Source organism: Pseudovibrio sp. Ad46 (assembly GCF_001623065.1).
Lineage (GTDB): Bacteria > Pseudomonadota > Alphaproteobacteria > Rhizobiales > Stappiaceae > Pseudovibrio.
The window spans coordinates 112,722-164,583 of the sequence record NZ_LMCG01000001.1 but is presented as its reverse complement, the minus strand read 5'-3'; the positions used below and the strand labels follow the sequence as shown (position 1 = coordinate 164,583).

Annotated in this window: 51 protein-coding genes and 1 riboswitch (1 of these 52 running past the window's edge); of the genes, 25 read left to right on the top strand and 26 right to left on the bottom strand. The window is 51.2% G+C overall.

The window, feature by feature from the left end; translation table 11 throughout:
• Positions 1 to 798: 798 nt before the first annotated feature.
• The 4 genes from PsAD46_RS00800 to PsAD46_RS00780 form a co-directional block, all read right to left on the bottom strand.
• Positions 799 to 1,332 (bottom strand): hypothetical protein, encoded by a 534-nt coding sequence (locus PsAD46_RS00800; RefSeq protein ID WP_153040661.1) that lies wholly within the window; start codon positions 1,330 to 1,332, stop codon positions 799 to 801.
• A gap of 222 nt (positions 1,333 to 1,554) precedes the next feature.
• Complete coding sequence (locus tag PsAD46_RS00790) at positions 1,555 to 1,965, bottom strand: hypothetical protein (protein WP_063303566.1); 411 nt, start codon at positions 1,963 to 1,965, stop codon at positions 1,555 to 1,557.
• A 158-nt stretch (positions 1,966 to 2,123) separates the two neighbouring features.
• Positions 2,124 to 2,672, bottom strand: a complete 549-nt coding sequence (locus PsAD46_RS00785) for a YigZ family protein (protein ID WP_063291114.1) — start codon at positions 2,670 to 2,672, stop codon at positions 2,124 to 2,126.
• A gap of 4 nt (positions 2,673 to 2,676) precedes the next feature.
• Entirely contained in the window at positions 2,677 to 3,783 is a 1,107-nt protein-coding gene (locus PsAD46_RS00780) for a 2'-deoxycytidine 5'-triphosphate deaminase (RefSeq protein WP_057460767.1), read from the bottom strand.
• 123 nt (positions 3,784 to 3,906) lie between these two features.
• A riboswitch (SAM riboswitch) is annotated at positions 3,907 to 3,984 on the top strand.
• Positions 3,985 to 4,051: 67 nt separating this feature from the next.
• Here PsAD46_RS00780 and PsAD46_RS00775 point away from each other — a divergent pair.
• Positions 4,052 to 5,236, top strand: coding sequence for an O-succinylhomoserine sulfhydrylase (locus PsAD46_RS00775; RefSeq protein ID WP_057460766.1), 1,185 nt, complete (start codon positions 4,052 to 4,054; stop codon positions 5,234 to 5,236).
• An 82-nt stretch (positions 5,237 to 5,318) separates the two neighbouring features.
• On the opposite strand, the gene PsAD46_RS00770 is transcribed toward PsAD46_RS00775, so the two are convergent.
• The 3 genes from PsAD46_RS00770 to PsAD46_RS00760 form a co-directional block, all read right to left on the bottom strand.
• Positions 5,319 to 5,756, bottom strand: coding sequence for a hypothetical protein (locus tag PsAD46_RS00770; RefSeq protein WP_057460765.1), 438 nt, complete (start codon positions 5,754 to 5,756; stop codon positions 5,319 to 5,321).
• 141 nt (positions 5,757 to 5,897) lie between these two features.
• On the bottom strand, positions 5,898 to 6,791 hold the full coding sequence (locus PsAD46_RS00765) for a hypothetical protein (RefSeq protein WP_208981596.1): 894 nt from the start codon (positions 6,789 to 6,791) through the stop codon (positions 5,898 to 5,900).
• Between the two features lie 87 nt (positions 6,792 to 6,878).
• Positions 6,879 to 8,090: a crosslink repair DNA glycosylase YcaQ family protein gene (locus PsAD46_RS00760; protein WP_063291196.1), complete on the bottom strand. Its 1,212-nt coding sequence runs from the start codon at positions 8,088 to 8,090 to the stop codon at positions 6,879 to 6,881.
• Between the two features lie 124 nt (positions 8,091 to 8,214).
• Here PsAD46_RS00760 and PsAD46_RS00755 point away from each other — a divergent pair, with 124 nt between their 5' ends.
• Positions 8,215 to 8,748 (top strand): MAPEG family protein, encoded by a 534-nt coding sequence (locus PsAD46_RS00755; RefSeq protein WP_063291115.1) that lies wholly within the window; start codon positions 8,215 to 8,217, stop codon positions 8,746 to 8,748.
• A 3-nt stretch (positions 8,749 to 8,751) separates the two neighbouring features.
• Here PsAD46_RS00755 and PsAD46_RS00750 read toward each other — a convergent pair whose 3' ends face one another.
• The 4 genes from PsAD46_RS00750 to gloB form a co-directional block, all read right to left on the bottom strand.
• Entirely contained in the window at positions 8,752 to 9,603 is an 852-nt protein-coding gene (locus PsAD46_RS00750; RefSeq protein ID WP_063291116.1) for a methyltransferase domain-containing protein, read from the bottom strand.
• Positions 9,604 to 9,809: 206 nt separating this feature from the next.
• Positions 9,810 to 11,054, bottom strand: a complete 1,245-nt coding sequence (locus PsAD46_RS00745; protein WP_057460762.1) for an argininosuccinate synthase — start codon at positions 11,052 to 11,054, stop codon at positions 9,810 to 9,812.
• Positions 11,055 to 11,549: 495 nt separating this feature from the next.
• Entirely contained in the window at positions 11,550 to 11,993 is a 444-nt protein-coding gene (locus PsAD46_RS00740) for a cupin domain-containing protein (RefSeq protein ID WP_063305940.1), read from the bottom strand.
• The gene (gene gloB / locus PsAD46_RS00735; protein WP_208981599.1) at positions 11,993 to 12,763 is read right to left on the bottom strand and encodes a hydroxyacylglutathione hydrolase; all 771 of its coding nucleotides are present in this window, start codon (positions 12,761 to 12,763) and stop codon (positions 11,993 to 11,995) included. Before gloB ends, PsAD46_RS00740 begins: the two co-directional genes overlap by 1 nt.
• Before the next feature lie 138 nt (positions 12,764 to 12,901).
• On the opposite strand from gloB, the gene PsAD46_RS00730 reads away from it, so the two are divergent.
• Positions 12,902 to 13,750, top strand: coding sequence for a class I SAM-dependent methyltransferase (locus PsAD46_RS00730; protein ID WP_208981595.1), 849 nt, complete (start codon positions 12,902 to 12,904; stop codon positions 13,748 to 13,750).
• A gap of 7 nt (positions 13,751 to 13,757) precedes the next feature.
• Here the strand turns inward: PsAD46_RS00730 and metW are convergent, their stop codons facing one another.
• Both metW and PsAD46_RS00720 read right to left on the bottom strand, forming a co-directional pair.
• Entirely contained in the window at positions 13,758 to 14,381 is a 624-nt protein-coding gene (gene metW / locus PsAD46_RS00725; RefSeq protein WP_063286126.1) for a methionine biosynthesis protein MetW, read from the bottom strand.
• A 43-nt stretch (positions 14,382 to 14,424) separates the two neighbouring features.
• Positions 14,425 to 15,573: a homoserine O-acetyltransferase gene (locus PsAD46_RS00720; protein ID WP_057460774.1), complete on the bottom strand. Its 1,149-nt coding sequence runs from the start codon at positions 15,571 to 15,573 to the stop codon at positions 14,425 to 14,427.
• Positions 15,574 to 15,858: 285 nt separating this feature from the next.
• On the opposite strand from PsAD46_RS00720, the gene PsAD46_RS00715 reads away from it, so the two are divergent.
• The 7 genes from PsAD46_RS00715 (at position 15,859) to PsAD46_RS00685 (ending at position 22,347) form a co-directional block, all read left to right on the top strand.
• Positions 15,859 to 16,707: a chorismate mutase gene (locus PsAD46_RS00715; protein ID WP_063305938.1), complete on the top strand. Its 849-nt coding sequence runs from the start codon at positions 15,859 to 15,861 to the stop codon at positions 16,705 to 16,707.
• Between the two features lie 32 nt (positions 16,708 to 16,739).
• The gene (gene hisC / locus PsAD46_RS00710; protein ID WP_063286124.1) at positions 16,740 to 17,837 is read left to right on the top strand and encodes a histidinol-phosphate transaminase; all 1,098 of its coding nucleotides are present in this window, start codon (positions 16,740 to 16,742) and stop codon (positions 17,835 to 17,837) included.
• A gap of 18 nt (positions 17,838 to 17,855) precedes the next feature.
• Positions 17,856 to 18,791 carry a prephenate/arogenate dehydrogenase family protein gene (locus PsAD46_RS00705; RefSeq protein WP_063305937.1) on the top strand — a complete coding sequence of 312 codons (936 nt, stop codon included), beginning with the start codon at positions 17,856 to 17,858 and terminating at the stop codon, positions 18,789 to 18,791.
• A gap of 198 nt (positions 18,792 to 18,989) precedes the next feature.
• Positions 18,990 to 19,598, top strand: a complete 609-nt coding sequence (locus PsAD46_RS00700; RefSeq protein WP_208980712.1) for a superoxide dismutase family protein — start codon at positions 18,990 to 18,992, stop codon at positions 19,596 to 19,598.
• 608 nt (positions 19,599 to 20,206) lie between these two features.
• A complete protein-coding gene (locus PsAD46_RS00695; RefSeq protein WP_063286122.1) occupies positions 20,207 to 21,151 on the top strand; it encodes a sterol desaturase family protein in 945 nt (314 codons plus the stop codon).
• Positions 21,152 to 21,298: 147 nt separating this feature from the next.
• Positions 21,299 to 21,739, top strand: a complete 441-nt coding sequence (locus PsAD46_RS00690; RefSeq protein WP_063305103.1) for a hypothetical protein — start codon at positions 21,299 to 21,301, stop codon at positions 21,737 to 21,739.
• Positions 21,740 to 21,741: 2 nt separating this feature from the next.
• Positions 21,742 to 22,347 (top strand): TetR/AcrR family transcriptional regulator, encoded by a 606-nt coding sequence (locus PsAD46_RS00685; protein WP_063305102.1) that lies wholly within the window; start codon positions 21,742 to 21,744, stop codon positions 22,345 to 22,347.
• Positions 22,348 to 22,396: 49 nt separating this feature from the next.
• On the opposite strand, the gene typA is transcribed toward PsAD46_RS00685, so the two are convergent.
• A complete protein-coding gene (gene typA / locus PsAD46_RS00680) occupies positions 22,397 to 24,217 on the bottom strand; it encodes a translational GTPase TypA (RefSeq protein WP_063291199.1) in 1,821 nt (606 codons plus the stop codon).
• 309 nt (positions 24,218 to 24,526) lie between these two features.
• Positions 24,527 to 24,907 carry a hypothetical protein gene (locus PsAD46_RS00675; RefSeq protein WP_152986549.1) on the bottom strand — a complete coding sequence of 127 codons (381 nt, stop codon included), beginning with the start codon at positions 24,905 to 24,907 and terminating at the stop codon, positions 24,527 to 24,529.
• Between the two features lie 291 nt (positions 24,908 to 25,198).
• On the opposite strand from PsAD46_RS00675, the gene PsAD46_RS00670 reads away from it, so the two are divergent.
• From PsAD46_RS00670 to folK, 4 genes are all read left to right on the top strand, one after another.
• Positions 25,199 to 26,026: an AraC family transcriptional regulator gene (locus PsAD46_RS00670; RefSeq protein WP_275078110.1), complete on the top strand. Its 828-nt coding sequence runs from the start codon at positions 25,199 to 25,201 to the stop codon at positions 26,024 to 26,026.
• A gap of 173 nt (positions 26,027 to 26,199) precedes the next feature.
• On the top strand, positions 26,200 to 27,435 hold the full coding sequence (locus tag PsAD46_RS00665) for a multidrug effflux MFS transporter (protein ID WP_063291124.1): 1,236 nt from the start codon (positions 26,200 to 26,202) through the stop codon (positions 27,433 to 27,435).
• Between the two features lie 133 nt (positions 27,436 to 27,568).
• Complete coding sequence (gene folP, locus PsAD46_RS00660; protein WP_063291125.1) at positions 27,569 to 28,390, top strand: dihydropteroate synthase; 822 nt, start codon at positions 27,569 to 27,571, stop codon at positions 28,388 to 28,390.
• Positions 28,390 to 28,881 carry a 2-amino-4-hydroxy-6-hydroxymethyldihydropteridine diphosphokinase gene (gene folK / locus PsAD46_RS00655; protein WP_057460749.1) on the top strand — a complete coding sequence of 164 codons (492 nt, stop codon included), beginning with the start codon at positions 28,390 to 28,392 and terminating at the stop codon, positions 28,879 to 28,881. Before folP ends, folK begins: the two co-directional genes overlap by 1 nt.
• A gap of 15 nt (positions 28,882 to 28,896) precedes the next feature.
• Here folK and PsAD46_RS00650 read toward each other — a convergent pair whose 3' ends face one another.
• Positions 28,897 to 29,418 (bottom strand): cytochrome b/b6 domain-containing protein, encoded by a 522-nt coding sequence (locus PsAD46_RS00650; RefSeq protein ID WP_063286115.1) that lies wholly within the window; start codon positions 29,416 to 29,418, stop codon positions 28,897 to 28,899.
• 94 nt (positions 29,419 to 29,512) lie between these two features.
• Between PsAD46_RS00650 and PsAD46_RS00645 the strand changes: the two genes are divergently transcribed.
• Positions 29,513 to 29,959, top strand: a complete 447-nt coding sequence (locus PsAD46_RS00645; RefSeq protein WP_063291126.1) for a MarR family transcriptional regulator — start codon at positions 29,513 to 29,515, stop codon at positions 29,957 to 29,959.
• A gap of 145 nt (positions 29,960 to 30,104) precedes the next feature.
• The gene (locus tag PsAD46_RS00640; RefSeq protein ID WP_208981594.1) at positions 30,105 to 32,564 is read left to right on the top strand and encodes a cation-translocating P-type ATPase; all 2,460 of its coding nucleotides are present in this window, start codon (positions 30,105 to 30,107) and stop codon (positions 32,562 to 32,564) included.
• 146 nt (positions 32,565 to 32,710) lie between these two features.
• Here PsAD46_RS00640 and PsAD46_RS00635 read toward each other — a convergent pair whose 3' ends face one another.
• The 7 genes from PsAD46_RS00635 to PsAD46_RS00605 all read right to left on the bottom strand — a co-directional run bounded on the left by PsAD46_RS00635 (position 32,711) and on the right by PsAD46_RS00605 (position 38,836).
• Positions 32,711 to 33,022, bottom strand: coding sequence for a TM2 domain-containing protein (locus PsAD46_RS00635; RefSeq protein ID WP_057460745.1), 312 nt, complete (start codon positions 33,020 to 33,022; stop codon positions 32,711 to 32,713).
• Positions 33,023 to 33,204: 182 nt separating this feature from the next.
• Positions 33,205 to 33,750: a hypothetical protein gene (locus PsAD46_RS00630; protein WP_063305936.1), complete on the bottom strand. Its 546-nt coding sequence runs from the start codon at positions 33,748 to 33,750 to the stop codon at positions 33,205 to 33,207.
• Complete coding sequence (locus PsAD46_RS00625) at positions 33,747 to 34,262, bottom strand: metal-dependent hydrolase (RefSeq protein WP_063305935.1); 516 nt, start codon at positions 34,260 to 34,262, stop codon at positions 33,747 to 33,749. Before PsAD46_RS00625 ends, PsAD46_RS00630 begins: the two co-directional genes overlap by 4 nt.
• A gap of 106 nt (positions 34,263 to 34,368) precedes the next feature.
• Positions 34,369 to 35,487: a hypothetical protein gene (locus PsAD46_RS00620; RefSeq protein WP_063305934.1), complete on the bottom strand. Its 1,119-nt coding sequence runs from the start codon at positions 35,485 to 35,487 to the stop codon at positions 34,369 to 34,371.
• Positions 35,488 to 35,624: 137 nt separating this feature from the next.
• Entirely contained in the window at positions 35,625 to 36,887 is a 1,263-nt protein-coding gene (gene rlmN / locus PsAD46_RS00615; protein ID WP_153040660.1) for a 23S rRNA (adenine(2503)-C(2))-methyltransferase RlmN, read from the bottom strand.
• A 296-nt stretch (positions 36,888 to 37,183) separates the two neighbouring features.
• Positions 37,184 to 37,663, bottom strand: a complete 480-nt coding sequence (locus PsAD46_RS00610) for an invasion associated locus B family protein (RefSeq protein WP_063286442.1) — start codon at positions 37,661 to 37,663, stop codon at positions 37,184 to 37,186.
• Positions 37,664 to 38,275: 612 nt separating this feature from the next.
• Positions 38,276 to 38,836: an RNA methyltransferase gene (locus PsAD46_RS00605; protein WP_057463558.1), complete on the bottom strand. Its 561-nt coding sequence runs from the start codon at positions 38,834 to 38,836 to the stop codon at positions 38,276 to 38,278.
• Positions 38,837 to 39,006: 170 nt separating this feature from the next.
• On the opposite strand from PsAD46_RS00605, the gene PsAD46_RS00600 reads away from it, so the two are divergent.
• Positions 39,007 to 39,981 carry an NADPH:quinone oxidoreductase family protein gene (locus PsAD46_RS00600; RefSeq protein ID WP_063305933.1) on the top strand — a complete coding sequence of 325 codons (975 nt, stop codon included), beginning with the start codon at positions 39,007 to 39,009 and terminating at the stop codon, positions 39,979 to 39,981.
• A gap of 71 nt (positions 39,982 to 40,052) precedes the next feature.
• Here PsAD46_RS00600 and xth read toward each other — a convergent pair whose 3' ends face one another.
• The gene (gene xth, locus PsAD46_RS00595; protein WP_193776892.1) at positions 40,053 to 40,856 is read right to left on the bottom strand and encodes an exodeoxyribonuclease III; all 804 of its coding nucleotides are present in this window, start codon (positions 40,854 to 40,856) and stop codon (positions 40,053 to 40,055) included.
• Positions 40,857 to 41,096: 240 nt separating this feature from the next.
• Here xth and PsAD46_RS27820 point away from each other — a divergent pair, with 240 nt between their 5' ends.
• Both PsAD46_RS27820 and PsAD46_RS00590 read left to right on the top strand, forming a co-directional pair.
• Entirely contained in the window at positions 41,097 to 41,537 is a 441-nt protein-coding gene (locus PsAD46_RS27820) for a hypothetical protein (protein WP_153040659.1), read from the top strand.
• 28 nt (positions 41,538 to 41,565) lie between these two features.
• A complete protein-coding gene (locus PsAD46_RS00590; protein WP_208980972.1) occupies positions 41,566 to 42,135 on the top strand; it encodes an SH3 domain-containing protein in 570 nt (189 codons plus the stop codon).
• Between the two features lie 38 nt (positions 42,136 to 42,173).
• Here PsAD46_RS00590 and PsAD46_RS00585 read toward each other — a convergent pair whose 3' ends face one another.
• Entirely contained in the window at positions 42,174 to 43,154 is a 981-nt protein-coding gene (locus tag PsAD46_RS00585) for an MBL fold metallo-hydrolase (protein ID WP_063305092.1), read from the bottom strand.
• 106 nt (positions 43,155 to 43,260) lie between these two features.
• Between PsAD46_RS00585 and PsAD46_RS00580 the strand changes: the two genes are divergently transcribed.
• Entirely contained in the window at positions 43,261 to 44,199 is a 939-nt protein-coding gene (locus PsAD46_RS00580; protein WP_063286106.1) for a LysR family transcriptional regulator, read from the top strand.
• A 10-nt stretch (positions 44,200 to 44,209) separates the two neighbouring features.
• On the opposite strand, the gene PsAD46_RS00575 is transcribed toward PsAD46_RS00580, so the two are convergent.
• Positions 44,210 to 46,207 carry a protein meaA gene (locus PsAD46_RS00575; RefSeq protein ID WP_063305932.1) on the bottom strand — a complete coding sequence of 666 codons (1,998 nt, stop codon included), beginning with the start codon at positions 46,205 to 46,207 and terminating at the stop codon, positions 44,210 to 44,212.
• 299 nt (positions 46,208 to 46,506) lie between these two features.
• Between PsAD46_RS00575 and ccrA the strand changes: the two genes are divergently transcribed.
• The 5 genes from ccrA to PsAD46_RS00550 all read left to right on the top strand — a co-directional run.
• On the top strand, positions 46,507 to 47,802 hold the full coding sequence (ccrA, locus tag PsAD46_RS00570) for a crotonyl-CoA carboxylase/reductase (RefSeq protein ID WP_063305945.1): 1,296 nt from the start codon (positions 46,507 to 46,509) through the stop codon (positions 47,800 to 47,802).
• A 576-nt stretch (positions 47,803 to 48,378) separates the two neighbouring features.
• On the top strand, positions 48,379 to 49,404 hold the full coding sequence (locus PsAD46_RS00565; RefSeq protein WP_063305931.1) for an ABC transporter substrate-binding protein: 1,026 nt from the start codon (positions 48,379 to 48,381) through the stop codon (positions 49,402 to 49,404).
• 96 nt (positions 49,405 to 49,500) lie between these two features.
• Positions 49,501 to 50,370: a proline/glycine betaine ABC transporter permease gene (locus PsAD46_RS00560; RefSeq protein WP_093515971.1), complete on the top strand. Its 870-nt coding sequence runs from the start codon at positions 49,501 to 49,503 to the stop codon at positions 50,368 to 50,370.
• Positions 50,371 to 50,381: 11 nt separating this feature from the next.
• On the top strand, positions 50,382 to 51,647 hold the full coding sequence (locus PsAD46_RS00555) for a glycine betaine/L-proline ABC transporter ATP-binding protein (protein WP_063305930.1): 1,266 nt from the start codon (positions 50,382 to 50,384) through the stop codon (positions 51,645 to 51,647).
• 145 nt (positions 51,648 to 51,792) lie between these two features.
• Positions 51,793 to 51,862: the beginning of a CAP domain-containing protein gene (locus PsAD46_RS00550; RefSeq protein WP_063305929.1), read on the top strand. 443 nt of this gene lie beyond the right edge of the window; the window shows 70 of its 513 coding nt (coding positions 1–70); the start codon lies at positions 51,793 to 51,795; the stop codon falls past the right edge of the window.

Here is a 51,862-nt window from a genome sequence, read left to right as displayed (position 1 = left end):
ACAAACTCTTCTCGAAGTTTCATTGTTGAACACTCTTTCCAAGGCATCCCGGTCCCTCCCTGAATGCCATGTTAATGTGTCAACCATCTCTCCGAACACCTGTCACCTATGTCTCCGGTATGTACACGTAGACCCGGGATCCATAACCTCTTGCTTTACTATTTTGCTGAGGCATTCGACCAATCTTTGACACTGGGGGTATGGGTCCCGGGTCTTCGCCCGGGATGACACCGGTGGGTGGGCAAAGACTGTCTCAAAAAACTTATTCCCCTTCTGAAATCCTCCCATATTCTGAACCTATGCCTACGTAACGGGCTGCTGGCGGAGCGACCGTCAGTGTGTCGTAGGCTGGGTTGGGCTGTTGGGAGACGTAACGCACCTTTCAGTGGTCCGGTGAACCGAACTTCAAACGTGACCGCATGGTTTGAGGGGAAGGGCCCAGGACTATAGGGTATCACGCGGCGACGGATGCAGATGTACCGGCAGTAAAACCTGCTTTTGCAGATGTGTTTGTCAAAGACGGAGGAACTGTTTGGGCATGGAAACGTGTCTGGATAAGCCACTTTCTTTCCGGGAAACCGGCTATCGTGCCTTATAGGCAAAAGAGGCGACGTAGTTCATTACAAGAAAGCCCGGGCAAGGCGTGTAGCCAATGCCGAAGACTCATTACTAACAAGTAGCGCAGGTATTGCCTGCCGCCTTGCTCATCCCGATTATCGGGAACTCTGGTTCAACACTACATGGGATGTCATGTGGTGCTGTTGGTGTTTGTGATGTCCGTCCATATTGCCTTGTCTGTTAAAAAATTGAGGCAACCAGTTTTACGGATCTTATATTGAAGTACTGGAGGCTGTGATCCAAAATCCAGAGCGAAAACGCGCTCCATGCGAGTAAGCTTGCTGTCATTAACCCTCGACGAACTAGTGGGTTTGGGTAGCTATAGATGATTGCGCCAGCTGATGCGGGCAAGAACGTTACTAGGGCAAAAGCTGCAAATACGGCGCCGAGTGTTGAGACGAAGGCAGATGTGACATCGTGATATAAGAAACCGTCGACACCTGTGGTGAATGCCAATAGAGGGCCCAAGGGGTTAGCACAGGTTAGTAACAAGCTGAAAATGTAATAAAAAATGGCCTGTGGTCGGGTCAATTTCGGCACATCCTTCAGGAACATCATAATCAAACCCCAAAGGATGGTGATGAGGCAAAGTATTGGAAATATAGCCCAAGCGATGTGGAAATATGTATCTGGGACTGCAAAGATACCGCTTTGTCCGCCTGACAAGTATGTCATCAAGGCGAAGAGCAATAATTGGCTTACTGCTACGATCATCAGGAGTCTGGGTGACATTGCTCGATTTACAACGAGGATCGTCGAGAGTAACGGCCAGCTAAGGACGTTAAAGCCCAAGTGCGCGCAATTTACCGTGAGGAAGTTATATCCGTTAAAGGAGAATATGTAGAAGTATTCGAGCAAAGCCTGATCCGCAGATTGTACAAGAGGCTCTCCCTAGCGAAGTCTAAGAGTTTTTGAAATAGCTTTTGTTCTATTTCTTCAAGCGTTGTATTCGATGATGCGGCCTTCGCCGATGAGGCGGGGGGCTTTTTCGGTGGTGGTGTAGCTGATGGCGCCTTCCTCGGGTTCTACGCGGCGGCGGTCGCGCAGGTGGGCGGCGTTTTCTTTGATGCCGATGAGGTGGGCGAGGAAAGCGGAGTTGCAGCGGAAGACGTTGATGCGCTTTGGCAGGTCATAGAACTGGGCGTCTTTTTCGTGCTGAGTTTGCGTGGTGGCGACATCCTCAGAGACTTGCAGTTCCTTGCCTGGTTTCCCGTAGGTGTTCCGTCTTGAAACAGTCTCTGCATTTTGCTCTGTGATTTTGGCGTGACGGCGAGAGCCGATATCGCGATAGCGACGATCAGCGTCTGTTCCAGTGTTAATCGCTTTTCCAGTGCGGGTGACACGCATGACTTCACTCCCCCGACCGTCTCAAAATGAGACAAATGCCATTTCCTGGGATTTACATCGCAAGGCGCGTGCCAAAGTTTAAGTTTTTATTAGGATTTTAATTAATTGGGTGCGATGGAAATGCTGAGAGGCATGAAAAAGCTAGCAAGTACAGAAGGTTAAAGCTTGTCGATCTGATCTTCAGGACCGCTGACGAGCAGGGTTACGCCGTCCTCTGTGAAGGTGCGTTCGATGATTTCCAGCTGTAGCAGAATGACCTGGCGTTCCAGTTCGGCACTGCTGGAGAAGCTGGCAGAGACACTGCGGGTTTTGATGCGCAGCCATGGCACAAGCTCAGCTTCCCGAATGGCGAGATTTGCGGCGCCGGAGTAGGCCCGTGCCAGGCCGCCGGTGCCCAGTTTTGTGCCACCGAAGTAACGGACAATGATGACGCCCACATCCACAAGGTCTGCCCCAATGAGTGTTTTGAGTGTGGGCATGCCGGAGGTGCCAGACGGTTCACCATCGTCTTTGCCGCCTTCATCGATGCGTCCCTCGGGGAGCATTCTGCGGAAGGCGGTGACGTGGTGGTTGGCTTTTTTGTGCTCGTCGCGAAGATCCGCCAGCCGCTGAGCAAAGTCTACATGGGGTACCAGAAAGGCAAGAAAGCGTGACTTCTTTTCTTCCAGTATCGCGTTGTATTCCTGCTCAACGGTGAAGAGGGGCATGGGCTTATGCTCCTACCGGTTCTTTGCTTTTGAAGTGCTTGGAGAGCTTTAGTGCCTGACCCTGATAGTTGGAGCCAATGCCTTCGCCGTAAAGGGTTTCTGGCACTTCCTCCATGTGCTCGTAGACAAGGCGGCCAACCGTCTGGCCGTGTTCTACGATGAAGGGAACGTCGTGAGAGCGGACTTCTAGAACGGCTCTGGACCCTGTGCCACCAACGGTGGAGTGGCCGAAGCCGGGGTCGAAGAAGCCTGCGTAGTGGACGCGGAATTCGCCGACGAGTGGGTCGAATGGCACCATCTCAGCGGCGTATTGCGGTGGGACGTGGACGGCTTCCTGCGAGACCAGAATGTAGAACTCGTTCGGGTCGAGGATGAGCGTTGCATCGCCGCGATTGTACAGCGGTTCCCAGAAGTCTTCCGGGTCTTGTGCGTCTTTGCGGTCAACGTCGATCACACCTGTATGGCGCTTGGCGCGGTAGCCGATGAGGCTGTCTTTGCCAGAGCCTTTCAGGTCGATGGACACCTGGACGCCGTTGTTGATTGCGTCTTCGTCCTTGCCGCCAGAAACCAGCGTGTGCTGGTTGTGCACTTTGGTCAGGTCTTCATCATTGATGAGGGTTTCACCATCGCGGAAGCGGATTTGGGACAGGCGAGAGCCTTCGCGGACCAGCACAGGGAAGGTCTTTGGAGAGATCTCAGCGTAGAGCGGGCCTTTGTAGCCAGCTTCAACACGGTCAAATGCGCGGCCCTGGTCTGTGATGACGCGGGTGAACACATCGATGCGGCCCGTGGAGCTTTTCGGGTTGGCTGTGGCGGATTGCTCAGCCGGAAGGTCCAGCGCTTCCTGAAGGCGGACGATGTAAACGCAGTTGGTTTCCAGCACGGCGCCCTTGGAGAGGTCGATCTCGTGCAGGATAAGCTTTTCCAGCTTGTCTTCCACTTTCGCGTCGGGGCCGGGCAGAAAGGAGGCCCGGACACGCCATGCTTTGACGCCGAGGCGCAGGTCAAGACTGGCAGGTTGAATCTGGTCCTCGTCGGGCACTCTGTCTGCTTGAATTGCACCGCTGGCAAACATAGCTTCAATCGCTTTTGCCGGAAGAATGCCTGTCATTGTTGGTTCCGCCCCACTCGTACTCAAATCGTTCTGACACTGATTAACGTAAGTTTGATCTCTCGCCAAGTCTGCAACCTAAGCTGATTGATTGACCCTAGTGTATTTTCGAGGTAAAAACGCTGCCTATTCCGTGGTGATTTGGTCGACCGGCTTGCAACCACGTAAAACAAGTAGCTAAAGGGTCGGGTTCTTGTATAGACCTCGGCCCGCGCCGGGGTTTTTTAATGAAGGGGTAGAGCGATATCTCTTCGGGCAGGAATGAGCGATGACAGACGCAAAGAACTGGAAGCCAGCAACTCGGCTTGTTCATGGAGGCACAACGCGCTCCAGCTTTGGTGAAACATCCGAAGCTATCTTCCTTACACAAGGGTATGTTTACGACAGCTCAGAAGCGGCAGAAGCACGCTTTTTGGGCGAGAATCCGGGCTATATTTATTCCCGGTACGCAAACCCGACCGTAGGAATGTTCGAGCGACGAATGTGTGAACTGGAAGGCGCTGAGGCCGCACGCGGCACGGCTTCTGGTATGGCGGCTGTTAACTCTGCGATTATGGCCTGCGTTAAAGCTGGCGATCACGTGATTGCACCAAAGGCACTGTTCGGTTCCTGCCGATACATCATCGAAAAGCTGCTGCCACGTTATGGTGTGGAGTCCACGCTGATTGATGGCACTGACATTGAGCAATGGAAAGCAGCTGTTCGTCCGAACACCACAGCGGCATTCCTTGAAAGCCCAACCAACCCGACGCTTGAAGTGATCGATATTCCAGCTGTTGCGGATATTATTCACGAAGCTGGTGGACGGCTTATTGTCGACAACGTGTTTGCGACTGCTATCTGGCAGAGCCCGCTGGCCTTGGGCGCTGATGTGGTGATCTACTCTGCGACCAAGCATATTGACGGGCAGGGCCGATGTCTGGGCGGTATCGTGCTTTCTGATGAAAAGTGGATTGTGGAAGAATTCCATGACCCGTTCAAGCATACTGGGCCTGCGATGAGCCCGTTCAACGCCTGGGTTCTGCTGAAAGGTCTGGAGACATTGTCTCTGCGTGTTGAGCGTCAGACTGCGAATGCAGGCAAGCTGGCAGAGTTCCTTGCGGATCATTCTGCAGTGTCTCGGCTGATTTACCCGGGCCGTGCTGATCACCCACAGGCGGATATCGTGGCCAAGCAGATGCAGGGTGGGTCTACCATGCTGGCGTTTGATTTGGCGGGTGGTAAGGAAGCGGCCTTCAAGTTCTCCAATGCACTGGAGATTGTCAGCCTTTCCAACAACCTTGGTGATGCGAAGAGCCTGATTACCCATCCGGCGACGACTACGCACCAGAGTGTTGCGGAAGATGCGCGTTTGGAGCTGGGCATTACAGACAAGACGCTTCGTCTTTCTGTTGGTCTGGAAGATGCAGATGACCTGCTGGAAGATGTTGCTAAGGCACTGGCCGCGCTTTAAGCGTGTTGCACATTACAACTAGCGTGAGGGCATCCAACCGGGTGCCCTTTATGCATTAAAGCCCAATGCTGCAGACTTGTTGTTAGCTGTTGCTGGTTGCCACAACTACATCTCGCCGTGCTCCGGACAAGGTGATGATGAAACCGGCGATGACATCCAGAAACGTGATGGTCATGAGCAGAAGGAAGAGCGGAGTGGCGGCTTCTTGTACCGAGAGGAACTCAATTAGGTAAGCCACGAGGATCAACAGAGACAAGCTGTGATCTACCAGTGAGAGTGTGCTGGTTCTGGTGGCTTTGATGATCTCAACGAAGAGCAGGACCAAAGTGCCTGCAAGCAGAAGGGTGGCGACATCCAGAGGAACAAGCAGTCCGGATGGCAGTGGGATCTGGAATACAATGGCAGCCCACGGAGTGACGTTGTAGCCTTGATCAAGCACCGGCTCTAGATCTTCAAACCACCGAAATGCAACAGCGTTGTAGAGCAAAAACGGAATGAGCGTGAGTGGAATAGTCCTCATGTGGTTGTCCCCGGAAGAGCTGGAAGCGGTATCCTATCGGAAAAGATTAACATTAATGCTGGGGGTCTGTGATGCCCTGAAACCGGGAGGGGTAACGCTTCGAGTGGTTTAATGCCTAGGGCTTTCATTTTAAGTGGAGTTCTAGGGAATACGACGCGTGCGATTGTGAATAGTGAGGGGGCGTCGCACACGTTCTGTCATGCGACGTTCTATGTGAGAGAGCTCATTATAGTTATCGACAGTGATGCCCTTCCAATATTTGACGATGGGAAGGCCTATGCGAAGTTGAAAAGCACCAATGGGATAGTTGATGTCGCTGTGATAGCGGATCTGGCCAACAAATGTGGTCTTCAATCCAGGTACGCCAAACCAGCCTGCACGGGATATTTCAAACCGTCCCTGCGCCCCGCTTATCTCTTCAATGTTGTTGGCGGTTCTATAAAAGCCTCCTGCATAGATGCGGAAGCCGAACCCCAGATCCTCAGTTCCGGGAAGGTCGTAGCCAATCTCTCCTGAAAGGTTGAGGAGAGGAATGCTTTCGCGTTGGTCTGTGCTACCCGGCTCCGGTTCCAGAATACGGACTTTGCTTGTCGGAAATTGTGCGTTGAAGCGAGCCTCATAGTTATTTGCCAAAAACTCGATGCCCGTGGTGACTGCAGTTGCGGGGCCGCGTTCGTAATCTTCCTTGTAGTTCATGAAGATGTAGGTGCTGCCAATCAAGTTTGGCCGTACAAAGTGACGGAGGCCACCGCCAGCACTTATGAGATAAACAGCATCAGAGGAGTTGCCGGAGCGGACATCAGCGAAGAACATGCCATGACTGTCCTGAAAGACTGGCGTGATGACTTCGGCGGCTCCAGATGTGTTATTGCGATCTGTCTCAAACAGGCCAATGAGGCGGGGTTGGTACTTGCCTTGCGGATTGAAGGTGAAGTGGTCGTCTAAATTGAAGAGAGGTTGGGCCTGGCTAGCAGAGGTATTCAGCGCCACAAGGCAGAGCAGAATACGCAACAAAGTTTGCAAAAGCTGGCCCATTTGCTCTCTTGGTGCTGACGAGAATGCGACGTTTACCAGCAGTATTGGAGGTTACTTACGTTTCTGATAGTCCCGCCATCCAGTGGGCTATCCTTGCCAAGCTGAGAGGAACTGAAGATCTTCACAGCCAGCAAACTGGGTGCATCGCTCCAGTTCAGCTTCCAATCGTTGTTGGCGGCCTTTGCCCATGCGAATGCCAGCCTCGGGCCAGAAGCGTTTTACGGCCAAAGCATTGGAGGCTTTGTCACGCTTCATATCAATGCGGCCAATCAACTTGTCCCCCTCCATTACGGGGAAGACATAATAGCCGTATTGCCGTTTTGGTTCAGGGACGAAGATTTCGATGCGGTAATTGAAGTCAAAAAGGAACTCAGCGCGCTTGCGGTCTCTTAATGCCGGGTCGAATGGACTGAGGATGCGGATCCGTTGGGATGGGGCTTCGAGGGATCTCAGTTCATCTTCAATTGTTGGGCGTGCGAGACATAATTTGGGCTTCGTGTCGCTGGCAGGTTGAATCTCAACAGGGATTAGTTCCTGACGCTTCTGGGCTTGCTCACACCATGCTTTGACATCGGCAAGGTCTAGTTTGTCCCAATAGGCTGCAATTTCGCTGGGCGTAGCGAAGCCGAGGCGGTCGATTGCGGAGTTGCAAGCCCACTCTATGGTTTCTGCATGGCTGGGTTTAGCGGAGCGGTGATCCTCAGGGATGACGCGTTCTGTCAGGTCATAGAGTTTTTGAAAGTTTTCACGCCGGGAGACGGAGATTTGTCCGGTCCGCCAGAGATATTCAAGTGCTGTTTTGGATGGGTTCCACTCCCACCATCCGCCTTTGCTGCGCTTCTCATTCTTGCCGACATCTGAGGTGCCAGCGGGGCCGTTTTCTTCGATGTGCCGTAGAATGAGGTTGAGTTTTTCCTGATACTCCGCACCGCGCCAGACCTTCCAGCAGGATTGCAAGCTCTCTGCGCTTTTTTGGAAGCGGTAGTGCCAATAAGGGAAGAACTCGGTTGGAATGATTGAGGCATCATGCGTCCAGTGCTCAAAGAGGCTTCTGTCATTTTCCAGCAGCTTCTTGAGATGTTTGGGGCGGTAACTTTGGCGGCGTGACCACAAGATCATGTGGTGCGCACGCTCTACTGTGTTGATGCTATCAACCTGCACAAAGCCAATGCGGTGAATGAGATCGAGGAGATCTTCTCCTTTCGAGGAGCCTGTTGGTGCTTCAAGAAGGGCGTGTTTCTGCAGAAACAAGCGGCGCGCAGCGGCGTTATCAACTTTTAAAACTAACTGCGCTTCCATAGTCATCAAAGTCTCCTGCTTGGTCAGACGTGCCTAGGCTAGGAGAGGTAGCGCCTTGCCGCAAGCAGTCCGCAGCAGATAGTTGTGGGTTTGTTCCTATTATGTTCTCTAAAAGGAGGTTGCATTGGACTTTGCAGAAAAACAGCGGGGTGTGTTTCAGCGGATGATTGTTGGAGCGTTGGTGACCGCGATTGTGCTTTTGTTTGGTGCGCTTCTCAATCCGTTTGGATTTGCCGCAGACTGGAATGCCTCTGAGCGACTTTGGGTGGCAGCGGTTTCATTGTTATCACCTGCCTTGCTGCTGATGATTTCCATAGGTCGTCTGGCAATGCGCAGGTTTTATCATGCTGATGACATTGATGGAGGAGGGCTAACCCACGGCAGTGAGGAAGCCAGGATGCTGCAGAGCATTTTGCAAAATACACTTGAGCAGGGGGTGTTGGCGGGGTTCATCTACATTGCCTGGGCTGCGGTTATGCCCGGTAGCACGATGTCGGTACCGCTGTTAGCTGCGCTGCTGTTTGCGCTCGGGCGTATTCTGTTTTTTGCCAGCTATGAGAAGGGGGCACCCTGGCGTGGAACCGGCTTTGCACTGACTTTCTACCCAAGCATTTTAATGCTGGTGGTTGTGCTGATAACGTTGATGGCCGGGTTGTAGCGCTCACGCTGGCATATAGCGAGCGACTACAAGATGTCCGAGCACAGGACTTTCGTGCTCTTGTCGGAGTGTGGTCTGCGTGAAGTCGATGGTTGCAAAGTCGAATTGCTCCAAGAGATTGCGGAGATAATCTTCTGTATGCTTGAAGCGGCAGCTGTCGCTCATCGTGTAGGGCTGGGTATTGGATGCAGGCTCCATCACAGCTTCAGCGGAGAACAGGAACACGCCATTCTTTTCGATGTTGCGGGCAACACCTGCGAAGAGATCTTCCAATGAACCAAAGTACGGCAAGAGTTCTGATGCGAGTATCAAATCCCATTTCTGAGGATGATCTTGATCGAGAAACTCGTTGATTTCACATTGCTGGAGATCGTCGTAGATCTTCTTGTCTCTCGCCAGCTTGAGCATTTGCTCGGAAATGTCGACGCCAGTTTTATAACGGATCTGATCTTCAAAAAATTCGGCAGCTAAGCCAGTGCCACAACCTAGATCTAAAAGACGTTTAAAGGGGCCAAGCTTGAGAGTGTTGATCTTTTCGTGGATCTTGGTTGGTAGGCTGTATTGGAGGATCTCCAGTAGCTTGATATCGAAAAGCTTTGCTTTCTGGTCAAACAGAGCGGAAACATACTCAGCTGGCATACTGTCCAGCTTTTCTGAGTTCGCCTTTGCTCTTGGCAGATCGATGGTTTCCTCTGAGTTTTCAGAGCACCCTTGCCCAAGAAGGTTCAGCAAGTGATCGGCAGCTCCGTTGAACTCTCCGGTCTCTTTGAGCTCGAGTACATGATCATAGATCATGAAATGTCGGAGGAAATCTGCAACGGGATTGGTTTCTTGTTCTTTTTTGTCATTCTTCATCGCTGTGTAGTATCCTCGTCTTTGAATACTGACATGATTGAGCCATGAAAAAATTAATGAACAGTAAGCCTCTTTTGGTTGATCGTTTTTAGGTAAGCAACGGAAAGTAGCTGTATTTTTGTTGCTAGGTATTTCTCAAAATAAAACCCGCAGTGTTTCCACTGCGGGCTTAATAACTAATTTAAAGCTTAGGAGCTTTTACCCTTTCAGGCGTCCGTCAACTCTTTTGCTTTGGTCATCTGATTCCGCTTTGCCAGCGTGCGCAAACGCAGAGCGTTGAGGCGGATGAAGCCTGCAGCGTCTTTCTGGTCGTAAGCGCCGTGGTCGTCTTCGAAGGTCACCAGCTCTTCTGAGTAGAGAGAGTAAGGAGATGCACGACCAACAACGATAACGTTGCCTTTGTAGAGCTTCAGTTTAACCGTACCGGTCACGAACTCCTGAGACTTGTCGATCATCGCCTGCAGCATCTCACGGTCTGGGGAGAACCAGAAGCCGTTGTAGATCAGCTTTGCGTAGCGTGGCATCAACTCGTCTTTGAGGTGAGCAGCGTCACGGTCCAGCGTGATGGATTCCATCGCACGGTGCGCTGACAGGAGGATTGTTCCGCCTGGTGTCTCATAGATGCCGCGGGACTTCATGCCAACGAAACGGTTTTCGACCAGATCGAGGCGGCCAATGCCGTTGTCGCGACCGTAATCGTTCAGCTTGGCAAACAGAGTTGCCGGAGACATGTGTACGCCATTGATGGAGCACGCATCGCCTTTTTCGAAGCCGATTTCGATTTCGGTGACTTCGTCCGGCGCGCTGAGCGGGTCAACGGTGCGCTGGAAGACATACTCTGGTGCTTCTTCATTCGGATCTTCCAGAACTTTACCTTCGGAAGAGGAGTGAAGCATGTTTGCGTCAACGGAGAACGGTGCTTCGCCGCGTTTGTCCTTTGGTACCGGGATCTGATGCTGTTCTGCGAACTCGATCAGGTCAGTACGGGACTTCAGCGTCCAGTCACGCCAAGGTGCGATCACCTTGATGTCTGGGTTCAGTGCGTAGCATGCCAGCTCGAAGCGTACCTGGTCGTTGCCTTTACCGGTTGCGCCGTGCGCAACTGCGTCAGCGCCGGTTTCTTCAGCGATCTCGATGAGACGCTTGGAAATGAGCGGACGGGCGATAGAGGTGCCGAGAAGATAAACGCCTTCGTAAACTGCGTTGGCCCGGAACATTGGGAACACGAAGTCCCGAATGAATTCCTCACGGAGATCATCAATGTAGATTTCTCGAATACCAAGCAGTTCAGCTTTTCGTCGTGCTGGCTCTAACTCTTCGCCCTGACCTAAGTCAGCAGTAAAAGTTACAACTTCGCAGCCGTATTCCGCCTGCAACCACTTGAGAATAATCGAGGTGTCGAGCCCGCCAGAATAGGCAAGCACAACCTTTTTGATGTCGCCTTGGGCCATAGATTAGCTTCCAAATGTGTGTTCGGGCGCATAAAGCGCCTATGCTGGGCAATCTACCGAGGAGAGCCAGCAACGCAAGTGGTGATTGAGAATTGAGTGCTGAGTTATTAATCGGGATAGTTGAGCTACTTACAGGTGTTCCTGATTATTAGGTGAGTAGAAGCTGTTGCCGGGTTCAGCTATCGGGTATGTAAGGTTTTGATAACGCGAAGATAATGACTGCTACGTTATGCTTTGATGCCATAAAATTTGCACGTCTTGGGTGTGAACCGTGAGTTGCTAAACTGCATGATCTCTCAACTGTATCTGCGGAAAAACCATAGAGTTTATGCGCAGAAAAATTTTTCAGAGTCCTGCAATTAACCAACAAGTCTCTGTATCTACGAGGATTTCCGGGCAGGTCTTATGCGTCTTTTGTCTAAAATTGCGGGCAGATTTCTTTGAGGTTTGGTCAAGATTATCGAAGCATTTATTGCGCAATTCGATGACTTTGGCTCAAGGATTCCAGTCTGGTGGTGCCAGCTCAAAGCCATCGAAGAGGAAACCTGGAGCAACAGTGCAACCGACTAATGTCCACTCGCCGAGGCTTCGTGCGGACTGCCATGCATGGCGAGGTACGATACCTTGAGGGCGTTGGCCGTTTAATACATCCATGCCGAGGATGATGTCGTTTTGGCTGCCTTCTTCGGAGCTGATGGAAAGGCAGAGCGGGGCGCCGCCGTAGTAGTGCCATGTCTCAATTGCATCGATCCGGTGCCAGTGAGATTTTTGGCCCTTTTTGAGAAGATAATAGATCGCCGTTGAATAACCGCGCCCTTCTGGGCCTTCTGTATCCCGGAAGGTTTCGGTGTAGTAGCCGCCTTCTGGATGCTCTTTCATCTGCAGTTCAGCGATAACTTCTTCAGCGGTTGCTGAGGAGGTGATTTGATCAAGCGGCATCAGAAGTTGTCCTTGCGGCGACGTATTTCTGTAAATATATCAACTGGTTCAGCGTTGACCATGTTGAGATTTTTCTGGACGAGGGGATCTCGGACTCTCAAAAACGGATTGGTTGAAAGCTCGGCTGCCATGGAGGTTGGCAGGGTTGGGCGACCGACTTCACGGAGCGCTTCGATGCGTTTTGTCCGTTCCTGCAATGCCTGATTGTTTGGGTCGATCGTGAGAGCGAATTTGGCGTTGGCCATCGTGTACTCGTGACCGCAATAGATCCTTGTTTCGGGTGGTAATGTGTTAGCCAGGTGGCTCAGAGAGGCCCACATCATTTCGGGATCGCCTTCGAAAACACGGCCGCAACCGAGGGCGAAGAGTGTGTCGCCTGTGTGAGCAATGCCCGCCTCCTGAAACCACCAGGAGATATGGTCAAGTGTATGGCCCGGAGTACCTATGGCTTTGACTGCAATTGGGCCGACGAGAATGTCATCTCCGTCCTCAACAAAGCGGTTCATGCCTGTGATGTGTTGGCGGGAGCGTTCTGGCCCGGTTACCTTTGCGCCTGTCCTCTCGACGAGTTCAGCCATTCCGCCGACATGATCCCAGTGATGGTGTGTGATGAGAATGTCGGTCAGGTTCCATCCGGTCTCTTCCAGAACCTGTAAGTAGGGGGCTGCTTCTGGAACATCAATTGCAACTGTACAGCCACTGTCGGGGTGGTGAACGAGAACGCCGAAATTATCTTTCAGACAAACAAACTGCCGGACTTCAACTTCAATCATCAACCAGCTCCCAAGCATACAGTATATCTTTATGAGATCATGAGAGGACAAGCTGTCAAATTCAACTGCAAACTCACAAAACTCTGGGTGTGGTTGATTTAAGCTTGCAAATCGTCAGGAAGAAGCGTTGCGCCCATGGCTTTGGCACCCCATGATAAGGGAAGGCAACGCGCGGAGAACCAGTTGTATCTTGATGTTACTCACTTAAAAGAGTTCTACGACCTGCCACTTGGACGGATGCTTCGGGTGTTGGTTGGGAGCCGCGTGAAAATGCTTTGGCCAGAAATGCATGGTCAGAGTTTGCTGGGTATTGGCTATGCCGCTCCTTATCTGAGGCCTTACCTGAAGAAGACCAATCGTGTGTTTGCCGGAATGCCTGCTGCGCAAGGCGTGGTGAAGTGGCCGCGTGAAGTTGAAGTGCCAAACAAAGCCTTCCTGATGGAAGATAGTCAGTTGCCGTTTCCAGATTCCTGCATTGACCGCATCTTACTCGTGCATTCGTTGGAGATGGCAGGGCAGCCTGGGGCGTTGTTGGATGAAGTCTACCGGGTCTTGTCTCCAGGTGGGCGGGTGATTGTGATTGTTCCCAATCGACGTGGTGCGTGGGCACGGTCAGAGGTTTCACCGTTTGGGTATGGTCGTCCTTATTCAAGACCGCAGCTCGATAACTTCCTGAGCAACCATCACCTTTCAGTTGTGTCGCGGGAAGAGGCGCTGTTTGTGCCGCCGACGAACTCGAGAATGGTATTAAAGAATGCGCGCAGTTTCGAGCGTTTAGGGGCGGTGGCCTGGTCTGCGTTTGCTGGGTTGCTGGTCACTGAAGCTGAGAAGCAGGTGTACCGTGGTATTCCGATGAAAGCGAGCCACGTGACGCGGGTCTTGCGGCCCGTCTTTCTGCCTAATGGAAAGACTGCCGGTGCGCAGGCGATGAACGGGCACAGTCGCCAGCAAGAAGGTACTTTCGCCAACGAGGGCGAAAGCTGAGTTCTGATTACTTCCGTTCCAGAAGGAAGACCGCCTGATCGCCGATCAGGTTCCAGACCCACCATGGTGCGTTGAACCCAATGCGCTGGCCCCTTGCATCCAGAGCTTCTGCCTTAATGACTTTAGCATGGACTTCTTCAGAGAGAGCAACAAAGTCACGGATCGTGCAGAAGTGGATGTTTGGTGTGTCGTACCACTCGTAAGGCAGGTAGTCGGTGACGGGCATTCTGCCTTTGAAGAGCAGCTGCATACGGTTGCGCCAGTGGCCGAAATTCGGGAAGGACACGACGACTTTCTTACCGATGCGAAGCAACTGCTCAAGAACCTGTTTCGGGTCCATTGTCGCCTGAAGCGTATGGCTTAGAATTGCGTAATCGAAAGCATCGTCCGGGTAGGCTGCAAGATCGTTGTCTGCATCGCCTTGCACGACGGAGAGCCCGCGGGCAACAGCTTCATTCACGCCTTTTTGCGAGGTGTCGAAGCCACGGCCATCAACGCCGCGTGTATCGATCAGCAGTTCCAGAAGTTCGCCAGTGCCGCAGCCGATGTCCAGAACGCGTGAGCCCGATGCTACAAAATCGCAGAGAATTCGGTGATCGCCGCGTACATTACTCAAATCATGTTTTGTCATAATGAATCTGCTTTCTGATGAAGCTTACTGCTCAGTGTTACGGTCAATCACCATTTCCCGGTGCGGGAATACCTCTGGCTTTTGCTGCTCCTGTCAGGAAGCCACGCATTGTTTTGAACAGTTCAGGTTCATCAAGAAGGAATGCATCGTGTCCGCGTGAGCTCTCGATTTCAACAAAGGAGACGTTTGCTCCAGCTGCGTTGAGGGCTCGTACAATGTCTTTGCTTTCCGAGGTTGGGAAAAGCCAGTCCGTTGTGAACGACATGACGCAGAAACGGGTTGTGCTATGTAAGAATGCGTTGGCCAGTTTGCCGCCATGTGCTGCTGCGAGATCAAAGTAATCCATCGCGCGGGTTACATAGAGATACGAGTTTGCGTCGAAGCGATCGACGAAAGTCATGCCCTGATGGCGCAGATAGCTTTCGATCTGGAAGTCTGCATCGAAGCCAAAAGTGATGGCTGAGCGGTCTTGCAGGTTGCGGCCAAACTTGCTGTGCAGGCTTTCATCAGACATGTAGGTGATGTGGGCTGCCATGCGGGCAACTGACAGGCCCTTCATAGGGCGCTTGCCTTCTTTGGCATATTGTCCGTGGCACCAGTCTGGATCCGCCATGACAGCCTGACGGCCTACTTCATGGAAGGCAATGTTCTGGCTGGAGTGACGTGGACCTGCAGCGATTGGGACTGCTGCAAATACTTTTTCTGGATAGGCAGATGCCCATTGCAGCACTTGCATACCGCCCATGGAGCCGCCGACGACTGCGAAAAGAGTTTCGATACCGAGCGCTTCAACCAGTTTTGCCTGGGAGCGCACCATATCGCCGATTGTGACGACAGGCAGATCGAGCCCGTAAACCTCATCGGTTTCCGGATTGGTACATGCAGGACCAGTGGTGCCGAGGCAGCCGCCGAGCACGTTTGCACAGATGACGAAGTATTTGTCGGTGTCTACTGGCTGACCAGGACCAACCATCATGGACCACCAGCCGGGCTTGCCGGTTACGGGGTTCTCAGAGGCAACGTATTGATCACCGGTGAGGGCGTGGCACACAAGAATGGCGTTGGTCTTGTCTTCATTCAGCTCGCCATAGGTCTCATAAGCAATCTGCCAAGGCGCGAGTTCTGTACCTTCATCAAGCCGGAGAGGATTGTCTGAACCAAATCGCATGAGCTTGCTGGCAGGCATATCCATCTGTGCCGCTGCAACACTGGCTTGTGTTGAGGGTGAGATATTCGGAGTCTTCTCCGGTTTTGCGCTGGCAGTCTCAGTCATGTTTTCTTCCGCGGTGTTGTGAAGGCGAATTGGGTGTTCCTCTAAAGGATTGCAAGAGAGTTTTTGCTAGGTGCCAATTGGCAGTGTGTCAACGTTTTCTTTTGCTTTCACCGTCGTTGTTTCCTATGAATTTACATAGGTTCTGTTCAATAATTCGAGTGGGTTAGTGCAATGTCTGGGTCTTCATCAGTTTCGGATTCAAAAATGAGCTTGTCTCAAGTCCGCGATAAACTAGATGAAGTTGATGATAAATTGCATGCCTTGCTTATGGAGCGTGCTGACCTGATTGAGCATATTGTTGCGGCAAAAGCTGAACAAGGTTCTATGCATGCTGTTTTTAGGCCCTCTCGTGAAGCAGATATTATACGGCGGTTGGTTGAGAACCATCGCGGTGTTCTGCCTATTATGTCATTGGAACATATTTGGCGTGAGATAATCTCTTCGCTCACAAATGCCCAGACAACTTATCGTGTACATCTTGATGGAAGTGCAGATCGACTCGCAATGAGTGAGCTGACACGCTTCTACTTTGGTTACGCCATTGAACAGCAACGCGAGATAGACCCCTCTGCTGTGCTTGCGGCGGTTGATTATTCACAGGTCGATCTTGGTGTGATCGGGTTAGAAGAGCGTGCAGAAACGCCTTGGTGGCGTGGCATGGGCGCACGGGATGATGGCACCAATGGTCCTTCGATTATTGCAAGGCTTCCGTTTTTGGTTGTTCAGGATAGGCCTGCTGATCTGCCTGCTGTTGTGGTTGCGGCTCAAACTGCTGAAACTGAGAAGCCGGATATTTGTGTTTACGATGTGCGCTGGACGGGAGCTATACCGAGCTCATTGATGCACAAAGGTATAGAAGTGTTGAGTTTTTATCGCAGTTTTGAAGGCGTAGATGCGCTATTAGCTGTTCCGGGGAATATATCCGAGCAGGAGCTGGCGACTTTCTTTGAAACTGCTGAGGCGACGCCGGATAAACTTAGATATGTCGGTGGATACCCCGCGCCGCTTGACCTAGATGATGAATTTGATAGTGAAGCAGACGCAGTTGGTTAAATTGCGTGTTTTTTGAATAAAGGAATGAGTTGATGGAAGAGCAGGTAGTACGCCCTGTCCCTCGTGCTGGTGTGTTGGCAATTGATCCGTATGTACCCGGTAAGGCGAAGGCAAATGGTGGCCATAAACTACATAAGCTCTCTTCCAATGAATCTCCTTTAGGTGCGAGCCCGAAAGCGCTTGAAGCTTACCGCACCATTTCCGAGCTTCAGTTTTACCCTGATGGCAGCGCTGGCGAACTTCGCACAGCAATTGGTGAAGTATACGGCCTGAACCCGGATCACGTTATTTGTGGCTGTGGCTCTGACGAAGTGCTGAGCCTGCTGGCCTATGCCTATCTGGGTGAAGGCGATGAGGCTATTTATACCACGCACGGCTTCCTTGTTTATAAGATTGCGATCCACGCAGCTGGTGCGACACCTGTTGTTGCCCCAGAAAAAGACCTGAAAACGGATGTGGATGCCATTCTGGAACGCGTGACCGAGAAAACCAAAATGGTTTTTGTGGCCAATCCGAACAATCCGACCGGCACTTATATTCCGTTTGACGAAGTTAAGCGTTTGCACGCCGGGTTGCCGAAGACCTGTATTCTGGTTCTCGACGCGGCCTATGCTGAGTATGTGCGCCGGAATGACTATCAGTCCGGTATTGAGCTTGTTGCGAACTCCGAAAACGTTGTTATGACACGGACGTTCTCCAAGGCTTATGGTCTGCCTGCGCTGCGTGTTGGCTGGGCGTATGGTCCTGAGCATATCATTGATGCGCTGGGCCGTATTCGCGGGCCGTTTAACATGAATGCTGCTGCGATTGCAGCTGGCGCTGCTGCTGTGCGTGATCAGGCGTTTATTGAGCAGGCAGTTAGCCACAATAACGAATGGTTGCCGTGGGTAGTTAACGAACTGACCAAACTAGGTCTTGACGTAACGCCAAGTGTCGGCAATTTCATTCTGATCCATTTCCCTGAGGAACAGGGGAAGCGGGCTGTCGATGCGGATGCCTTCCTGCTGGAACGCGGGTGTGTGCTGAGGCAGGTGAAAGCCTATGGATTTGACAATGCCTTGCGCATGTCAATCGGTAGTGAGGAAGCCAACAGAGATGTTGTTGCTGCTCTCTCTGAATTTCTGAAGTAGTTCTAATAGAAGGTCTCCATGTCTGAACCCTTGTTTAGCCGGGTCGCACTGATTGGTATCGGTCTGATCGGCTCATCTCTTTCGCATGTCATGCGCCGCGAAAAGCTGGCGGGTGAAATTGTTATATCCACACGCTCAGAAGTTACTCTGAAGCGTGCGGAAGAGTTGAAACTTGGGGACCGATATTATCTGGACGCAGCAGAAGCCGTAAAAGGGGCAGACCTTGTAATCGTTTGTGTGCCGGTTGGTGCATGTGGAGCCGTGGCGAAAACTATTGGCCCTCATTTAGCTGAGGGGGCGATTGTGACTGACGTAGGTTCTGTGAAGGCCTCCGTTATTTCGGCAATGAAGCCGCATATGCCGGAAGGTGTGCATTTTATTGCAGGCCATCCGGTTGCTGGTACTGAGTATTCTGGCCCTGATGCGGGTTTTGCCTCTCTTTTTGAGAACCGCTGGTGCATTCTTACACCAGACAGCGACAGTGATGCGGGTGCTACCGCGCGTCTGGCTGCCTTTTGGGAAGCGTGTGGCTCTCATGTGGACACCATGGATGCTGAGCACCACGATCTTGTGCTGGCTGTTGTGTCTCACCTACCGCATATCATCGCCTACAACATTGTTGGTACGGCTGATGATCTGGAAACGGTGACAAAGTCAGAAGTGATCAAATACTCTGCTTCCGGTTTCCGTGACTTCACACGTCTGGCGTCTTCTGATCCAACTATGTGGCGTGATGTGTGCCTGAACAACAAAGAAGCCATTCTTGAAATGCTGTCTCGTTTTTCTGAGGATCTGTCTGCCTTGCAGCGTGCGATCCGGTGGAGTGATGGCGATGCCTTGTTCAAGCTGTTTGCGCGGACCAAAGATATTCGCCATCAGCTTGTTGAAGCCGGTCAGGAATCTGCAGCGCCGAACTTTGGTCGTGAGAACGAAAAAGGCGAGCCAGCTGAATAAGATCTCGCTGGTTTTGAAAGAGTTTAGCCCGGGTCAGATCAGTTCTGATCCGGGTTTTCTTTTGAAGGTGTAACCAAGACTGGTCAACTTATCAGTTGGGCAAGCGGTGTTGATTTACCTAGGTTTCAAGAGTGATTTTGATGTGGCCTCAACGCTGAATACTCTGCGCGTGGACAGAGCGCTTTCAGGAGTTTTTGGATGATGAAGCTGAGTGGATTGGCAGCAGTTGTTGCAGCCGGGTTTGCTGTTGCGAGTTTTGCTGCGATGGCTTCTAAAGAAGATCAGGTGCCCGCTGGGCCGACTGCCGTTGCCATTATGAAAGACGTTGATGGCAAGCAGGTTGGCCGTGTGGTGTTGACTGAGACTTTGAGCCAGACGCTCCATATTACTGCGGCCTTTGATGGTTTGCCTGCTGGTGTGCATGGGTTCCATGTTCATGAAACCGGCCTTTGTGAGCCAACTTTCTCGGCTGCGGGCGGTCATTTTGCACCTGAAGGGCATGAGCACGGGATTGAAGTTCCTGATGGTCCGCATGCGGGAGACCTTCCAAATCTTCATGTTCCCGAGAATGGAAAGATTGTCGTCGAGTATTTCTCCGAAATCTTAGACCTGGCTCCCGATGACAAGGATAGCCTCATTGGTGGTCCGGGCAGGGCGCTGATTGTTCATGCTGATCCGGACGACTATCACAGTCAGCCGACTGGTGATGCCGGAGGGCGGATTGCTTGTGGGGTGATTGTACCGATCAAGCAAAATGCAGATAGTTTCCAGAGCTACCCTGAAGAAACGCCTAGTGACGGCAAATAGTTCTAGCACCGCACGGCATCGCCGGCGGTGTTGAAGCATGGATTCCCGAAAGTTCGGGAGTGAGCAAGGCGAGCAGGCAGTGCCTGCGCATTGTAAGTAAATTAGTTTCTTCGGCATCGGCTGCTCGCCTTGCCCGGGCGTTTTTGTATGAAACAAGGTCTCCTCCGAAAGGCATTGGGAGCAGGCACTATCAACGATGCACACACTTGCCAGAGACAGGTGTGATTGTCGATGATAGCTAAACGCCTGCCAGTGTAGACGCCCATCGGGTGACCAGCTTCCGCTTGGTCCCTGCACTAAAGACTTTCAAGGGGTGTTTCAACGAACCCGCCGGGTGATGCGTTACTTCACCCGGTAGCTCCGCCCAGCCCACGCCGCACTGATGGACGGTCCACCAGCTGCCCGAATACGTGAGCACAAAACTGAGAATAAGCGTGGTTGAGGGCAGGGGGATAAGTTTTTGAAGTTCTCTGCTCCTCTTGCATTGTTTCTTGGGGGCGCCCTCCCGGTTTGATGACATATACAGGAGTGTGTTACCGTAAGGGTAACTTGCCCGTGGGTGTGGGGTACACTTCGGGTTTTGAGTTCGGTTTGGGAGGGCCATCTCAATGGAGTTTTTTGACCCTATATCGTATGCGGTGCCGTTTTTTATCATTCTCATGATTGTAGAAGGTGTGGCTTTAAAGCTGCGTGGGATTGATGGATATGAAGTCAAAGATACGTTTTTCAGTCTGGCAATGGGGATTGGGAGTCTCATCGCTGGGATCGCGCTAGGCACATCCATGTCTTATGCGGCGCACAGCTGGATTTATGGATATCGTCTTATCGAGACTATTCCTATCAACTGGTGGACCATCCTGATCTGCTTTGTGCTCTATGACTTGGCCTATTACTGGAAACACCGCTTTGGCCACGAGTATCGATGGTTCTGGGCGAGTCATGTCAATCACCATTCTTCTCAGCGGTATAATCTTTCAACGGCACTGCGTCAGACGTGGACGGGGACAATCACACTGACGTTCATCTTTGGCTTGCCCATAGCGCTTCTCGGATTTCAACCGGAGATGATCTTCTTCGTTGCAGCCTGGAACTTGCTCTACCAGTTTTGGATTCACACTGAGCTGGTTGATCGTATGGGGCCATTTGAGTGGATCTTTAACACACCGAGCCATCATCGCGTCCATCATGCGACCAACCCGCGATATCTGGATTCCAACTATGCGGGGACGCTGATTATCTGGGATCGGATGTTCGGGACGTTCAGTCCGGAAGTTGCAGAGGACCCGCCGCGCTACGGGATTGGCAAGAACCTTGAGACCAACAACCTGCTGATTGTGGCGTTTCATGAATGGATTGCCATGGTCAAGGATTTGAAGACCGCAAGATCCCTGAGAGATGTCCTCGGCTATATGTTTCGTACGCCGGGATGGACGCCTGATAACTCACGAATGACCACAACGAAGGCCAAAGCGAATTGGAAACGGAAGCAGGCTGTGAAGACAGCCGAACTTGGGACCGTGGAGGAGCAGAAGGTGCAAGAGCCTGCTGAGTAACCGTAACTCTATGTAATCGGTACAAAACCCCGGTGCACATGTGCGTCGGGGTTTTTCTTGTTCACGCGGAGTTGAGGCGAGTGCTGTTGACCTGAGGCCGAAACCAACCATAAATAACGATATCGTTACTTATGGTTGGAGGGAGCCATGATTACGGAATCTGGAAATCTATCGGGCACTGGTTCAACAGGTCTTTTGCGCGCGGCTCTTTTGGGCAATGCGATATTCTCTGCCATATGCGGTGTTGTCATGGTGTGGATGCCTCACCGTGTCTCTGCGGTGTTAAACTGGCAGGGCCCCAATCTCTGGCTCTTTGTTGGGCTGGGTTTGCTTGTGTTTGCAGGCGCATTGTTGTGGCAAGGAAAACAGGGCTGGCCTTCGGTAGCATGGGGTACATTGTTTAGTCTTGGTGATTACGGGTGGGTCATCGGAACTGTTTTGCTGGGTATGTTTGCGCCAACTGTGATGAGTGGTGATGGTTGGATGATTGCATGGGGTATCTCAGCAGTTGTTGCGTTGTTTGGCAGCCTTCAGCTTTTAGGGATTGCCCGAATGATGCGAAAAGCCCTGGATGCCATTGAGGAATGAGTATGAAACAGACCAATCCAGTGCGTACGTCTAAGCGGGGTAATAGCCGCTCAGATATCCTGAAGGCTGCTTTGCTAGAGTTTATCGACCGTGGTGTCGATGGCGTGCGGATGGAGCATGTAGCAGATCGGGCAGGCTATAATAAAGCACTAGTTTATAAGCATTTTGGGTCCAAAGAGCGGCTGTTTGAAGCTGTTTTAACCGCGCAGTTTCAAGAACGGGAGCAGACGCGTTCCAGTATCTCAGGTGATCTTTCTGAGATGTTGATGGGGTGGTCTCAAGCCAACAAAGGTGATGCCGATTTCTTCAAGTTACTCATGAGGGAGGCGTTGGATTTTGAAGGTGATTGCCCTGTGCATGCCGACCAGAGGAAAGCTTATTATACGCAACAGATTGCTGTGTTGGCTGACTTGCAAAAAGAGGGGAGGTTGCCGACAACATTGGAGCCACACTACCTGTTTCTGGCGTTGCTTGGGACGCTTTCAATTCCGCAGCTTTTGCCGCAAGTGGCAGAGTTGGTTGTCGGTGACGCACCGGGGGGGGAAGAGTTTGAACAGGGACTGGCGGTGTTTTTGAAGGCCTTTGGAGAGGTCCTATCGCCCAAATAAAAGGGAGAGCCGAAGCCCTCCCTCAAATAACTCATCAATTTAAGCGGTCTTAAGACGCTTTGTTTGATGCACGTTCGGCGCGCTTACGGTCATGTGGGCACAGCAGTGCTTTACGCAGACGGATGGATTCTGGGGTTACTTCCACCAGTTCATCTTCAGCGATGTAAGACAGTGCGCCTTCGAGGCTCAGCTTGATTGGGGTGGTCAGCTTAACAGCATCGTCCTTACCGGAAGAACGGATGTTGGTGAGCTGCTTGCCCTTCAGAACGTTCACTTCAAGGTCGTTACCGCGTGTGTGTTCACCAATGATCATGCCCTGGTACACTTTTGTGCCCGGATCAATCATCATTGGGCCACGGTCTTCCAGGTTGAACAATGCGTAAGGAACAGCATCGCCCTGACCGTTGGACAGCAGAACGCCAGTGTTACGACCCATAATTGCGCCTTTGTAAGGTGCATATTCATGGAACACACGGTTGAAGATCGCGGAACCGCGGGTGTCTGACATCAGCTCAGCCTGGTAACCGATAAGGCCACGGGTTGGAGCGTGGAATACCAAACGGGAGCGACCGCCACCGGATGGGCGCATTTCAAGAAGCTCACCTTTGCGTTCGGTGATCTTTTTAACAACAGCACCCTGGAACTCATCATCAACGTCGATGATAACTTCTTCGATTGGCTCAAGACGCTTACCAGCTTCGTCTTCCTGATAAACAACGCGAGGACGACCTACGCAAAGTTCGAAGCCTTCACGGCGCATGTTTTCGATCAGGATTGCGAGAAGCAATTCACCACGACCGGAAACGATGAAGGAATCTGCTTCTGCAGTTTCTTCGATCTTAAGCGCAACGTTACCTTCAGCTTCCTTCATCAGACGCTCGCGGATAACGCGGGACTGAACTTTGGAGCCTTCCTGACCTGCCAGAGGACCGTCGTTGACGCGGAACATCATGGACAGGGTTGGCGGATCGATTGGCTGTGCCTGAATTGGCTCGCTTACCTGAGGAGCAACGATTGTGTCTGCCACGGTTGCTTTGGTCAGACCAGCGATGGAGACGATGTCGCCTGCTTCGCCTTCTTCAATTGCCTGACGCTCAAGACCACGGAACGCGAGAACCTTGGAGATACGGCCAGTTTCGATCACACTGCCATCACGTGACAGCGCTTTGATCGCCATATTCGGGGTCGCAACGCCAGATGCGATGCGGCCTGTGAGAATGCGACCAAGGAACGGATCAGATTCGATTGTTGTTGCGAGGAGGCGGAATTCGCCTTCTTCAGCCTGTGGCTCTGCAACTTTGTCGAGGATCATGTCGAAGAGTGGCGCCATGGAATCCTGAGGACCAGCTGGCTCCAGAGCCATCCATTCCTGCTTAGCGGAGCCATATACGACCGGGAAGTCGAGCTGTTCTTCGTTTGCATCCAAAGACGCGAACAGGTCGAACACTTCGTCGAGTACTTCGTCAGCGCGCTGCTCTGGTTTGTCGATTTTGTTGATCGCAACGATTGGCTTCAGGCCGAGCTTCAGCGCTTTACCAAGTACGAACTTGGTCTGCGGCATTGGGCCTTCAGCTGCGTCTACGAGCAGTACAACGCCATCTACCATATGCAGAATGCGCTCTACTTCACCGCCGAAGTCAGCGTGACCTGGTGTGTCAACGATGTTGATACGTGTGTTGTTCCAGACCAAAGAGGTGTTCTTGGCAAGGATGGTGATGCCGCGTTCACGCTCGATGTCATTGGAGTCCATCATGCGTTCTTCGGTGCGCTGGTTTTCGCGGAAGACGCCGGACTGCTTCAACAAGACGTCAATAAGGGTCGTCTTGCCGTGGTCAACGTGGGCGATGATCGCAATATTGCGAAGTTTCATGGTGGCTCCGTCTGGCCATAGGAAGTCGCGGCGTGTGGGAGGATCATGAGGTGCCCGATCCACGCCATTCCTTCAATCTGGTTTTTCTCTAATGAAAGATGCGCTCTTCTATCCTATTTTTGTGTCAATTCAAACCATCTCGCTAAAAAACTGCTAAGTATTTAGTCGAGCTCACTTTTTTACTGGTGAGCCTGGTTTTTTGAATAGACTTTGCCGGAAAAAGAACGCAATTCAGCATCTGTTTAGCTGATAAGTCATCGTTCGGATATTAGAATATGAGGCTTTCGGTGCAAAAGTGTGCCAGATCACTTACTCTTCATTTATGAAGTTGTAATCATCGACAGATAGCAAACCGGATTTTCTTACCAGTCTGGAGCGTACGTCGACTTCTGCAAGGTCGTAGGCGTGCATCCATTGGCACTCATCGGGGCAGCGACCGACGATATCGTAGTTTTTTCCGGCAGGGATGTAGAACTCTTCGAAGGGCTCCAGATTGATAAACTGGCCGTTGATGCCTATAGACATACCCGAGGTGAGAGCGACAAAGATTTCTTCTGCCTCAGCAAATAAATTTCTCCAGATGCGGCCTGGCGTGTCGATTTGGTGGTGAAATGCGTAGCCACGTTCGCGAAAGCTTGCTTGCAGCTCCTGTTTCTGTTGTTCAAGGTGAGACAGTTCAGCTAAAAGCAAGCAATGCTCCTTTAATTTAGACCTTAGGCTAACTAATAAATTATGGGTAAGCACCATCCGAAGACAGTCGCTTGACTACAAAAAGGAATATGGCAATCTAATACCATTCAATATCGCAATATTGGGTATTGCAATCCCCAATATTTACACCAACTTATTCGTGGTGGGTGATTAAAAGACAATAGAATACCCCCTGTGCGCGTAATCCCAAAAGTTGTTGGAAAACCAATGCAATTTGCAACCCAACAGTGGTTAGAAGAATGGTTTGCCCCACTCGCTCAAAGCGAGGGTGTGAGTGCAACCAGACATGAATGTGTCGAAGTGATTCGCATGACAACGGCGACAAAGCCTCGCGCTGTTATGTATTCACCAAGCATTCGTATCGTTTTTCAGGGTCTGGTCAGAGGCCATTTGGGTAGTCAGAGTTTCCTCTATTCCCAGCAAAGCTATGCCGCGCTCGTCTCTCCGATCCCGCTTGAGATTGAGATTGTAGAAGCGTCTCCTGAGAAGCCTCTCTATGCGGTCAATTTGGCGATCGATATCAATGTCTTGGCAGAACTGATGCTGCTTATCGAGCAAGAGCCTCTCGAGTTTGAGTATGGCGAAACGCTCGGTCGACCAGCGCATCTGTCTGAAGAGGCATTGTTTTCTGTTTGTCGCCTGATGCAGACGCTAAATAGCGAAGAACAAACTAAAATTCTCGCTGATGGGTACTATCGCGAGTTTTTGTACCACGTGCTCAAGTCCGAGTACGGTGCAAGCCTGAGGGTGCTGTTCCAGAATAGTGAGAAGTCTCAAGGGATTGCGCGAGTTCTTCAAGTGTTGCACGAGGATTTCTCAACAAATCTCAGCGTAGACCAAATGGCGAAGATGGCATGTATGAGCATTTCTGCTTTCCATGCTGGCTTTAAAGGAGCTACCGGTCTTTCTCCGCTGCAGTATGTTAAGTCGATCCGCTTGCATAAGGCGCGGTCTATGATGCTGAGCCAGAACATGAGCGCCAGTCAGGCTGCTTATCGGGTTGGTTATGCAAGTCCGTCGCAGTTCAGCCGTGAGTTCAAGCGTTTCTTTGGCAGCTCTCCAACTCAGGAAGCAGCGAAGTTTCGTGTTTTAGCGTAACGCATAATGTGCTCGCTTATAGGTTTTTGACACGCGCACTCTGAAAGGAGGGCGCGTGTTTTTCGTTGTGCGCTCTTCGCAATTTTCCTAGAGTTGCCGCGCATCTGATGATTATCAAGAAAACTGGTGAAGCGCATACGGGATAGCTCAGTGCCTTGCCTTGGGGTTCGGGAATGACAAAGGCAACGGGTACACACACAGAGCTTAAGCTCTCGGCTGGTCGTACGGCTGTCATTGGCGCGTTGCTGGTGACGATTGGCCCGCTTTCCATGGCGCTTTATACGCCTGCTCTGCCGACTTTGGCGGAGGTGTTTGGGACGACGGCTGCTGTCGCCAAGCTTACACTGACCGTTTATTTTGCAGGCTTCACGCTGGCGCAGCTGTTGTGCGGGCCTCTTTCTGATGCGTTTGGGCGTCGTCCTATCATTCTCGGGTTCTTCAGCTTGTATTTGCTCGGCAGCCTTTTGGCGTGGCTGGCGCCGAACATTGAAATGCTGCTGCTTGGCCGGCTGATACAAGGGATTGGTGCGTCCAGCGGAATTGCGGTGGCGCGCGCGATTGTGCGAGATCAGTTTTCTGGTGAGGCTGGTGCACGGATTATGAACTTGCTGGCCGTGATGCTGGGGATCGGGCCTGCTATCTCTCCGACAATTGGTGCTTTAACGCTCAGCGCGTTTGGCTGGCAGGCGATCTTTATTCTGATGGTGATCTATGCCGGGTTCATCCTGCTGTTAACGCTCACCGTTTTGCCGGAAACCAATTCTCACCGAGATGTGAAGCTTATTCGTCCAAGGCAGATGGCGACTTCCTATTGGACGCTGCTGAGGTCTTTTGAGTTTATGCAGCCCTCGCTGATCCTCGGGTTTACCATTGGTGTGATCTATACGCTCTCGACGGTCTTGCCGTTTGTTTTGATTGAGCGGCTTGGGTTGACGCCTTTGCAGTTCGGCATGGGGATGGTGCTTCAGTCAGGTTCGTTCTTTGCTGGTGGCGTGGCCACTCGGCTGCTTCTACGGCGGTTCAGCACAGAGGCGCTTCTTGGGCCGGCGCTGGTTTTGTGCGGCTTGGGTGGATTGGCGTTGTTTACAGTCACGCAGCTTGAATATCTGAGCTTTTTGAGCATCATGATCCCGATTGGTGTGTTTGCTTTTGGCGCTTCAATGGCTCTGCCAGCTCTCTCTATGCGGGGAATGGAGCCGTTTCCCAAGATTGCAGGGGCCGCTTCTGCTTTGATGGGCTTTATGCAGATGGCGGGTGGTTTTCTGGGAAGTCTGGTTACCGCGATTGTTGTGCCTGATCCTGTGACTGCTCTGGGCGTTGTGATGCCAGGCATGGCCTTTCTCGCGTTGTTCCTGTTTGTGTTGCCGGTAAAAAAACGAGACGTGGAAGAACAGTCTGTCAGTCCTTAAAAGCACGCTGATTTGATCACCATGCAGTAAATATCGGCCATATCTTGTAGCAGGTAGAAAAGGTCTTTTGATTTTTGCTGGAAACAAAGGCGATGGGAGGCTATGAGGGGCCAGAAATTGGGAGGGAACCCTTATGGCAGAGTTTGATCATGGATTGCTGGAAAGCTCTCAGCGTCCGCTCGTCATGGGCATATTGAATGTAACTCCAGACAGCTTTTCTGATGGCGGACAGTTTGATGCGCCAGCAGTGGCGTTGGCGCATGCAAATGAAATGATCGCTGAAGGTGCTGACATCATTGATGTTGGCGGCGAGAGCACGCGGCCCGGAGCGACGGTTGTTCAGGAACAGGATGAGCTGGAGCGTGTTCTGCCGGTTCTTGAGCTGATCAAAGAACTGCCGGTGCTGATTTCCATTGATACCTATAAGGCGAGAGTTGCTGCTGAGGCTTGCAAGGCCGGTACGCATATCGTGAATGACGTTTGGGGTCTGCAGAAAGACCCTGAGATGGCTGATGCTGTGGCAGATGCTGGTGTGCCGGTGATTATGATGCATAACCGCACAGAGGTGGATGAGCAGCTGGATATCATGAGTGATATCGACCGCTTTTTTGAGAGATCCCTCAAGCTGGCCTCTGATGCGGGCATTGCCGAAGAACATCAGATTCTTGATCCCGGTTTTGGGTTTGGCAAAACTCTTCAGCAGAACTATCAGATCCTGAGCCGGCTCTCAGAACTTCGGAAATTCGGCCGTCCTGTCCTAGCGGGAGCTTCTCGCAAGCGGATGGTTGGATATGTGTTGAATAATGAAGCGCCAGAGCGTATGGCTGGGTCGCTTGCAGTACATACGCTGGCTCTGCAAAACGGAGCACAGATCCTGCGAGTTCATGATGTGAAACCGCACGTGGATGCAGTACGGATCTTCCAGGCGATGAAGGAACTAGGCAGCAGCCAATAATGACACAAGAAAAAATTGTTGCAGCTCTAGGTTTGGGCTCAAATCTTGGCGATACAAAAGCGAATATCGACGGTGCAGTGGCCGCATTGAATGCCGTCGACGGAATCTCAGTTTTGCAGAAATCATCTGATTATCGGACTCCGCCTTGGGGACCTGTGCCACAGGATGATTACCGCAATTGTTGCATTACCGTGGAGACGGTTCTTTCTCCGCGTGCGCTGTTGAATGCCGGTCTTGATGTTGAGAAGCAGCTGGGCCGTGTGCGTGATGTGCGCTGGGGCCCACGGACGATTGATATTGATCTTCTGATCTATGATCATGCAAGCGTTGAGGAAGAGGGACTTCAGGTGCCTCATCCGCGCATGGGCGAGCGTGCCTTTGTGCTTATTCCGCTTGCCGAGATCTGGCCGGAGGCACCGCTATTGGATGGGCGAACCGCTGCAGAAGCGTTGGAAACCTGCGGAGAGAAAGAAGGCATCTACAAGCTGTAGATGCCTTGTCTTTGATCAGGCCGTTTTCATTCTGGCGACAAGATTATCTTTCAGTACCAGTTGATGATACAGCGCTGCGATGACGTGCAGCGCAAATGATGCAAGCAAGATCGGGGCTGCGTAGCCATGGATTGCGGCTGGCGGGATGGTGATGTTTTCTGGCCAGGCTTGCCAGTCTCCTGCCATCGCAAGTTCCATGAGGCCTGCAAACAGAGACATGCTCATGCCGGAGATGACCAGAGCCAGGGGCGCGAGGTAGAGGAGCAAGTGGACCAGCTTGGATAAGCTGATCATGACGATGCCCCAATTGGGATCTGGTTTTGGACGCGCATGCTTGATCAACAGGACGATGCGATAGACCAGGAACAGGCCTGTCAGAGCGCCTAGCCCTGCATGTGCCATGAAGATATTGAGCTTTTCAGGCGAGATTGCGCTTCCTTCGAGAACTTTTCCCAAAATGAACACAGCAATGATGGTGACGGCGAACAGCCAATGAAGGATGATTGTCGGGCGGCTATATTTTTGTGGTGATGACATTGGGCTTACCTTTGGCGATAGGAATGTAGTTATTTTAGTTTACATGTAAATTAGATGTCAATAATATAATAAGATCAAAATATTCAGGAATTCGATGACCGAGACCCCCTCATATCTGCCCTCTATGGGGCGACTGCTGAACACCTTGTCTGAAGCAGCTTGCAACTTGGCTGAGGACTACTTACGTCCGCACGATATTTCTCTGGCGCAGTGGGTCGTGCTTTCTGCGTTGTGGCGGCAAGATGGACTGAACGTCTCGGAGCTTTCGGAGTATTCAAGCAAGAAGACAGCTGCGCTTTCTCGCTTGCTGGACCGCATGGAGAGCAAGGGGCTGGTCAGCCGTAGTGCTGTTGAGGATGACAAGCGGTCGGTGAAAATCCATCTCACGGAGAAAGGGCAGGGACTGTCTCATCTGATTGATATGTATAAGCATGTGAATGGGATTTTGTTGTCAGATTTGACCGAAACTGAGAAGGAACAGTTGCTCCCAATGCTGGAGCGTATGCTCAAAAGCGTTCAGGTGAAATCCAGAAAGTCGTGAAATCTGAACCTGATACTAGCGTTCTCTGTCAAAACAGCAGGGGCTTCCGAAAAGAAAATTCATAGAATTTGCATTTTGCTCTTGAAGCTATAGCGACTAGAGGTCTTATCTTCTCTTGCAATGAAGAAATTGCATGGAGTGGATCATGTCCAACGCGGAAGATCGAGGCCAGAAACTCTCTCCGGAAGAGATCGAAGATCAAACCACGAAAAGCTGCTGTTCTAACAAAGCGGTGCAGCCTCAGGATACTGAGGGTTCCTGCTGTTCTGGTGACAGTGCTGTTCAAGAGAACGAGACCTCTTGCTGCTCCTCCGATCATGATAGCTCTGAAGATGATTGCTGCAGTTCTGCTAGAGAGCATGAGCATACGCATATACATGCCCATACAGGTTGCGGGTGTTCCAGCCAGAGTGAAGCGGCTATCCCCGATGTAACCAACTGGAAGGGCGCACGTTCTTTCCGGGTTGAGGGGCTGTGCTGCGCGGAAGAGATGGGAATTCTTCGCCGTGTTGTTGGGCCTGTTGTTGGTGATCCTGAATACCTTGCGTTTGATGTTTTGAACGGCAAGATGATCGTCTCTCCTGTTGCTCGTGACGTCGCTGATGAGGAGATCATCAAGGCGGTTGATACGACAGGCATGAAGGCTGCTTTGTTCATTGAACAAGAAGCAGCGGATGCACGTGCAAAGCAGCATCGGCGCCTTGGTACATTTACAGTTGCCAGTGGCTTGTTCTGGGCAATTGCGCTTGTTGTTCAGGGGGGGCTGTTTTTCTCCAGCACCAACTCTACGGATGTGTTTAGTGTTTTCCAGTCCGTGCCGTCCGGGCCGGTAGAGGTTCTGTACATGCTCGCCATCGTCGCAGGATTGCGGTTGGTGGCGCCTAAAGGATGGTATGCTCTCAAGACATTGCGGCCTGATATGAACCTGTTGATGCTGGTTGCTGTCGCTGGTGCTATCGGCATTGGAGAGTGGTTTGAAGGTGCGACGGTTGCCTTCCTGTTTTCTCTCTCGCTTTATCTGGAAAGCTGGAGTGTTGGGCGGGCGCGTAAAGCTGTTGCAGCGCTTATGGATATTGCCCCAACCGTTGTTCGCTTGCTCAAGCCTAACGGAAGTGAAGAAGACGTTCCTGCCAACAGTGTGAAGCCTGGCGCGACTTTTGTTGTTCGCGGTGGGGATCGTATTCCGCTTGATGGCGTCGTGCGCAAAGGTGTTGGCAGTGTCGATCAAGCTCCTATCACGGGTGAAAGTGTGCCCGTGATGAAAGAGGCGGGTGATGATGTTTATGCTGGTACCATCAACGGGGAAGGCAGCTTTGAAGTAGAAGCAACCAAGGGTGCTGATGACACTATGCTTGCCCGCATTATTCGCATGGTGAGTGAGGCGCAGGCCCGGCGTGCTGCAGCAGAGCAGTGGGTCGAGAAGTTTGCCCGCGTTTACACGCCTGCGGTGATGGTTCTTGCGATTTTGCTCGCTACGATTCCACCTCTGCTGTTTGGTGCAGCCTGGATGGATTGGTTCTACCGTGCCCTTGTGCTGCTGGTTATTGCCTGCCCATGTGCGCTGGTTATCTCTACGCCCGTCTCCATCGTGGCTGGCTTGACCTCAGCAGCTCGCAATGGCGTGCTGATTAAGGGCGGTGTTTTCCTTGAATTGCCTGCGCGGTTGAAAGCTTTGGCCTTTGACAAGACTGGCACCATAACAAACGGCCTGCCGACTGTGACTGATGTTTATCCGTTGTCTGGGCATAGCGTTGAGGAGCTTCTTACACGTGCTGCTTCTTTGGAAGCTCGAAGCTCTCACCCACTTGCAGAAGCTATCCTGACACGTGCTAAGGAATATGGTGTTGAGTATCAGGCTGCTGAGAATGTTGAGCTGTTGCCGGGTCGTGGTCTTTCTGGCCAACGCAACGGTAAGAGCTACTGGCTGGGATCTCGTCGCTTCCTGAATGAAAAGGACTTCGAGATTGGTGAAGCCGATGCGAAGGCTCGTGAACTTGAAGCTGAAGGGAAGACCGTTGTTGCAGTTGGAACTGACGCGCATGTCTGCGGGTTGATTGCCCTGGCTGATACCGTTCGCGATACGGCAGAAGAGCTGGTCTCTCAACTGCATAAAGCTGGCGTTGAGAAGCTGGTTATGCTGACTGGTGATAATAAAGCGACGGCTGAACGTGTTGCCTCCTCTGTCGGGATTGATGAGGTGCGTGCCGAGTTGCTGCCGGAAGATAAGGTCGCAGCCGTTGAGCAGCTCTCTCATGAATATGAAACAGTTGCGATGATCGGCGATGGTGTGAATGATGCGCCTGCCATGGCACGAGCCAGCTTTGGCATTGCGATGGGTGCGATTGGTTCGGATGCTGCTATTGAGACCGCTGATATCGCGTTGATGAAAGATGATCTTTCCCGCTTGCCGTGGCTCATTCACCATTCCAAGCGGACGCTCCAGATCATTCACCAGAACATCGCATTTGCATTTATCGTGAAGGGTATTCTGGTGGTGCTGACCGCAATGGGCTTCGCCAGCCTCTGGGCCGCGATCCTGGGTGATGTGGGAGCCACGTTGATTGTGGTGACCAACGCTCTGCGACTGCTGAAGGACAAAGCGTAATAGCTAAAGCAGTTCGCATTTAAGCTGAACCACATGAACTGCTTTAGCCTTTGTTTTTGCGTATCTTTATCCGAAAACCGGTTTCTACTTTTTGGAGATACGCTGTAAAAGAAAAGCCGAGGTGGTTTGCCTCGGCTTTTTATTTCTTACTTTATGTAGAGCGCAGTTTCATTTGCGATCTGAATGTTTTTGTTGCGCGCAGCGCCCATAATCAGGAACCAATCGATCAACGTCCAGATGCCGAGTGCACCGAGTGTGATGAGCTTGAGGATTCCGAGGCCGATCTGACCGGTGTAGAAGCGGTCGATGCCAAAGCTGCCGAGGAACAGGCCAAGCACGAGTGCTACAACAGGGTTCTTTTCTCTGCCTGCAAACATCACGTCAAAGTCAGACTGTTTTTCAGCTGGGATGTTATCTCTCAGTGCTTTCAACTGCATAAAGTAATTTGCTTTGTTCATAATTCACCTTTCAATTGCACAGATGTGCGGGTGCAAATTCTTGATCGAAGAAGTAGCTCTTATATCTTTTGAATTGCAATCTGCAAGGTTTATATCGGTATCTTTTCGTCTGTTAAATTACTTAGTTGTTAGAGGCGGTTGGAAATTGGAGGTCTCGTCATTTGAGAGGTGAAATGACTGCCTTAACGAGAGGCTTGCGGAGAAGAGGGTTTGTTGATCCACCATCCGCCTGACTCTCGACCAGCAACAGTCCAGTAGATAAAACCTGCGATAAATCCGGCTGATGCTGCAATGGATGAGCCGGGGCGGAAGCCTTCGGAGGCTGGTGTTGGGATTGTGGTTCCTGATGTTGAATAGGCGATGATACTGCCCGTCTCGCTGGATGCATAAAACAAGTCGGTTGGAAGAGCTCCGCCAATGCCCCAAAGTACCAGCGCGATAATACCACTTGCGGATACGTGGTAGATAACGCCGCGCCATTTCATGAGTTCTGCAAAGCCAATTGCGAAGCCGCTTGGAATGAGAGAGAGCGCGCCAATCGCGCTTGCAGAGATGATGGTACTCCATGTGATCACCAGCAACTGAATGATGTCAGTCTCTGGTCCACCGTGAACACTCAAAGTTCTGAAAAAGCCCCAGGATAAAAACAGGCCCGCCGCAATGATTGCGAGTGAGAAACCAAGAGCAATCCGGAGCAGCTGGATGAAGAGCTTGGTTCCGTCGATCATTGTGCAGTCCTTTGCATCTGTCTCTGGTGTCTAGGAAAACGGCTCGCCCAGAATACACCAAGAGCTACTGAGCAAATGAGGATTTCAAATGCAAATGTCCAGTGCAATATGAAGCTCCAAATATAGTTGTCATAGATAGCTGGAATTTTGACCAGTTCAACTTGAAGTTTGGAAAATGGTGCAAGCCAGAATACGGGAGCAGCAACACTATCAAGGAGCATATGTAAAAGGCCGCCCATACCAAGGCCAAGCGGAATGACCCCAACACGGAAGTTCCGATGCAAAAGCACGACAGACAGGGCTATAAGCATTATCCATGTTATCGGCCAGTGAGTAAGGTAGTGTCTGTGATGGGTGCTTTGATTGTCTATGAGATAGAAATAAAGCATGTCAGCGTCAGGTAAGACGCTGCCAATTGAGGTCCACATGACGAGCTGTTTAGATTTTTGACCGAGGTATTTGGTTGCTGCTTTTCCGAGTAGATAGCCGGCGGGCAAATGGGCAATAAACATGATTGAAACCAATAGACTATGAAGTTCTGAGAAGCTTCAATCATGACTGTGGCGAGAGTTTGTGATGATCGCACAAAACACGCTGAATTCAATAAACGATTGGGTTTCAGCTGTTCTGTGTTCTGGTCAGCAGCATGGCTACGCTGATGAAGTGGAAGTCGTAGAGGTGTGGAGCCTCGCGGACGCGCTCTTCGCCTCGGGCATAGATGTTGTCGAGGAGCTCGCTGAGGTTTGGAGTGCCTGAGAGAGTGGCCTGTAGTGGAGCTTCAGTGAAGGCGCGGTAGAAGTTTACCATCTGGTTTGCGTAGGCTGATGCGTCGTTGTCTTGTTTGTACTGATCAACAAAGGGGACAGGTGTTTCGTAGCATTCTGCTTTGTCTATGGTGAACAGGTGAGATAGCGAGCCACTTTCGGGTTTTACGGGTGCTGTGAGCTGCTCCAAGCTGCGTATGTAGACAGGATGGTAATAGCGCTCGTAGGTATCCTGAGAGATTGAACCGTTGGCGACATGATCGAGCAAAGACAGATTGAACAAGTTTACGATTCCGTCTGCGGTTGAGACATGTTCATTTCTGCCAACAGTTTGCAGCAGGAGTTTGCCGCCGGGCTCAAGCTCATTTGCCCGTGCCTTCAAAAATGTTTCCAGATCATAAGCAGCCTGTTTCTCGAAGACTTCTTTATCCTGTGCTGAAATTGAGCCTCTCTCGTTAGCGAGGCTCGGGCCGTTGGGCATAACGTAATCGGGCAGACGCTCCAACGGGCGCTCAGAGAGGAACACCGTGGCATTGAAGGATGTGGCCAGATGCGTGGAGCCGGGAGGCAAAAGCTGGTTGAACATGGAACCACCGACAATGCTGCCGAAAACAGTTGGATCGGTGTAGGGTGGCTGGGCACGGTTGCCGATGGCGTCAAGCAGGGTGGAGTAATCGTTACTAGGCAGATCGCTATGGATTGTCTGGATCGAGTTGGAACCGCGCTGTCTGGCAGCTTCAGTGAGCTGCGCCATGATCTGCATTGAGTTTGCGCCTTCAGAACACCCATAATCTACAAAACGCAGGAGAGAGCTGTCGTTTGGTATTGCCAGGCTGGTAATGGCTTCATGCAGCCATGGATACACATATGCAATCGTGGCTTGTTGTGGTGTTGAGTTCTTGTTGTAAAAACCCTCACCCTTCATGCCGGTGGTTGTGGCGTTCTTTTGTGAGGAATGTGCTTTCTCGGTCATTGCATCTATGTCCAATCTATCGCTCCGTCCTAAGGAGCACGATATTCAAACTCTATGCATATGAAGTGAACGAGACAAAGAAGGCCGGCGTTTCAGACAAACGCCGGCCTTCTTTTTGTAATCTTGCTTTATTTTGCTTAGGCGTCGCCTTGAGCCTGTGCTTTTTCCAGTGCTTCACGCTCAGATTTACGAAGACGCTCTGAAGCTGACTTCAGCTGGCCGCAGGCTGCGAAGATATCGCGACCGCGTGGTGTGCGGATTGGAGAAGCATAGCCTGCGCGGTTCACGACATCTGCAAACTCTTCGATCTGTTCCCAATCAGAGCACTCATATGGAGAGCCCGGCCATGGGTTGAATGGCAGCAGGTTGATTTTTGCCGGGATGCCTTTGAGCAACTGGACCAGTTTCTTTGCATCTTCCAGGCTGTCGTTGACGCCCTTCAGCATCACGTATTCGAAGGTGATGCGTTTTGCGTTGGACAAGCCCGGATAATCACGACATGCCTGCAGCAGTGTTTCCAGATTGTACTTCTTGTTGATCGGAACCAGCGTGTTGCGCAGCTCGTCATTCACAGCGTGTAGTGAGATTGCCAGCATGCAGCCGATTTCATCGCCTGTGCGTGCTATCTCTGGTGTTACGCCAGATGTGGATAGTGTGATGCGGCGCTTGGAGAGGGACAGGCCGTCTCCATCAGACGCGATCAGAAGTGCTTTCTTGACGTTCTCGAAATTGTAAAGCGGCTCGCCCATGCCCATCATCACGATGTTGGTGATACGGCGACGGTTGGATGTGGATGCATCCAAGCCACCTTCCGGAGCATCTGCATCCGGGAAGTCGTTGAGGCGATCTTTCGCGAGCATGAGCTGCGCAAGGACCTCTTCAGCTGTCAGGTTGCGAACCATCTTCTGTGTGCCGGTGTGGCAGAACGTGCAGGTGAGGGTACAGCCGACCTGGGAAGAGATGCAGAGCGTGCCGCGATCTTCTTCCGGAATGTAGACGGTTTCGACTTCAACCGGCTTGCCAGCACCGCGTGATGGAAAGCGGAACAGCCATTTACGGGTGCCATCAACGGAGACCTGTTCTGTGACGATCTCTGGACGGGCAATGGTAAAGGCAAACTCCAGCTTAGTGCGCAGGTCTTTTGAGACATTGCTCATTTTGCCGAAATCGGAAATGCCCCGGACATAGAGCCAGTGCCACAGCTGGTTGACGCGCATGCGGATCTGGCGCTCAGGGACTCCAACTGCAGCAAGGGCATTGCCTAGTTCTTCACGGTTTAAGCCGATCAGAGATGGCTTTTCTTCCTGCACAGGAATGGTTGCAGGAGAAGGGTTTGCTGCGCTGGTTGCCGCCGGATCAGCGGATTTGTGCGCGATGTCTAACGATACCGCCATGGTCATTCACCAGTTTTTCTTAGATGCTTGGCTTTAAGCTTATGTTCTTTGCGTATTCAAACCCGAAAAATGTGCCTCACTTTTCGGCAATACGATTCAGCAGGAAAAATAACAGGTTATGTATCCCCGTTGCTCGTTGCTAAAAATGCGAGAGGCGGTCGCTAGCAGCAACCGCCTACGTATTCGGCACGCTTATAGCCGAAATCGCTTAGTTTGAACATCCCAGATCTCAAATTGCGTGGCGGCAAGCTGGCGCAGGCAAGAGATCTCTGTAAATTCAAACAATTTCGGGCATCAGAACCTTATTGGCAGGCGCTGGATGCGTCTCTGACAGCAGCAGTGATGCCGCTCAAAGAGAATTTGTAGGAAGTTTGGGTGCCACGTGCGGACTGACCAGAAATAGACATGGAACTGCCTGCTTTCATTGCGTCAACCAAACGCTTTTCTTCCGCAGCGTTCTGAACCCATGCGCCGTCACCTTTGGTGAACATGGTGAACTGCTGACCATCAACATTGGTCGTGACCAAGGAGCCTTCTTTAAATGGATAACCCACTATAAAGCTTGGTTCATTGGCAACGCCTTCACTTGGACGGGTAGAAACGAAGAAGAAGACCTCTCCATGGTTTCTATCAGTCGGCAGTGACTGTGTTGGTGCGGAAATGGCATAACACACCTTACCACCGCTCTGGGTGTTAAAGGTGTAAGTTGCCCAATCCTTGTTTTCTTTCAAGAGGGCAGGAGACTGCGCATTTGCAGTCGCGCCCGAGATACCAAGAGCCATAAAGGCAGTTATCAGGATACGTGCTTGCATCTTCTCCAAACCGCGTTGCGTACGACAAAATCTGAGATTCTGTGCGAAAACCCATAAAACTTAATGTTAGGGTTACTTTAAAGATGGTTACAAAAGGGTTGATACCCTGTTTTTACAGAGGCAAAAAATTATTTGCCTTTGAACCGCTCTATGAATGCTGCCATCAGAAATCTGGCGGGAGTGTGGCACGCACAGCCATAATATCAAGCGTAAAGCCACTAATGAATTTCTGTTTTAAGTGATTGAAGACAGTAGATATGCAAGTTGATTTTCGGTTGTATTTAACGCGCTAGTAAATAAGGGCTAATCGCCTTTAAAAGCTCAGATTTTCCGGCATGTTTTCAAACTAATTGGCGGCATTTTACCCAGTAAAAAATATGGGCACCTTTCCACATAGTGTGCACAGATTGAGAGAAAATGCGAAGTGTGGAGCCTCAAAGAATTACGAATTTGTAATGTGAAAGAGACTGGGTGTGGAAAGGGAAACACCTTAAAAATTTATACAAGGCATTTGCTATGGTGAGAAATAAAGGTTGCCGTTTCAGAGTATGTATCAGGAATGGCAACCGTATTTCGAATCACTCATGAGTTGCTGTCGAAGCCGGGAACCTTTCGACCGGTTCGGAAAATTGGAGCGCCGTGAATATGTTCCAGTAATGGATCTTTCGGAGCGCCTGCAGTGAGAGAGCGCTCAGCATACTTTCCGTGTGCCATATAGCGGTCATACAAGACCAGAGCGGCAGCCACACCAACATTCAAGCAAAACTTGGTTGGGATTTTGACGATGTAATCGCAGCGATCCTGCATCTCTTGTGACAGAGACCCACGTTCTGGCCCGAGTATATAAGCTGCTTGCAACGGATGCCCGAAGCTTGGAAGCTCGATCGCATCGTCGGTGAGCTCAACACCCACCATTTTACAGCCACGCGGGAATTGCATCTCATCAACCGAGTTCCAGGCGAAGTAGGGCAAGTGGTCCGGGCTCTTGGAGGTATCAGCCTTCATTGCTTTGCCAAGGCTTTTGATGTGCGCGTCGACTGTAAAAAAGTAACTTGCTCCGAATGCATGACCAGTACGCATCAGCGTGCCAACATTCATGGATTTGGAAAGCCCTTCAGAGCCAATAGCAAAATAACCGCGCATGCCCAGTTTTTCTCGTTGTTGATGTTGTGCGCTTCATACCTCCAACTGTGGTGTTCCCGCAAGTGTAGCAGCATGTATGGGTGTTTTAATCGCAAAATGGCACCAAAGACGGCTTTGAGATTTTGTGATTGCCCGTGTAATTTTGGAGGTCAGAGAGAGGGCCACATTTTATGAAAGCTGTTATCTGCGAAAAACTTGGGGGGCCGGATGATCTGGTCGTTCGAGAACTGGACGACCCGAGTGTTGGAGCTGGAGAGGTGTTGGTTCGTGTGAAAGCGGCGGCACTCAATTACTTCGATACATTGATCATTCAAGGGAAGTATCAGTTCAAGCCGGAGCTCCCGTTTTCGCCATCGGGTGAAATGGCGGGCATTGTTGAAGCCGTCGGTGATGGTGTTTCGCGGTTCAAGGTTGGGGATCGGGTAGCCTCCTACGCGAAATGGGGAGCTGCAAGAGAGCTATATGTTGCTCCTGAGCATGAACTTGTGCGGGTGCCGGATGAGGTTTCGCTCAAGCATGGAGCTGGACTTTTGATCACTTACGGAACGGCTATTCACGGCCTTCGTAGCCGGGCGCGGTTACAGGCGGGGGAGACGGTTGCAGTGTTAGGTGCTTCTGGCGGAGCAGGACAGGCTGCTGTGGAGGTTGCAAAGCTGATGGGGGCCCGGGTGATTGCTTGCGCGTCTTCGGAAGATAAGCTTGCTCACGCAAAAGCTTGCGGCGCTGATGTTCTGGTCAACTATTCTGAGGGTGGTCTGAAACAGAAGCTGAAGGATCTAACGGATGGTAAAGGGCTTGAGGTGGTCTATGACGTCATAGGCGGGGATCATGCTGATGATGCCTTGCGCGCTACGGGATGGCGTGGACGTTATCTGGTTGTTGGATTTGCCTCTGGAACGATCCAAAAGATCCCGGCGAACCTTACCCTGCTGAAAGGCTGTGACGTTCTCGGTGTGTTTTGGGGAGAGGCAGTGGTTCGTGAGCCTGAAGAGCATCACAAAGATTGTGAGCAGCTGTTCCAATGGGTTGCTGATGGGAAGTTGAAACCGCATATCCATGCAGAGTATCCGTTGGAAGACATTGCATTGGGCTTAGAGGAAATCTCGAGCCGTAGAGCCAAAGGGAAAGTGCTGCTTATTCCTTAAAAGGTGCAAATAGAAAAAGCGGGAGGTGCTCCCGCTTTTCATCGTGAAATGGCAAATCTGATTCCGTGGGATCAGGCTTCCAGCACAGCCATGACTGGTGCATGGTCGGATGGTTTTTCCCAACCGCGTGCGTCGCGTATAATCTGGACGTCTTTGGTGTGCTGCGCTGTTTCCGGAGTCATCCAGACATGGTCGAGACGACGGCCTTTATTGGATGCGGACCAGTCTTTGGCACGGTAGCTCCACCAAGTGTAAATCTTCTCGTCCATTGGCATGTGTTTGCGCATGGTATCTACGTAGTTACCAGCTTCGCGCACATCTTCGAGGCGCTGGCATTCCAGCGGTGTGTGAGAGACGACTTTGATGAGTTGCTTGTGAGACCAAACGTCATTTTCGTAAGGTGCGATATTCAGGTCGCCGACGACGACTGACTGGCCGTCGAAGCCTTTGAACCAGCTTTCCATTTCATCGAGGAACTTGAGCTTGTGAGCGAACTTGTCGTTGACCTCAGGGTCCGGCACGTCACCGCCTGCTGGGACGTAGAAGTTATGGATGCGGACTTTACCACCATTAAAGGCAACATCTGCGGCGATGTGGCGGGTGTCGCCCATTTCGCAAAATTCTTTGCGCTCAATATTTTCCAGTGGCACGCGTGAGAGAAAGGCTACGCCGTGGTAACCCTTTTGGCCGTGTACCTCTACATGACGATAGCCAAGCTTATTGATTGCAGCCGTTGGGAAGCTTCCATCCGGGCACTTTGTTTCCTGCAGGCACAAAACGTCTGGGGCATGGTCCAGTAACATTTTCTCGACAATAGGAAGACGGAGGCGGACTGAGTTAATGTTCCACGTTACAATCTTGAGGCGGTTCGTCATGGGGGCGTGTTTACCTGCTTTGGAGAATCATACCTCAAACCTAAGGCTTAGGCGGGGTTTTGGCTAGAAAAACTGATGAGAACTGTGAATTTGTTCACGTTATATTCTTCAAGGCAAGACATAAATTGCTTCTAAAACCCGATGTTTTGTCAGTGCACGTTGTTAGCCCCTTGGTGGCAGTCTTCTCTTAATTATGCTGGCTGTTGATTTTGGCCAGCCTGCAATTAGGACTAGGGTCAAATGAAATACGCAATGCTTGTAGGCTGTTGTCTCGCAGCAGGTGTCGTGGCTCAATCTGTGAGTGCAAACAGCTTGTCTACGCGTTCCGGGTCTGTTGATTATCCTGGATTTCAGCAGGTTCAGTTCAATGAGCGCAGTAATATTATCCCGCCCATCAAACCTCTAGACCGTCCGGTTGAACCGGGAGATAGTTTGAGACCGGGGCAAGCGCAGCCTTATTTGCCGACGGATCGGGATGCGGATCACTCGCAGTTTAACCCGCCTCCGGGAGCTTATCCTGCAGGGTCTGCGCGTCCGGGGTCTTTGCCGCCACCTCTGCCGGGGCCTTCCGGTCCTCTGCCTGCAGCTCCTCCGATTACAGGATTGCCTCCTTCACCGGGATCGCCTGGTTCACCCGGATTTAGTGGGCCATCCTATGGAGGCCCTTCTTATGGCCGATAGCACCTTAGAGAGGCTGGAGGGCAGTTTTATGAAAATTTTGGCCTGGGTGATTGCCGGTCTCGTGCTTCTGGCTGTTCTTATCTATTCCAATGCCGCCTTTGCGCAGCGTGGGCATGCCGGATACACCACGAATGGTGTAAACATGAGGACAGGGCCTGGCACCAGATATCCTGTCATTACGACAATTCCGGCAGGTGGCGTGGTTTTCATCAATTACTGCACCAAGAACGGTTCGTGGTGTGACCTGACATTCCGCGGTGCTCCGGGGTGGGTTTCTGCCAGATATATTCGATATGGAGTTGAGGGACCGCACTATTCCCGTACGCTTCCTTATGTAGCGCCGTATGTGGGGCTGCCGTTTGTCTATCGACGCTATCCAATTTACCCGCGTTATCCGCGTTGGCGTCCATATCCGCGCCCACGGCATGAAATTCCTGCTTATCCGCTGCAGCCTTCTCGTCCGATTGAGGTGCCTGCTGTCCCAATCAGGCCTGCTCAGCCGATTGCTCCGCCAATACGGCCATCTATCCCGTTAACACCAGCTCAGCCAATTGCGCCGCCGTCAATACCGGCGACACCATTATCGCCTGCCCAATAGAAGAGAGCTCACGAGGTGTCTCGTGAGCTCTTGTTTCTCTAAAGCTTATGCTGCCAGCTGACTTCGTGGTATTCGAAGGCATTTCCGGCTTTGCGAACATGCCCCAGACCTGGGAAGTCATGGTGAATGCCGACGACTGGCGTTCTATCTGCTGAAACCCGATCCAGTATTTTCCGCCGTGTTTGTCGAGCTGCATCCTGATCTACGTCGAAGGCGATTGTCCAATCTGGATTGGCGAACTGGAGCCCGATGGAGTGGATCGTGTCGCCCCAGATCAACACTTCTTCGTTATTGGAGTGAACGCGGATGCCCATATGTCCGGGTGTGTGACCGGGAAGGAAGACAGCATCCAGCCCCTTGATGAACTCACCATCTTTGCTGATGAGTGTTTTGCGATTTTGATAGGGCTTTGAAACGTTCTGAGCGAGATCGATGAAATGCTGGAGATCTTTGGGGAACTTTGAGCGTGTGCCTTCATCATGCCAGAAGTTGTATTCGACCTCATGGACGATGAACTCGGCGTTCGGGAAGAGTTTTTCTCCTGATTTGGAGATCAGCCCTCCGACGTGGTCGATGTGCAGGTGGGTGAGAACTACGGCATCTACATCAGAGGCGTTATAGCCTGCGGCTTTCAGGTTCTGATGGAAACGGCCAAGTGTCGGACCCATTAGGTCGGCAGTGCCGGTGTCGACTACCACCAGTTTGTCGCCCGTATTAATGAGATATCCGTTTACAGAGATAGACATGTCCTGCGTATTGGGGCTGAGGAAATTTTGCTTTAGAGTTTCCTGCGCTACCTTCTGGTCAAACCCAACGACCAATGACGGATCTAATCCCAAGTGTCCGTCCAGAATTGCTGTAACTTCAATGTCTCCTACCGAGAAGCGATAGATGCCGGGAACCTGTGTTCCAATTTTAGGCGCCGCTGCGAGCGCAATAGATGACATTGCCGGGGCAACTGCACCTGCGCCAGCAAGGGACGCGGCTGCGGATAAAAAAGATCGGCGGGAAAGTGTCATGAAAGGCTCCTCATTTACAAGCATGGGAGCAATATTGTGGGGCTGATACTGGAAGTGCAGAGGGCCAAGTCTTATCTTGGATATAAGCAGTGCTTATGGGGCAGTTATGGATCTTCTGAATTTGCTGGAGAGTTTTGTTCGCGTCATCGACAATGGGTCGTTGAGCGGTGGTGCACGTCAACGCCATATCAGCCAACCTGCTATGAGCCAGCAGCTGAACCTGCTTGAAGCTCAGGTTGGGCAGGAGCTTGTTTTTCGTACCAACAAAGGCGTTAAGCCGACGGCTGCCGGAAAGACTGTCTATGAGCATGCGCAAAAGATGTTGCGTCAGAGCGCTCTGATGTTTGAGGAAGTACAGGACCAAGCAGCAGCAGAGAGTGGTTCATTGGTTGTTTCTGTTTCTCAGGCTATGGGCGCTGATATAATCACACCGCTTATCTTCGACCTTCGAAAGCAATACCCAGACCTTTCAGTCTCAATTAAAATGGATGATGATCTGATTGATGTTGTGCAAACCGGTATCGATTTAGCGATCCGTACAGGGATCACCGGAGATACCTCTGGGATTTCCAGAAAAATTGCGATTGTTGAAACCTGTTTGGCAGCCAGCCCAGACTATCTTGCAAAGCATGGTATGCCGCAAAGTCCCGAGGCGCTTTCTGACCTCAACTACATTCAATACAGATACGAGAAGCTAGTCAGTTCGTTGGATATGTTCCGACATGGGCAAAAGCATGTGGTTGCTTTGAAGTCTGAGTTTGTCGCTGGGCACCCCCAGGTGATGGTGCAGGCCTTGTTGAACTCGGTTGGGTTTACGCGCATGCCGTTGTTTATGATGCGAGATTTTGAGGCAAACGGGCAACTACAACGGCTACTTCCTGACTATCAGTGCGAAGAGAAGCCGGTATACCTTGTCTACCCTTCGCGCGATGCGGTGACGCGTAAAACAGAGATCTTCATTGACGCGATGATTGAGCGGTTCCGGGATGCTCCGGGGATACGACTGGTTGGGCAGAAGCCTGTTCAACTTGCCCAACCTGCCTAATTTTTAGGCGTTAGGCAGTCTCGTTGACCTGCTCATCCACGATGCGGACAATGTCTGACATGATTTCTGTCAGGTGAAAGTCCTTTGGTGTGTAAACGGCTGCAACACCCGCGTTTTTCAGTTCTTCGGCATCCTCTGACGGTATAATGCCGCCAATGATGATCGGGATGTCCTCCATGCCGTTTTCTTTCATTTTGTCGAGCACATCATGGACCAGTGCCAAATGTGAGCCAGACAGGATTGACAGGCCGACGACGTGGACGCCTTCTTCAAGAGCGGCGTTGACGATTTGGGCTGGCGTCAGGCGAATGCCTTCGTAAACGACTTCCATGCCGCAATCACGGGCACGTACTGCGATCTGCTCTGCGCCATTGGAGTGGCCATCCAGCCCCGGTTTGCCAACGAGGAACTTAAGCCGTCGACCTAGTTTTTCTGAAAGCTTGGAGACTTTTTGTTGAACATCTGCAAGGCTCTCGTTGTCATCTGGGGCTGCTTTGCCGACGCCAGTTGGGGCACGATATTCGCCGAAGACTTCACGTAAGGCAGCACCCCACTCTCCAGTGGTTGCGCCGACCTGAGCTGCTTTGATAGATGCTTCCATAATGTTGTTGTCAGAAGAAGCTGCTGCGCGGAGCTCCAGTAGAGCGGATTTAACAGCGTTCTCGTCACGTTCAGCTCGCCAGGCCTGAATGCGCTGGATGGCTTCTTCTTCAACATGCTCTGGAACTGTAAGGATGCCGCCGTCTTCATCTGATGCCAGTGGAGATGGTTCAGTCTCAGTCCATTTGTTGACGCCGACGACGATCTGATCGCCAGATTCAATGCCTGCCAGACGCTTGGAGTTGGACTCCACGAGCTTCTGTTTCATATAGCTGGACTCAACGGCTGCAACTGCACCGCCCATTTCTGCGATGCGGGCAAGTTCTTTTCTTGCTTGTTCTTTGAGCGCTTCGACCTTGGTTTCAATCTCTTTGGAGCCATCGAAGATATCTGCATATTCCAACAGGTCCGTCTCATAGGCCATGATTTGCTGCATGCGCAGGGACCACTGTTGGTCGAATGGTCGCGGGAGGCCAAGAGCTTCGTTCCATGCTGGTAGCTGAACGGCACGAGCGCGCGCGTTTTTAGAGAGGACAACAGCCAGCATCTCAACGAGAATTCGGTAAACGTTGTTTTCGGGTTGCTGCTCTGTGAGGCCCAGTGAGTTGACCTGTACACCGTAGCGGAAGCGGCGGTAACGCTCTTCTTCAACGCCATAGCGTTCGCGGCAAATCTCATCCCAGAGTTCTGTAAATGCTCGCATTTTGCACATCTCGGTGATGAAGCGCATGCCTGCATTTACGAAGAAGGAAATCCGGCCCACGAGTTTAGGGAAATCGCTTTCAGAGATGACACCAGAAGCACGAACATTGTCCAGAATTGCGATCGCGGTGGCGAGCGCGAAGGAGAGTTCCTGTACTGGTGTCGCGCCAGCTTCCTGCAGATGGTAGGAACACACGTTCATCGGGTTCCATTTGGGCATGTTCGTGTAAGTCCATGAAATCACATCTGTTGTGAGGCGCATGGATGGGGCGGGCGGGAAGACATAGGTGCCGCGGGACAGGTATTCCTTGATCAGATCATTCTGCGTGGTGCCAGCCAGCAGAGAGCGGTCCGCGCCTTGCTCATCAGCAGCTGCCACATAGAGTGCAAGCAGCCAAGGAGCTGTTGCGTTGATCGTCATGGAGGTGTTCATGCGCTCCAGCGGGATCTCGTTGAAGAGGGTGCGCATGTCTCCCAGATGAGAGATGGGTACACCAACCTTACCAACCTCACCGCGCGAGAGCGGATGGTCCGGGTCGTATCCTGTCTGAGTTGGGAGATCGAACGCGACAGAAAGGCCCGTCTGACCCTTTGAGAGGTTCGTACGGTAGAGCCGGTTGCTGTCTGCAGCGTTGGAGTGTCCTGCATATGTGCGGAACATCCACGGACGGTCTTTTGTTGCGCCTTTAGGTGAACCGGTACTCATAGTCTATTGCCTCCCTGATCCTCCCAGCATTTTATAAGGGACAAGATCTCAATTCTGCCTACACCTTTGCATAGGTTTTAGTGGTTGGTGCAATGCAACATTAGAAGAAGTATTCTTCGCAAGTTAAGCAATAGTTGTATATATTTTATGAGTTCTTTGTAATGATAATTCTCAAATAGCCGATATTGACAGGTTGTATTGTTTTGCGTTGCAGCAAATAGTGGATTGGAAGCGTTAGCAGAGGACTTGCTTTCACTCTCATGAGGGAAGGGCGCAACGCAAACTTGGAGGAGAATATCATGAGTTCCGTTGCACGGGTTGTCGAAGCTGGGTCAGAGGGTGGCTCTGAGTTCAAGGACCTATATGAGATTGGTGAGATTCCACCGCTGGGGCATGTTCCTAAGAACATGTGGGCGTGGACCATTCGCCAAGAGCGCCATGGTTCCCCTGATACAGCGATGGTCAAGGAAGTGGTGCCAACTTGGGAGTTGGACAGCCATGAAGTGCTCATTCTGGTTATGGCAGCAGGCGTGAACTACAACGGCGTTTGGGCTGCCCTTGGCGAGCCGATTTCCGTTTTTAAGGTTCATAAGCAGCCCTATCATATCGCAGGCTCTGATGCCTCCGGTATCGTTTGGGCGGTTGGTTCCAAAGTTACTCGCTGGAAGGTAGGCGACGAAGTTGTCGTTCACTGTAACCAGGATGACGGGGATGATGAGGAGTGTAACGGCGGTGATCCGATGTTCTCTAACTCCCAACGGATTTGGGGTTATGAGACACCTGACGGGTCATTTGCGCAGTTCGCTCGTGTTCAATCTCAGCAGCTGATGGCGCGTCCTAAACACCTGACTTGGGAAGAGAGCGCTTGCTACACGCTTACACTGGCGACTGCATTCCGTATGCTGTTCGGTCATGCGCCGCATGATTTGAAGCCAGGTCAGAATGTTCTGGTTTGGGGGGCTTCTGGTGGTCTTGGCGTGTTTGGGGTTCAGCTGATTGCTGCTGCCGGAGCGAATGCGATTGGCGTTATTTCAGATGAGAGTAAACGCGAATACGTGATGTCGCTTGGGGCAAAGGCCGTTATCAATCGAAAAGACTTCGATTGTTGGGGCCAGCTGCCGAAGGTGAACTCGCCTGAGTATGATACGTGGACCAAAGAAGCGCGTAAGTTTGGTAAGGCGATCTGGAACATTACCGGTAAGGGTAATGACGTTGATATGGTGTTTGAGCACCCAGGTGAAGCAACGTTCCCGGTATCAACACTGGTTGCCAAGCGCGGTGGTATGGTTGTGTTTTGTGCGGGTACCTCCGGCTTCAACCTGACCATGGATGCGCGCTATGTATGGATGCGCCAGAAGCGTATTCAGGGTTCGCATTTCGCGCATTTGAAACAGGCGAGTGAGGCGAACAAGTTCGTGATTGATCGCCGTATCGACCCTTGTATGAGTGAAGTGTTCTCATGGGACCAGATTCCGCAGGCTCATATGAAGATGTGGAAGAACCAACATGCCCCAGGAAACATGGCGGTTTTGGTGTGTGCACCAAAGACTGGTTTACGCTCCCTTGAGGATGTTATTGAAGCCATTGAAAACTAAGTAGGCTCACGAAAGGAAGTTGGCGCTTTTATGCTGCCAACTTCCCAGTTTCCTTAAGTTTCTCACCTATATTTTTTTATTGAACGATGATTCAATATTATTAAAAGAGCGCAGATTTTCTCTGCGCTTTTCTTTTTGTAATCTACGTGATTATTCGACATCATTTGACGTTGTTTTTTTATTTCAATTTACTGTGAAACTACCTGAATTTTCCGTGGGGATTACCTGTAAAAGAAAGTTTAAAATAGTAGTTTTGCTTCAGTAAATTTTTTTTCTCTTATTTTGCGTTTTAAATGGTGGTACTAGAGAGTTATGAAAGCTTTATAACTTCATATCCAGTGTATTTATGAAGTATATCTTTTTATATTTATTTTAAAAAAATATCTTGAGCAGATGTCTAAGTTGACAGAAAATTGAATATATCTATTTTTAACGGTGCAGTTGATGCGCTCAACCTAGCGTGTCCTGCAATTGCTGAGTTTTTGACTTAGCATTACGGCCAGAACGACAAGCTGTCCTTGGCGGCTTTTCTCTCTGACCGAACAAAAAGTATGTTTTGGTTGTTTGGAGGCATCCGTGTTGAATTTTAAATCTGCTCTCGCTGCGTGCGTAGTTGCATTCCCTTTTGCTGTGTCTACAGCAGAAGCTGCAGATCCTGTTTGTGAAGTTGACCGTCCTATCGTGTTTGCTGGTTTGGATTGGGACTCCAATGCTTTTCACAACTCTGTAGCTCAGTTCATTGCTGAAAAAGGGTACGGCTGTGAAACGGATGTCATCCCAGGCTCCACTATTCCGCTTCTGAACGGTATGGCGCGTGGTGATATCGACGTGACCATGGAAATCTGGCCAGACAACGTGACTGAAGCTCTTGCTGAAGGCAAAGCGAAGAACCAGTTTGTTGATCTTGGTGTGAACTTCCCTGATGCGACACAGGCTTGGTTTATTCCAAAATACCTGGTTGAAGGCGATGATGCGCCTGCAAAAGGTCTGAAGTCTGTATCTGACCTGCCAAAGTACAAAGACGTGTTTTCTGATCCGGAAGAGCCAGAAAAAGGTCGCTTCTACAACTGTATCGCTGGTTGGGGCTGTGAGGTCATCAACTCTAAGAAGCTCAACGCTTATGGCTTGCTTGATAGCTTTGTGAACTTCCGCCCTGGTACAGGTGCAGCGCTTGCTGCTGCGATTGAATCGAACGTTCGTCGTAAGAAGCCAATCGTATTTTATTACTGGGGTCCAACCTGGGTCATGGGTAAGGTCGCTGATGATCTGATCCAGCTGGAAGAGCCTGCCTACAACAAGGAAGCTTGGGACAAGTTGTCTGCAGAGACAGATCCATCCAAAGTGACCGAGGCAGTTGCATACCCTCTGTCTGCGACGCACGTCTTCGTGAACACAGAGTTCCATACTTCTGCGCCTAAACTGGTTGAGTTCCTGACAGCTTATGAAACCACCAGTAATGACGTTTCCAAAGCTCTTGCTTACATGCAGGACACTGGCGGAACCACAGATGATGCTGCTGCTGAGTTCCTGAAAAACAACGAAGAACTCTGGACCGGTTGGGTTCCAGCTGATGTCGCTGAGCGTGTGAAATCTGCTCTGTAATATCAAAGACAGCTGACTGTTTTTGAAAATTAGCGAATGAAAAGCGATCACGGAACTTGTTTCCGTGATCCTTGCTAAGAAGAATAAGAGGATCACATGGCTTTCGACGTGTTTCCCAACTTTGGGAAACCTATCCGGACTTCCACAAACGATCTGGTTGATTTTCTCGTCGTGAATTACGGCGATGGATTTGAGGCCTTTTCCAACTCCATCCTATTTTTGCTGGTGCGGTTAGAGCGACTTCTCCGTGGCGCAGATCCTATCGTGATCTTGATCTGCATCGGCCTGATTACCTTTGCTGCGAGCCGCCGTTGGGGGCTTAGCCTGGTGATGGTAGGTGCAATGTGGTTCATCGGTACATTGGGGCTTTGGGAAAAGTCTATGCAAACAGTGGCGATCTTGCTTGTCGCTGTGCTGATTTCCGTTGTGATTGGCGTGCCGCTTGGCGTTATCTCTGCTCGTTCAAACCGCTTCAGAGCTTTGCTCAATCCGGTCTTGGATTTGATGCAGACCATTCCAAGCTTCGTTTATCTTATTCCAGCGGCCATGCTGTTTGGTCTGGGTAAGGTGCCAGCTATTCTGGCTACTGTGATTTATGCTGCACCACCGCTTATTCGCCTGACGGATCTCGGCATCCGTTATGTGGATGAAGAGGTTGTTGAGGCGAGCCGGGCCTTTGGTGCAACGCGCTGGCAGATCCTTAAGGGCGTTCAAATCCCACTTGCGCTCCCTTCCATCATGCAGGGTATTAACCAGACCATGATGATGGCGTTGGCTATGGTGGTGATTGCGTCCATGATTGGTGCTCGCGGCGTGGGTGAAACCGTTCTGCTTGGGTTGCAGCGTAATGATGCAGGACAAGGTTTGCTCGGCGGCTTAGCGATTGTTGTTCTTGCCGTTGTGTTTGACCGTATCACACAATCAGCCGGACAACGGATGCAGGCGCATCGCAAGGTAACAGGGTGAGGCGCTAACACATGGCATTGATCGAAGTACAAAACATTACCAAGATTTTTGGCAAGGCGCCTGAGAAGGAGCTTGCCAAGGTCAAAAATGGTATGGGCAAAGATCAGCTGCTTGCTGAAACTGACCATACTCTTGGCCTGCATGATGTCTCCCTTAGCATCGAGAAGGGTGAGATCTTTGTGATCATGGGCCTTTCCGGTTCTGGTAAGTCTACGCTTATTCGTCACTTCAACCGCTTGATTGACCCAACAGATGGGCACATTCTGGTTGATGGCGAGGATGTTATGGCTCTTTCTGATAAGGAGCTGGAAGACTTCCGCCGTCATCGTATGTCGATGGTGTTTCAACGCTTTGGCCTGATGCCGCATCGGACAGTACTGCAGAATGTTGCTTACGGTCTTGAAGTGCAGGGCATTACAAAAGCAGACCGTGAAACCACAGCGCGTGAGTGGATTGAAACGGTTGGACTTGGTGGTTTTGAACATCAGTACCCAAGCCAGCTTTCCGGTGGCATGCAGCAGCGTGTTGGTCTTGCCCGTGCGCTTGCAACGGATGCTGACATTCTGCTGATGGATGAGGCGTTTTCTGCACTTGATCCGTTGATCCGCTCTCAGATGCAGGATCAATTGGTTGAACTGCAAGAGAAGCTACATAAGACCATCGTGTTCATCACGCATGATCTGGATGAAGCTTTGCGTATTGGTGACAAGATTGCGATCCTTAAGGATGGTGTTCTGTCACAAGTCGGTACGCCGCCAGAAATCTTGCTTGAACCAGCTGATGATTATGTACGGGCGTTTGTACGTGATGTGAACCGTGCTCGCGTGCTGACCGTAGATACTGTTATGCAGCCACCTGCTGTGCGTATTACCCATGACAACATGGAAAAAGCGCTGGCTGATATGCGTCGACATGACGAAGATTTCGGTTATGTGGTTGAGGACAAAGAGTTCCGCGGCATCGTTACGCAAGAGGGACTTGCTGAAGAAGTTGCAAAACCGGGTGATAGTCCATCCCTTTATGCTTTTGCTGATGACAGCAACGCAGTGGAGCTGGAAAGCACTTTGGAAGAAGCTCTTCCAACAACATTGGAAGCAGATTATCCAGTTCCAGTTGTTTGCGAGGATGGACATCTCATGGGCGTGTTGAGCCCAGAAGAGATGGGTAGCGTGCTGACGCCTCCAGAAGAGCAAACTGATGCTGAGACTGATGGTGCTGAAGAGAAGAATGAGACGGCTGAAACAGCCAAGCCTCATGCTTTGAAAGAAGCGTCCTAACGTTTCTGCCAAGAAGTTTGAAAGGCCGGCTTTGTCCGGCCTTTTTTAATTCACTTATACGTGTGCTTTTAGTTTGAGCTTGGTTTGCCTCATTTAGTCGGTAGTGTGTCCGAGAGATTCGAAATTTGCCGAAAAGTGATTTTGTATGAAGACGTTTCGTGGTGGGAGTATTGCTCTGGTTCTTGCTGTTGGATTGATGCTCACTGGTTGTGTCA

Bases quoted from the DNA above. Each gene is read 5' to 3' on its own strand.
- PsAD46_RS27820 (WP_153040659.1), top strand. From the start codon at position 41,097: ATGAAATACGCAATGCTTGTAGGCTGTTGTCTCGCAGCAGGTGTCGTG.
- PsAD46_RS00780 (WP_057460767.1), bottom strand. From the start codon at position 3,783: ATGACAGGCATTCTTCCGGCAAAAGCGATTGAAGCTATGTTTGCCAGC.
- PsAD46_RS00590 (WP_208980972.1), top strand. From the start codon at position 41,566: ATGAAAATTTTGGCCTGGGTGATTGCCGGTCTCGTGCTTCTGGCTGTT.
- PsAD46_RS00635 (WP_057460745.1), bottom strand. From the start codon at position 33,022: ATGAACAAAGCAAATTACTTTATGCAGTTGAAAGCACTGAGAGATAAC.
- PsAD46_RS00775 (WP_057460766.1), top strand. From the start codon at position 4,052: ATGACAGACGCAAAGAACTGGAAGCCAGCAACTCGGCTTGTTCATGGA.
- folK (WP_057460749.1), top strand. From the start codon at position 28,390: ATGACACAAGAAAAAATTGTTGCAGCTCTAGGTTTGGGCTCAAATCTT.
- PsAD46_RS00695 (WP_063286122.1), top strand. From the start codon at position 20,207: ATGGAGTTTTTTGACCCTATATCGTATGCGGTGCCGTTTTTTATCATT.
- PsAD46_RS00705 (WP_063305937.1), top strand. From the start codon at position 17,856: ATGTCTGAACCCTTGTTTAGCCGGGTCGCACTGATTGGTATCGGTCTG.
- PsAD46_RS00555 (WP_063305930.1), top strand. From the start codon at position 50,382: ATGGCATTGATCGAAGTACAAAACATTACCAAGATTTTTGGCAAGGCG.
- PsAD46_RS00690 (WP_063305103.1), top strand. From the start codon at position 21,299: ATGATTACGGAATCTGGAAATCTATCGGGCACTGGTTCAACAGGTCTT.
- PsAD46_RS00585 (WP_063305092.1), bottom strand. From the start codon at position 43,154: ATGACACTTTCCCGCCGATCTTTTTTATCCGCAGCCGCGTCCCTTGCT.
- folP (WP_063291125.1), top strand. From the start codon at position 27,569: ATGGCAGAGTTTGATCATGGATTGCTGGAAAGCTCTCAGCGTCCGCTC.
- typA (WP_063291199.1), bottom strand. From the start codon at position 24,217: ATGAAACTTCGCAATATTGCGATCATCGCCCACGTTGACCACGGCAAG.
- PsAD46_RS00720 (WP_057460774.1), bottom strand. From the start codon at position 15,573: ATGGATATGCCTGCCAGCAAGCTCATGCGATTTGGTTCAGACAATCCT.
- PsAD46_RS00640 (WP_208981594.1), top strand. From the start codon at position 30,105: ATGTCCAACGCGGAAGATCGAGGCCAGAAACTCTCTCCGGAAGAGATC.
- PsAD46_RS00745 (WP_057460762.1), bottom strand. From the start codon at position 11,054: ATGGCCCAAGGCGACATCAAAAAGGTTGTGCTTGCCTATTCTGGCGGG.
- PsAD46_RS00750 (WP_063291116.1), bottom strand. From the start codon at position 9,603: ATGAAGAATGACAAAAAAGAACAAGAAACCAATCCCGTTGCAGATTTC.
- PsAD46_RS00665 (WP_063291124.1), top strand. From the start codon at position 26,200: ATGACAAAGGCAACGGGTACACACACAGAGCTTAAGCTCTCGGCTGGT.
- PsAD46_RS00560 (WP_093515971.1), top strand. From the start codon at position 49,501: ATGGCTTTCGACGTGTTTCCCAACTTTGGGAAACCTATCCGGACTTCC.
- PsAD46_RS00600 (WP_063305933.1), top strand. From the start codon at position 39,007: ATGAAAGCTGTTATCTGCGAAAAACTTGGGGGGCCGGATGATCTGGTC.
- PsAD46_RS00620 (WP_063305934.1), bottom strand. From the start codon at position 35,487: ATGACCGAGAAAGCACATTCCTCACAAAAGAACGCCACAACCACCGGC.
- PsAD46_RS00575 (WP_063305932.1), bottom strand. From the start codon at position 46,207: ATGAGTACCGGTTCACCTAAAGGCGCAACAAAAGACCGTCCGTGGATG.
- PsAD46_RS00645 (WP_063291126.1), top strand. From the start codon at position 29,513: ATGACCGAGACCCCCTCATATCTGCCCTCTATGGGGCGACTGCTGAAC.
- PsAD46_RS00760 (WP_063291196.1), bottom strand. From the start codon at position 8,090: ATGGAAGCGCAGTTAGTTTTAAAAGTTGATAACGCCGCTGCGCGCCGC.
- hisC (WP_063286124.1), top strand. From the start codon at position 16,740: ATGGAAGAGCAGGTAGTACGCCCTGTCCCTCGTGCTGGTGTGTTGGCA.
- PsAD46_RS00650 (WP_063286115.1), bottom strand. From the start codon at position 29,418: ATGTCATCACCACAAAAATATAGCCGCCCGACAATCATCCTTCATTGG.
- PsAD46_RS00770 (WP_057460765.1), bottom strand. From the start codon at position 5,756: ATGAGGACTATTCCACTCACGCTCATTCCGTTTTTGCTCTACAACGCT.
- PsAD46_RS00580 (WP_063286106.1), top strand. From the start codon at position 43,261: ATGGATCTTCTGAATTTGCTGGAGAGTTTTGTTCGCGTCATCGACAAT.
- PsAD46_RS00740 (WP_063305940.1), bottom strand. From the start codon at position 11,993: ATGCCGCTTGATCAAATCACCTCCTCAGCAACCGCTGAAGAAGTTATC.
- xth (WP_193776892.1), bottom strand. From the start codon at position 40,856: ATGACGAACCGCCTCAAGATTGTAACGTGGAACATTAACTCAGTCCGC.
- metW (WP_063286126.1), bottom strand. From the start codon at position 14,381: ATGACAAAACATGATTTGAGTAATGTACGCGGCGATCACCGAATTCTC.
- ccrA (WP_063305945.1), top strand. From the start codon at position 46,507: ATGAGTTCCGTTGCACGGGTTGTCGAAGCTGGGTCAGAGGGTGGCTCT.
- rlmN (WP_153040660.1), bottom strand. From the start codon at position 36,887: ATGACCATGGCGGTATCGTTAGACATCGCGCACAAATCCGCTGATCCG.
- PsAD46_RS00715 (WP_063305938.1), top strand. From the start codon at position 15,859: ATGAGCTTGTCTCAAGTCCGCGATAAACTAGATGAAGTTGATGATAAA.
- PsAD46_RS00630 (WP_063305936.1), bottom strand. From the start codon at position 33,750: ATGATCGACGGAACCAAGCTCTTCATCCAGCTGCTCCGGATTGCTCTT.
- PsAD46_RS00800 (WP_153040661.1), bottom strand. From the start codon at position 1,332: ATGATCGTAGCAGTAAGCCAATTATTGCTCTTCGCCTTGATGACATAC.
- PsAD46_RS00785 (WP_063291114.1), bottom strand. From the start codon at position 2,672: ATGCCCCTCTTCACCGTTGAGCAGGAATACAACGCGATACTGGAAGAA.
- PsAD46_RS00610 (WP_063286442.1), bottom strand. From the start codon at position 37,663: ATGGCTCTTGGTATCTCGGGCGCGACTGCAAATGCGCAGTCTCCTGCC.
- PsAD46_RS00685 (WP_063305102.1), top strand. From the start codon at position 21,742: ATGAAACAGACCAATCCAGTGCGTACGTCTAAGCGGGGTAATAGCCGC.
- PsAD46_RS00730 (WP_208981595.1), top strand. From the start codon at position 12,902: ATGGCTTTGGCACCCCATGATAAGGGAAGGCAACGCGCGGAGAACCAG.
- PsAD46_RS00790 (WP_063303566.1), bottom strand. From the start codon at position 1,965: ATGCGTGTCACCCGCACTGGAAAAGCGATTAACACTGGAACAGACGCT.
- PsAD46_RS00700 (WP_208980712.1), top strand. From the start codon at position 18,990: ATGATGAAGCTGAGTGGATTGGCAGCAGTTGTTGCAGCCGGGTTTGCT.
- PsAD46_RS00605 (WP_057463558.1), bottom strand. From the start codon at position 38,836: ATGCGCGGTTATTTTGCTATTGGCTCTGAAGGGCTTTCCAAATCCATG.
- PsAD46_RS00765 (WP_208981596.1), bottom strand. From the start codon at position 6,791: ATGGGCCAGCTTTTGCAAACTTTGTTGCGTATTCTGCTCTGCCTTGTG.
- PsAD46_RS00625 (WP_063305935.1), bottom strand. From the start codon at position 34,262: ATGTTTATTGCCCATTTGCCCGCCGGCTATCTACTCGGAAAAGCAGCA.